The organism is Lactobacillus melliventris (assembly GCF_013346935.1).
Lineage (GTDB): Bacteria > Bacillota > Bacilli > Lactobacillales > Lactobacillaceae > Lactobacillus.
In genome coordinates this window covers 1-57,671 of the sequence record NZ_JAAEEB010000002.1, presented here as the reverse complement: position 1 = coordinate 57,671, position 57,671 = coordinate 1, and the positions used below count along the sequence as shown (strand labels likewise).

Below are 57,671 nucleotides of genomic sequence, written 5' to 3'. Positions count from 1 at the left end.
TTTTTGACGAACTTGCTAAGTTAAACTTAAAGGCACTGCTGCGTTTTGCATATATTTCTGAAGATAAGAGGCCTTATAGACAAGCTCCTAGTGTACACAGGGTACAGCAACATTTGGAGCAGTTATCAGGTTGGCTGCAGGAACACCGCAGGCAGATTCACGCTTTACAAGCAGGAATCATTGGCCCTTGGGGTGAGTGGTCGCAACATGCTCGTGATACTACTGATGAATCAACTATTCTTCATAGTTTGTTGTTAAATTCTCCCCAAGATTTGACGGTTCAAGTACGCTACTTAAATATTAAAAACCGTAATATAAATGTTACTGAAAAATGGAATGAACAGCGAATTGGCTTTCATGATGATTTTCTAATTGGTATTGACCACGAATGGAATACGGCTGGTAAAAATCATGAATCTAATGAATACCAGCAACTATTAAGAGAATCAAAAAATACAGTTGTTGATGGGGAAAGCATTTGGTTATTTGCCAATCCTATGTATTTAGAAACAAAATATGTCGCTCCTGAATTGATGACGCAAAGAATGGTTGAGAATCATTTCACTACTTTGAGTATTGCGCATAATTACCATGAAATAGAAACTAATTCATATTTTAACGTGACGCTAGAAAATGAATTAAAGAGAACTGGCAAACCAGAAGGGCTTAAATTCCCTCAAACAGGTTCATTTGAATATTGGAAGCATGTTCCTGTTACACCGGGTTTATTAGATGAAAAGCATTGGCCATATCAATCTTCATGGTTTTGGGATCAGAAAAAGCAGCCAATTAAACGAAATTATTTTGAATATTTACGTGATTATTTAGGCTATCGCATAGAGACTACACAAATTAGCTATAATTCTGCTTTAAATGCTGCAGTTTACCTTACACTGAAAAATACAGGTTTTGCTGCACCTTTAGCTTTGGCAAAAATAGAATTGCTGGCTGTGAATAAACAGCAGGATGTTATTGGTAAAGCTTTAGTAGAAAAAAGCACTTTACAAACTAATAATGAAATAACTACGGTTATTCCATTGACTAAATCTGATCAGCCTGACAAAGTCGGAGTCAAACTGCTTGCTACTAATGGTAGTACGGCACGTCTGGCTAATCAGTGTCAGTGGGCAGATGGCATCAATTGGTTTAAATTATGACCGAGGAATCATTATGAAAAAAATATTTGAGAAACTAACTTTAATAGTTGCATTTTTAGGACTATTTCTTTTATCAAGTCAGCAAAGTTTATCCTCAGTAAAGGCAGCAACCGTTACTGGATATGACGAAAAGCCCCTAACCGAACAACAAAATCAAGAAATGGCTAACAATACTGATCGCGGCTTTCGTTTAGAGTTAAATTTAAATGTTAAGACCGGCAAGGGCTTATGGGCTAATGCAGATAAAACCGGGATAGCGCAAATGCAAAATGCGGTAGCTACATTTTCTGCTGATAACCCGCGTCTTGCACAAGTATACTTTTATCTAACAGATTATAAAAACAAGCCATTAGATCAAACTGCCTTTAATAATATGGATCAATATTTCCAAAAGTTAAAGCAATACCATTTGCAGGCTGTATTGCGCTTTGCTTATATTTGGGACGATGCTCATCCAAAGTCTCAGGAACCTACGACTGAGCAGGTAGTTGCACATATTAAACAGCTAGCACCCTGGATTGCCCAGCATCGCGATCAAATAGCGAATTTACAAGCAGGGTTTATTGGAGCTTGGGGAGAGTGGGACAGCGGTGCCCGCAGCCGTATGAATGAAAAAGAAATTCTCCAGGCTATGTTAGCTAATACCCCTAAAGATTTATTTATTCAAGTGAGATATTACAATATCAAGTCACGGAATGTTGCCCCGCAGAGTTCTGATTGGCAAAGAGTTGGATTCCATGATGATTACTTGATTGGTCGTCCACATGTTTGGAATACTGCCGGTGCTGATCCTAATTCTGCTGAATGGCAGGCGATGGCAGAACAATCTCAGACTGTACCGGTTGACGGTGAAATGATTTGGGGTTCTGCCAATGCATCAGACAATAACGGTCAGTTAATTTCTGCACCACTGATTGCTCAACGTCTAGCAGCTCATCATTTTACTTCATTGAGTATAGCTCATAATTACAAAGAAGACGGCAAGGACTATTCTTTGAGTGCTTGGAAACGGCAACTAGTAACACCTGCACTTTTAGATCAATATAAATTACCGTATCAGAAATCATGGTTTAAAGACGCTAATGATAATGAAGTAAGTCGTTCTTGGTATGAATATATCAGGGATTATCTGGGCTACCGTTTAGCTGTTAAAGATATTAGCTATCAAAATGACGAACAGAATATCGACTATCAAGTTAATCTAACTAATTATGGCCTGGCTGCTCCTGTCTTAATTAATAAAGCAGAACTAGTATTACTGGATGCAGCTAAAAACGTAGTGGCTGCTAAGGATGTAACTGATATTGCTCATTTACAGCCTTTGCAAACTTTACCAATCAAATGGCAAGTAGATAAAGCCTTAGTCAGCCAAGCAAAATATTTAGCCTTTAAGTTTACTGGTTACAGTAATAAGGGAAACCGCTTGGCCAATAATATTAATTTTGCAGATGGCTATAATTATTTGCTGACACTTAATTAAATATCGTATTACTATAATTGAACATTAAAAAGCTGCTGGATTACGTCTTAAAACGTTAGTTCAGCGGCTTTTTTTACTTGATTTAAATTAAAGACGAGATTAGTTTTTGTTTTAATTTAGCCACTATCCTTTAGAAGCCATAATAAATTTGATTAAAATATGATAAAATCATTATTAATTACTTTTACCGGTTTCTAGTGAGTTTCATAAAGTCAGGTATTATTATTCATGAAGAGCACATATTTTAAAGCCAATTTCAATATCGCACGCAAATCCAAGAAAAACATTCTGCTAATGGGAGCCTTAATTGTGTTCATGGTTTTCTTCGTTTTATTAGTTGGAAATCAGAATCTGGGCGACAATTACCGTCAGTGGCAGTCATACTATGACTCACTGGAAATTAATATCAGCTATTTTAACGGTAACTTATTACGTAAGCAAAAATATAAGCAAACTTATGACAATTTAAACGCCCAGGAAGGTTGTATTGCCAGCCTGCAAAATGGTGAAGTTTTAGAGTCACCACAAACATATTTAGAGAGTTCACTTAACTTATTTCAAACTATGCTTGATGGTTATCAAAATAATTATTTAGGTGCCAGCACCTTAAATGTCCCCCCTAAATACCAACTGCATCAGAGACTGGTTACATATAAATATCTTTACCGGCATCATATACCACCTGCAATGAGCTCAAAAGTATCCGTAACTTATTTAATTTATATTGTGAACTTCATAGCTGTCCTGATCTTCTTTTATATCTTGCTTATTGCTAATGATGTGTGGATGGTTAAATTAGATCATGAAACGGTTTTACGTAACATTCCGTATCGCGTAGAAGATGAAGTAAAAGGTAAAACAATGATTAATCTGGTTTTAACTTTAATACCATTAATTATTGGTTTAATTGGCGCATATCTGTTTGCCGGCCTTCTTAACGGCTTTCGCAGTTTGAATTATCCTAATGTTTTTTATTTTAATAAAATTAGGGCAATTCCTATATGGCTGGATTGCTTAATTTTTTTGTTCTATACAGCGGTCTTAGTGGTCTTTGTGACCAGTCTGACCCTGCTTCTTAACCAACTAACCAAAAATGTTTATTTAAGTACCTTTATTGGCATTGCTCTTTATGTTTTATCTTATTTACCGAGCAAGTTGCTTAAAGCCATTACTTGGCTACCGTCTGTATACTTAAACGTTAATGATGTGCTTAACGGCACTGTGGCAAGTAAAACTGGATTTTCAGGACTAAATTTTGCCACCGCAGCAGTAATATTGCTAATTTGGTCACTTGTCTGTGTAGTTTGGTTTAGGTATTTGGTTAATAAAAAGGGGGCTGCACGATGAGATGGCGCTATTTTCTTTTCCAATTAAAGGCATTTTTGCTCAATCCTAAAAATATTGGTCTATTTATTGCTACCATTATTATGTCTCTTTATTTTGGTTTGGTCAGTGTGCCCAATCATGAAGTAATTGAGCAAGTCGATGCTAAACCAATTCAAAAAGAATATATTGAGGACACAGCTTTTCTCAAAGTAGCACGGCAAGAGATAGCTTATTCCAATAAACCGGGTTATTTTTATTTTCCCAGTAAGGGTGCGATAGATGCAGTTGGTACATATCCCAAAGTTTTAGCATACGATAAACAGCTTTTAAGGGCTTTAAAGAAAAATGATTTGCAAACATATACTAAGTATGCTAGCAAACGTTATCAATATATTGATAATCTGATTCATATAGAAGGAAACCAAAATTTCTTGTATCCAGCTGCTTATAATAAAAGTAATAATTACCAGCAGGATGGGCATTTTGGTTATCAACGCACGCGTCATTTATACAATGCACTTTTAGCTGGTAAAAAGAACAGGCAAACGCCGCTGAATAAAAATATTCTAGAAGAGCGCACGGCTTTGCAGGTAATGCAAAATTCGCTTTCTGGCTGGACAGTTCTAATATTAGTAGTAATAGTTTGCTTCTTTACAGCTGATATTGTGACTAATGACCGGAAATATTATACGGTACTGGAAAATATTCCCTTAAGTAAACGAACCATTCTCTGGCTTAAAACAGGGGTTGTCGAAGTAGGAGTGCTACTAGATTTTATTGTAGCTAGTGTAATAGCTCTTCTCTGTATCGCACCTAAATATGGTATGGGGTCATTAAAATTGAATACAGTCGCCTATTTAGGGCGGATTGACTTCAAACTTATCTTTAAAACGGAAACGCTGGGTATGTATTATTTGCAATTCATTATTTTTGCAATCATTGTTTCCTTTATTTTTATCAGGCTCACAATTTTGCTGTCTTTGACTCTACGTAATGAATATGTGGCAGGGATGCTCAGTAGTCTGTTTGCCATCAGTGCCAAAGTACTGTACTTCTCATTCGGAATGGGCTTTGTTCATCCGGTGTTGGAGAAGCTGCCCATGACTTATTTTTCAATTGGTGACAGCACTACAGGCAATTTAGCTTATTTAATGGATACTCCTGGTTGGGGCTTTAACTCAGGACTAGGGCCACTACTTATAGCTATGCTTGCCATTGAAATATTACTGTTTCTGTTTACCCAAATTAAAAGTATTCCTTTAGTTAGGCGGGGTGATTAAAATGTTAGAACTAAAAGATGTCAGATTGGCTTTTGGGAAAAATGTTGTTTTAGATGACATTAACCTCAAATTTAAACAAGGTGAAATAGTTGGCTTGGTTGCTCCTAATGGAACAGGTAAGTCAACTCTGATTAATGTTATTTTGCATAATTTAACACCGCAAAAAGGGTTTGTTGAGTATGAAGGTACACGTTATCAAAGTCAAAAAGATACGATAAAATTGCACCAGCAAATCTGCTCTTTTCCCGAGCAAAGCGATTTATTTCCTTTCATGACGGGGCGGGATCATCTTAATTTATATGCTGATCTTTGGCACAATTCTGCTAAACCTGTTGATCAAATTATCGCTGACTTGCAAATGAAAAGTTATGTTGATCGGAAAGTGCAGACATATTCTTTGGGAATGAAACAGAGACTTTGCTTTGCCATGGTAGTAGCAGCTGATTCTCCAGTAATGCTTTTAGATGAGGTAATGAATGGACTCGACCCTCAGAATGTGGCTTTAATTTCACAAATACTTCTTAAATTAAAAGAAGAAAAGAAGCTGATCATTATGGCCTCACACCTTTTGTCCAACTTGCAGCAGTATGCTGATAGAGTCTTATTTATGGGTAAGGGACATATCATTGAAGATTTAGACAATAAAAAGCAAAAAAAGCGTTATTTAAAAATGCAGTCTAGTCCTGAAGCTACTAAGCTGCTATCTGATTATCATTATGAGACTCTGCCCAATAATCTGCTACTGGTTCCTTTGGCAGAAATTACCCCAGATAAGCTGACTCAGCTGCTAGCAAACCTAGTGCAAGCCGATATTCAGTACTCGGTTGAAAGAATTGATATCGAAGACTTATTTAACAAATTTTATAATTAGTTTAGAGCTTTAACCCGATTTAATATTTGTAAAAAGTAAGTAGCCGTAGTTTGCATGTTCATACTGGTTAAAAAATGAATAATTGAAACAGCTAGATCATCATTGGCAGTATTGTGAAAGGTGAGAATTGCATTTAAAAATTTGCGTCCAACAATTAGCAACATTTCGTTATCTGGTAAGTCAATCTGATTTATTTGTGTGAGCAGTTTATCTGCAAATTTAAACTGATTATTTGTAATTAAGCCGATTACACCTTCAAATAGTGCTGCTATACCAAAATGAAATGTACCTTCTCCTGCTTTTCTAATAAAAGAAATATTATTGATAACCTGAACAGAAATTTGGTAAATGATTCTGGGACTAATAATAGGGATAACATTGGCAAACAGTGAGAGAAATTCATGACCCCAAACAGTTATTTTACTTAATTGCTGGTTTAATTCATTTTGCTGGGCTATAGGAAAAATATTGTGCTGTGAAGTTTTGTAATACAAACTGCAGGCAATTGCTGCATAATCGAGATCAAAAGGATCTTGGCTTAACTTGTATTTATTTAATGCCGCTTGAGCCAGTTTTTCCAAATAGTCTTTATCGTGGTTGCTCCAAGATTCTTCTAAAATAAGTGCAATATGATCCTGCGGGTCTAGTTTGGCAAGCGCAATATATTCAGTTGCTGATAAACTGATTCTTTCGCATAGTTTTAATACCCGGTTAAAGTCCATATGGCCTTGATTATTTTCCCAGCGAGAAAGCATTTGAATGGAACAAATACCTTTAGCTGCTTCTTTAAGCGTAATATGCTGTTTTCTTCTTAATTGTTTAAATTCATTTCCAGATTGCATGATGTTTTTGTCCTTTTTAAGATATTATGGCACTTTTTTCTCATATATGAGAAGTAAAAAAATCTCAAAAATAATTCATGCTTTAATATGCTTAATTTAAAACATTACAATCGTTTTTAATAATGAAAAAGGAGTAGCAAAATGCAATCTTCATTAAAATTTGCGCCTAAATGGAAATTAGGTGCATACACACTTTTAGCAATAGTCAGTGCGTTTGGCAATGTTGTGATTGCTTATGTCACCAAGATCATGTTAAATGCAGCGCAATATCGTCAAGGCGACAGTAGTAATTTAATTAAAATTGCCGGCATTGGTGCTGCAACAATCTTAATTATTATGTTGTCTAATTTTGTATACCGCTATATCAAGTGTTCTATTATTCAAGATGTCAATGTTTATCTTAAAGAGAAAACGATGAGCTATCTGATTGAACAACGCAGTGATTCACAAAAGGACGGCTTAAGCCTGATGACCAACGATCTGAAACAAATTGAAACGTCTAAGACTACAAATGAACTAATGATCATTGCAGAATTAGCTTCTTTTCTACTGTCAGTTGTGGTTGGTTTAATCAATTCTTGGATTTTAACATTAATTTTTATGGTAACTACTTTAATTCCCGGACTAGTGCAAAGGGCATTTACCAAAACTATTCAAGCCAAAGCAAAAGTCTGGGAGACAAATAATGTTTCGTATACCCAGAGTGTGAATGACGGGCTAAACGGAGCGCAAACTGTTGGATTGTATGATGCTCAAAGTTCGACTATTAGTAAAGTCGTTAACAGTGCCAAAAGAATGGAAGAGGCATTGAAGAACTTAAACTTCACACAAGCTGCAGCGGGAGAAGTCATTGTGGCTTTCGCAGATATTTTCAGCTTTATACTACCATTTTTAGTAGGTGCTATCTTAATGTTGCAAGGTCAAATTGGTGTTGGTACTTTAATTATGATAGTGCAACTATCTAATGAATTTATTAACCCGATAGTTAATATTTTTGAACAATTAAATGCTATTAAGTCTACTAAACCAATGTGGAATAAAGTAGAGCAGGCTCTGTCTTTTTCAGCTGACAGTATTAAAAGTGCGAAAACTGGTCAATTTACTGGCTTGAAAGTTGAAGATGCCACTTATAGTCAAGGTGGAAGAAAGATTTTTGCTCATCTTAACTTGACGGTAGCACCTAACGAAAAAATTTTACTCATGGCACCTAGTGGCTGGGGTAAAACTACACTGTTAAACTTAATGTTGGGTAAAATTAAGCCAAGCGAGGGGCATGTCTTTATTGATGATAAAGATGTTACCGGTAATTGGGCTGAAGCTCACGATAATTTTAGTTACGTCAACCAAAAGCCATTTATCTTTGATGATACAATCAAATTTAATATTTTATTAGGTCGAAAGGTTTCCCCAGCAAGTTTGGCTAAAGCAGTCGAAGCGGCGGGACTAACAGAGCTCATAGATGAAAAAGGCTGGGACTATCAAGTTGGTGAAAAGGGGGCAAATTTATCCGGAGGACAAATCCAAAGAATTGAAATTGCACGTGCTTTTCTCTCTGAACGGCCAGTATTGCTGGCAGATGAGGCTACTAGTGCCCTTGATCCGGAACTGTCACTTGCAATTCATAAAACGTTATTAAAAAAGCCTAATTTGGCAGTAATTGAAGTGGCTCATAAAATTTCTGCTACTGAAAAATCATTGTTTGATCGAATAATTAATTTAAATGGAGAAAATGAAGAATAAAGAAGTATTAATGCGCTATATTGATGATGATGGAGTTGTTAAAGTATGGCCTGGTAAGGCTAAAAATCGGCTGTTGATTTTACAATATTTGGCAACTAAATTTGAACCAGCTAAAAAATATTCTGAGCAGGAAGTGAACCTGATTTTAATGCACTTTGTGTCAGACTATGTTACTAGAAGACGAGACCTAATTGAAAATCATCTTTTAAACAGAACGGATGATGGTAGAACTTACTGGTTGAATGAAGAAATTGGGGTAAAGGATTAGGATTTAATTTAATATAATTAAGGACAAGTGGCGCATTAACCGCTTGTTCTTTTTGTTTTGGCGAAAAGCTACAAGTTAATTTAGCAGCCTTTGTAGTAAAATTTAATTTGTGTAATAGCAACTGCAATATCAAATAATCTAGGAAGACTAAAAGGAGTATGTTTATAACTTCAAGTAATAAAATTATGAAATTTAATTGACTGGCATATAAAAATAACATATAATTTTCATAATTATCGTACAATGAAGACTATTAGTAAACTGACTGTTGCTGCTAAGCTGAGAATCTATTTGAAATTGAAACTAGCTGAATTTGGATTACATCTTTTAGGCGATAAGTTTAGACTATTTCAAAAATGTTAGGTAATATTCACGGAGATTTCTATATGAAAAAAAAGTTTTATGCGCTCTACAAGATTTTCCTTATTAATGCTTTTAGCAACAAAATTGCACTAATGTTTAACATTGTCTTCCCAGTTATATATTTTGCTATATCTAACGCTCCGGTCTTGATTAATAACTATACTGTCAGTAAGAGTAAATTAATTAGCGGCAGTGCATACTATTTTGCCTATATTGCTTTAACAACTGTTCTAAACTCAGTGATTCTGGCAATGGTTGAGTATCGTGACTATGGCTATTATAAAGTTATTTACATGGTAACCAATTCAAAATATCTAGTATTGATTAGTCAATTTTTATCGCAATGGACGTTTTTAATAATAGAATTATTTCTATTTAACTTAATTACCGCACTAATGTTTAAGTCTTTTGCTTATCTGGGTTATTTACTGTTAACTACTATCATAGCTGCGACTGTGTTAGTTTTGCCTTTAACTATGGGCTTGTATTTTTTGTTAACAACAAAATTAAAGTTGCAAACTTACAATATTGTTATTACATTGATTATTTTAGCCTCATTCATGGTGTCAGCTGTTGAAGCAAAAAACAAAATATTAAATTTGTTATTGCTATGTACACCTGTTAAATACCTAATGAAGGGGTATGAAGTAATAATGCAAATGATGTTTTCTAGAGTAAATTGGGCTACTCTTGTTAATTTGTTGATCGTTATTCTAATTTATGTCGTATTTGGGATGATTTTTATTGCGAAACAAAATATTTCTACAGTTTTTGAAAAATAGTTGTAAGGAGACAATATGGAAATTAAGCATTTGAACTTTTCTTATAAAAATAAAGAAATCTTTGCCGATTTTAACGCAAAATTTATTGCCGATCAGTTAAATGTAATAATTGGCGGTAATGGTGCTGGTAAAACGACTTTACTTAATCTAATTTACGGCTTTATTGATCGTCCTGCTACAGCTATGATAGCTTTTCCTTCTATGCCTAATATTATTTATAAATTTCAAAATATGTCTTTCTTTGATGAACTAACGGTAAAACAAGTAATAAATTTTTTTAAATCAATGAATGATCATACTGTTACAATTACTAATGCGCAAACTCGTTTTTATAATGAGATTATAAAAGGCCTGGTAAATACTAAACTAAGGTCTTTATCTGGTGGGGAATACCAATCTGTTATGGTTTATTGTACTAGCATAATGGAGCGAGAATTATATTTATTCGATGAACCTCTTAGTGGAATTGACAGTTATATTGAAAATTTAATTCTAGACTTAATTGTATCTTTAGTTGTTGAGAAAAAGAAAAAAGTTATTATGACTTTACACCAGCTGGATAAATTAGATTCTATACAGGCGCATATTGTATTCGTTGGCAACAAAAAATGTGTTTTTCAAGGTACCTACAGTGAAATGTTACACATTGCAGATACAGATGATATTGATATTGCATTTAAGAAAATGCGATCAGGCAATATCTTGTTAAATCAAGAGTAACTATCCTTTTGATTTATAAGAGGTAATAAAACTGATTAAGCTGAACAGACTATTTTGGTTGCAAGGTGTATTAATCAACAATGCATTACTATATATTAACAAATAGAACTAAGAAGCTAATAAACTGCTTGGTTCTTTTTTTGTTAATTAAGAAGTGAAATAAGTCCGTGATAGCAGCTTTGGTGAATTAGTTGAGCGACTTTAGCGGGAGCAACCTTGGGATGTTTGGCCCACCATTTTTGTGTTTCTAATAAACTGACAAAATAGAGACTAGCAAAGTATTCCAAAATAGCGGGAGCAATTTTTTCCTTTTGTAATATCTGCCTGATTTCTTTTTTAACATTATTTTCGATTTCGCGACTGGGATTAAATGTTGCAGTTTTGATGCTAAGCAAAAACGGCAGAAATTTAATTTGTGGTGCTATGTCGCTCAGTGCCGCGATAGTTCTAGTCATGTTATCTTTAGGTTTAAGTTCAAGTGAGTTGCGCAAACCGGCTACAAACGGAATCATATACCGGTTAATAGAAAAACGCAGCAATTCATCTTTATTGTCGAAACAAATGTAAAAAGTTGTTCTGGCCACTTTAGTTTTTTTGGTGATATCTGTGATTGTGATTTGTTCATAATCTTTATCATTCAACAAGCTAAATAGCGCGTTACTTAGGCGTAACTCTAAACTGGGATTTTGTTTTTCCATTAAGTAATGCCTTCTTCTGACTCGACAAAATTTAAATATTTGTCATTACACCTTAACCAAGGAATCGTTATGCTAATTTTAGCAAATTTATAAATGATGGAGGTAAAAACTAAATGGTGAATAGAGTAAAAGAAGTATTAGGAATTGAAAAGCCAGTAATTCAGGGTGCAATGGCGTTTACTTCACTTTCTCCTTTAGTGTCTGCGGTCTCAAATGCTGGTGGTTTGGGCGTATTGGGCTTAGGTTATATGCCTAAAGACGCCAGCATTGCAGAAATTAACCAGACTAAAAAATTGACTGAAAAACCGTTTGCCGTTAACGCAATCATGCAAGAGGGAATTGTTCAGCAAGCAGATGAAGTATTGACAGCAACTAAGCCACCAGTAGTTTACGCCGATGCTATGCGGCTTAATGGTGCTTTGTGCCAAAAATATTTTCCCCGCTGGCATAAACTGGGCATGAAAATAATTGTCAAGGCCAGTTATTTGGCCGATGCGGTCACTGCAGAAAAAGCGGGAGCTGATTTGGTAGTCGTCAAAGGCTGGGAAGGAGGCGGTCATGTCTCTTTTGAGTCCACAATGGCTTTAGTGCCACAAGTGGCAGCGGCAATTAATATTCCTGTAGTAGCTGCTGGTGGTATTGTAGATGGCCACAGTGGTGCTGCAGCATTTGCTTTGGGAGCCGAAGGGATAGAAATGGGCACTGCTTTTTTAATAGCAGATGAGTTACCGATTAGTGATAAAGCAAAACAAGCAATTATTGCTGCAGGAGATATGGCTACTACCGAAGTTTCTTATGCTAATGACGCGCCTTTTAGAATGATTGCCAATAACCTTTCTGATCAGATCAAAGACTTAGAAGCTACTCATCTGAAGGCTGAAGCAGCTCAAAAAGAAGCTGGTCTTGATGCTAAAACTATTAAAATGGGCATGTATCAAGGTGATACGCAAAATGGCGCAATTATGGTTGGTCAAGATTTGAGCCTAATTAAAGAAACAAAGTCTGTTAAACAGATTATTGCGGATGTGTTACAAGATACTGAAAACGTTCTGCAATCATTGCAAAATGTAGAATTATAATTTATCTGCTAATTATCCTCGCAGAAATGAGGAAATGATTACGGCATAAAATGATGATGCTGTCAGGCATCATGCGAATTTAATAATATGTCTAGCCGTGAAGCTGCTCTTATGCTTTTAGCTAAATAAAGCCAAAAATATCTTAATAAAGTTGCTGATTAAGAACCATTACTTTAAAATTTGGTAATTCTCTTTTTAGGCACTTTTGTTAGCTTTTCGTTACTTTTGTTTTCTTTTTGCAATAATTTTATGCTAGAATATAAGTGTATAAATAGTTTAGCGATTCCACTGGAGTCACACAAAAAGCTCTATCCCAACAATAGAGCTTTTTTGCGTGCTAATTATAAAAGAAGGAAGGCAACCTACTTCTTTTTCTTCTTGTCGTTTAGCCAGCGTTTTTTAACTAAGAAAACTGTTAGTTCTCTAAGCAAATCAAGAAAAAATTGTATAAATAATTTTGCTATTTCCATTGGAATCACCTCCTATCCATATCAGATAGGCTGTTGCCTCCAGCTTTATTATAACAGAGAAAAAGCATTAACTTTTATGGCTTAAGAATCTAAGTGAATCGTAATACTTTGACTACTACAATGAAAAAACTAGGGTCAAACTAAAAAGGACTAACTCTGATAGAATATCGGAAGTTAGTTCTCAGCTAGAATTTAATAAACATACTAATTTTATTTATGACTGCATTGAGGCACCGGAATCTACATCGGTTGCCTTTTTAGTTTCGTCAGGAACCAGTTTCTGCCCCGTTTGTTTTAGGTACCAGTTAATGATTGGCAATAAATCAACAATCCATTCTGTGACTCCAGCATATTGGTCATTCTTGTCAGTCATGTTCTTAAAGGAGGCAACCATATATTCGTTATCACTTGGTTTAATAAGTTTATAGGTTTTGCCAGTTTTGGCGTAATCCATTATTTCTTGAACATGAGGCATTGAAGTCTTTTTGTGAACTTCAGATAAAGTTTGGCCAAGTTTTTCAGGCCACCGAGGTGAAAGTAACATTTTCTTAGGAATTTCATTATTGCAATAGACATAACGATCGTCTTTATCAATAGTAATTAACTCGAGTGGCAGACAGTTGAGCAATGCGTCGATTTGGTCAACTGTTAATAGTCCTTGATCTAATTCTACATAATCTGAGCCCTTAGCAGCATTAACTTTTTTAGCTGTCTCGGTAATCCATGTACTAGTAGCCTCTTCTGTATGTTTAACCATTTTAATCTCCTTATTTATTATATAAACCGTTTACAAAAATAGTATATTTTATTTATAATTATAAGTGAAATTAATATCAGTTATTAATAATAGAAATAACTTATAAGGAAAAAGATATGGATATAAAAAAACTTGTTACTTTTGTTAATTTAGTTGAAACAAAAAATTTTACCAAAACTGCTAAGGCAATTCATGTAACCCAGCCAACTGTCACACATGATATTAATGCTATCGAGGATGAAATTGGCGTTAAGTTGTTTAATCGTAACAAGCGCTATGTTAATGTAACGAAAAGTGGTGAAGTTTTTTATCAAAAAATCAGGCCATTAATTAATAACTATAATTCTGCAGTACAGGAGATTCAGGAAAAAGATAAAAAAGAAAGATTGCAAATAAATTTTGGCTATTCATATAATCCTTTTAATGATAAATATATTCCCCTTTGGCTAAGTCAATTTCAAAAAAAGTTTCCTCAAGTGAAATTTGTACTGGTAAACTTGAATCGTAACGAGCTAAAGCAGCAATTGGTGTCTAACAATTTGGATGTTATGCTGACAACTGGATTGGAAGCTGAAGATTTAAATAATATTAAGGTCTATCCAATTGAAACAGAGCTGTTCAAAGTAATTGTTCCTCGAAATAACCCTTTGAGTAAAAAAAGTATAATTAAATTGACGGATTTTCAGAGTGAAAAATTACTGTTTTTAGATAACAGATGGGCAGCGACAGATATCATTAATTTACAAAATAAGATTATTCATCTGAATAGAGATTTAAATATTACTTATGCCGCTGAAATATCTTCTTTAAATGTTTTGCTTAAGGCAAATCAAGGTCTGGGATTAGGTCTTTACTGTATTTATCCTGAACTTGACAGCAGCTTAGCCTATGTTCCCCTTGACTGGGAACCGCAAGTTGATTTAGTAGCCATTACACAGAAAAATAATGCGAAAAGAATTGTCTATCAATTTATCAAGTTTATTCAAGATTTTAATTTTGATTTTGAATAGTACAGAATTCTCTTGTTAAAGATGAGATTAGAGAGAAGTGTTTTTACTGTTACGTATTGGATTTTTTTGTGAGTTAGATATGAACGAGCTGCTATATCGAGAGTTAACGGAAAAAGCACTTTTGGAGTGATTTTCTTAAAAAACAAGAAAATGTTTTTTCGTTACTAGTTTTTCTTGTTAAAAAGTATATATTTGTTAATAGTTAGAAAGCTAAAATTGTAATAAAACATGAAATTAATTACTTAAGATTAATGAAAGTAGAAGGTCAGAAGAATGTTTAAGTGGTTTGGTAAGAAACAAGAGAAGCAGGAAGACTTTACGGTCACTGCACCAATTAGTGGCAAACTTGAAAAGATTGAAAAAGTAAATGACCCGGCTTTTGCACAAAAAATGCTGGGAGATGGTTTTGCCATTATTCCAGATGAGGATAAAGTAACCGTTTATGCACCAGTAGCAGGTAAAATTGAGGCTCTTCCCAAGACAAAGCATGCCGTAGGTATTAAAACTGCACAAGGTGTCGAAATTCTTATTCATATTGGGATTGATACTGTGAACTTAAAAGGAGAAGGCTTTGAAGTGATGGTAAACCAAGATGACGAGGTAACTCAAGGTCAAAAATTAGAAGTATTTGATAAGAATGTTGTAACTGATAACAAATTAGACCCTACTGTCATTGTTGTGTTCACTAGTGGATATGAAAAAGAAATCAAACTGAACCAGGACGACGGTGCAGAAGTTAAAGCTAATGATTTACTTATCGGCTAGGTATTTTTGATAAACAAAAATAGATTCGATTTTCAAAGATAATACCTCCAAATTTAGGACAAATTTGGAGGTATTTTTGCGTTAATCTATATTAACAAAGCTAGTGATTCATAGGGATGCAAAGCTAAAGTTTTTGGTACCTTCTGTAAATTTTTATGATAATTGCTAATCAATGTTTGTGCTTGTCGTTCTTGATAAGCGTTAGGCAAGCTATAAGTAATTTTTTTACCATAAAAGTTATTAATTACCAGTAAGGTTTGCCCGTGATAAAGTCTGCAATAAGCAAAAACTTGTGGGTGATCCAAGTCAATCGGTTCATAACTTCCCTTGGCGATAATGGGATAATGTTTTCTCAAGTAAATCAGTTTTTGATAATAAGGGAAAATCTCACCATGGTCCAATTCAGCTGCAACATTAATTTTATCTTGATCTTTAGGCCTAAGCCAAGGAGTTCCTGTGGTAAAACCGGCATTAACAGTGTTATCCCAGTGCATTGGGGTTCTGCTGTTATCGCGCGACTTAGCCTGAATAATTGCCAGAGCTTGGGCGTCACTTAAGCCTTCTTGTTTAAGCTCGTCATAAGCGTTAAGCGTTTCTACATCCACATAGTCAGTGATTGTCTGGTAATTAGGATTGATCATGCCAATTTCTTCGCCTTGATAAATATAAGGTGTTCCACGTAATAAATGCATTACGGTAGCCAGCATTTCTGCAGATTTTTCACGAAAATTAATAGGATCACCAAAACGGCTCAGCGCCCAAGGCTGATCATGATTGTTCCAAAAGAGAGCATTCCAGCCGCCACCTTGACTCATGCCAATCTGCCACTCGTTAAGAGCATTTTTTAAAGCGGAAAAGTCAAAAGGTATCCTGGTCCATTTCTGGCCATCTTTGTAATCAACTTTTAGATGATGAAAAGTGAAAACCATTGACAGTTCATGATTATCTTTTCTAGTGTAAGCAACAGAATTAGCAATAGTCGTCGATGACATTTCCCCGACAGTAATTGCATCTGGCTGCTGACCAAAAGTTTTTTGATTTAATTCTTTTAGATATTGATGGACTATAGGTTGATCAGTATACATTAACTTACTGGCGGTGTTCTGGGGCGCGTCAGTAAGTTTTTCATCTTTGCCAATAACATTAATTACATCAAAGCGAAAGCCTTTAACCCCTTTGTCGCGCCAAAAGTTAACTACCTTAAACAGTTCTTTTCTAACTGCAGGATTGTGCCAGTCCAAATCAGCTTGAGTTTTGTCGTATAAATGAAGATAATATTTACCACTATTACCAAAAGGTGCCCAGGCTGAGCCACCAAATTTAGATGTCCAATTGTTGGGCATACTGCCATCTGCTTTAGGATTTCTAATGTAGAAAAACTTCTGATAATATTCGTCTCCGGCTAAGGCTTTTTTAAACCAAATATGATCAGTGGAGCAGTGATTTAACACCATATCGAGCATCACACCAATATGATTTTGCCCAAGCTTTGTGACTAGTTCTTCAAAGTCAGCCATTGTACCAAATAGTGGATCAATACTATAATAATCGGCAATATCATAGCCATTATCATTCTGAGGAGATACAAAAAAAGGATTAAACCAAATCATGTCAATATTTAATTTCTTTAAGTAAGGAATTTTTTGGATAATCCCCCTTAAGTCACCGATCCCGTCACCATTGCTGTCATAAAATGATTTGGGATATATTTGGTAAATCACTTTGTCAGCTAAACTCATAATATAAGTCCTCCATTTTGTGCTTTTCTATGTGCAAAGTCTACAAATTTAAATTTGTCGGGCCGGTGTTGGGAAATAGTATATTGAAAAAAAGATGTATCTTTTAAATAGGTTAAACTGCGCACTACTACAACCAAGTTGGTATCGGTAAGCTGCAACTGCTTCATTACGTTTTGACTGGCTGGTTCTACGGTAATAGTTTTAGTGGCATAATCAATTTCAAGTCCTAAATCATCTTCAAAATACTGATATAACGAACTTTGAGCTTGCTTAGCGGAAATTTTAGGTACATATTTTTTTAAAATATAATCTTCATCAACCACAATTGGTTCATCATTGATTAATCGTAAACGGGACACATAAGTTGCAGCAGTTTCTGTTAAAGATAAATGCTTAATAATAGTCAAAGGCACCTGCGTGTCTTTTAATTCCAATATTTTGGTCGTAGCATGCATTTGCTTTTGTTTATTAAGTTCATCAAAGGATTCAATATTAGAAATTGGGAAGGCAATGCGCGCGGCATTAATAACTACTGAACCTTTACCTTTTATTTTTTGAATTAGGCCAGCATCTAAGAGTTCATTTAAAGATTTTCTGATGGTTTCACGTGAAACATTATATAGCTCTGATAGTGCTGGTTCACTTGGCAAGAAATCACCGGCAACATACTGCTCATGCCTAATTTTATTCGTTAAATCTGCCGCAATTTGTAAATATTTAGCTCTCATTATTTGTTATCCACCTTTTAACACTAATCATACCACCTTATGTTAATTTTTAACCTGTCTAGTCTGGAAAATAATACAAAATTATTTATTACAACAATATAATAAGCAATTTGTTGACACCTGTCTATACAAGAACTATAATCTTAAGGAAAGCGTTATCAATATATATGACGACCTGCTATATGGTTGTTTCATGGAGGCGTAATTATGAGTAATACGATAAAAATACTGGCACCTGTTGCCGGTGAGGTCATTAACCTCGAGGATGTTAATGATCCGGTTTTTTTCTCAGAAGAAGCTAGGTGAAGGTTTTGCCGTTAAACCTAGCTCTGGGAAGATTGTCTCGCCTGTAACAGGTAAAGTGATAATGGTGGCTAAAACTAAGCACGCACTTGGCCTGCAGACTGCAGACGGTGTGGAAGTTATGCTTCACTTGGGCATAGATACTGTCGAACTTGACGGCAAACCATTTGATTTGCAAGTAGCAGCAAACTCTGAGGTAAAAGCAGGACAGCAATTGGGGACAATGGATCTGCAAGCAATTAAAGATGCTCAAAAAGATAATACCGTCATCTTGGCAATTACTAATACTCAAGATGTTCTAGCTGGTATTGACCTTTCCCTTGGCACTAAAGCTGCTGGCGAATCAGCTGCTACTATTACATTAAAACAGGCTAAAGCAGTACCAGCTGCAGCTAATAAAAATGAAAATAAATATCAAACTACAGCGCGTGAAATTGTTCAGGCTGTTGGCGGCGCCGATAATGTTAAAAACGTTATGCACTGTTTTACTCGTTTGCGGTTTACTTTAAACGATGATAGCATTCCGAATGATGATGAAGTTAACAACATTAAAGGAGTAATAGATGTCACTCGTGCTAATAACCAATATCAGATAGTAATTGGGCAAACTGTAGAAGATGTTTACGACGAGCTAATTAAACTACTTGGGCCTGAATATGCTGGACAAGGTGAGCCTGCACCTGCAACTCCGGCTCCAGAGGCTAACCAATCTCTTGGTGGCAAGATTAAAAATGGCTTCTTCCAGTTAATAGGCGTAATTACCGGCTCTATGATGCCTGTGATTGGTTTGCTGGCTGCCAGTGGTATGTTAAAAGGTATTCTTAACATTTTAACTAACTTTTGCCACATGTCTACGGCTTCTCCAACTTACACTATTATCAATGCGATGGGGGATGCGTCGTTTTACTTCCTGCCTTTAATCGTTGGCTTTACTGCTGCTCAAAGATTAGGTTCTAACCCGGTAGTTGTCTCTATTATCGGCGGCTTTCTGATTTATCCTGATTTAGTAAAAATTTATGCCAGCGGTAAATTTAGTTACTACTTAGCTGGCGTTGGTATTAACGCCAACTTCTTCGGTATTCCAATTCATATTCCGCAATATACTTATTCGATTTTCCCAATGATTTTTGCGGCTTGGATGGCTGCTAAGATTGAACCGTGGATTAAGAAGTGGATGCCAGTCACATTAAGACAAATTTTTACTCCTTTAGTTGAGATTTTCTTAGTAGGGATGACGGTCTTAATTATTGTGGGTCCTGTAATTTCATTTATTTCTACGGGAATTGCCAAAGTATTGCAATGGTTACTGACAGTCAACACTGCACTTTCTGGTTTAATCATCGGTGGTCTTTACCAGATACTGGTTATCTTCGGACTGCACTGGGCAGTAGTGCCAATTATTGCGAATGATATTGCTGCTACGGGACATAGTATCTTAAACGGTATCGTTTCAGTAACGATGATTGCCCAAGGTGCCGGCGCACTTGCCGTCTGGTTTAAGACTAAGCACAATCCTGACCTAAAGGGCTTATCTTTAAGTGCTGCTATTTCCGCGGCTGTTGGTATTACTGAACCGGCAATGTACGGTGTTAACTTAAAGTATGGTCGTGTATTTATGACTTCCAGCCTCGGTGCTGCCATTGGTGGTCTGGTCAACGGTCTGCTTAAAGTTGATATGTATGGCTTTACTGGCAGCCTGATTGGCTTTCCATCCTTTGTTCCTAAGGCCGGACAAGGCAATCCAAACAACTTGTTGAACTTCTGGATCGCTTCCATTGTGACTATTGTTGCTGCATTTGCTTTGACCTACTTCTTTGGTTATAAGGAAAACGACGCTGATAGTCCTAAGGATGCACCCAAGAAAAAGAATTTAGCTAATATATAATGATATGATTAATTAATAAAACATTTGAATTATCTAAAAGGGTTCTAAAACTAATAGTGATTAGTCAAGAGCCCTTTTATAATGCATTTTTGAAATACGTGGTTAAACTATAATAAAATGAACTATTGTGGATGGAGTGATTACAAAATGAAAGTTCTGATAATTGGTGCTCACGGACAAATTGGGCAATTATTGGTAAAAATTTTACAAGAAAGTACGACTTGCCAAGTCATTGCCGGTTTGCGCTCCCATGAGCAGGAAAAAGCCTATCAAGAAAAGGGAATTACTACCGCATTTATTGATCTAGCAGGACCGCAAGGGCAATTGGCAAAAGCCATGCAGACGGTTGATGTAGTAGTGTTTGCGGCCGGATCAGGTGGTAAAACCGGTGCTGATGCAACGATGATGATTGACCTTGATGGAGCAGTCAAAGCAATTAATGCGGCAAAAGAAACTAACATTCACCGTTTTATCATGATTAGTGCAATTAAATCTGACGATCGCAGCTTTTGGTCGGATAATACACCAGCAGCAGGACCGCAAAATTATTACTATGCGGCAAAATATTATGCTGATCAGTGGTTATTGCACAGTTCACTCGACTATACAATTTTGCGGCCAGTGGCACTGACTAATCAAAAGGGAACGGGAAAGATCAAAGTGGCAGATCATTTTACTGATTCTATTGCAGATATGACAATTACTCGTCAAGATGTGGCCCAAACGATTGCTGACATTATTTTAACGGGAAAATTACACCAAAAGGAATTTGATATTGCTAATGGCACAGTACCTATTGCACAGGCAATTACAAACTTACACTAAAAATATTTTGATCATAAAATTTTAATAGGCTAATAAATTAATGCTTTGCTAACATGATTTCTTAGCCTTTTATTTTGGCCTAAAACGCAGTAAAAAATGAATGAAAGTAGTATTGCAAATATTGTTGCTTTAAGTCTGCTTAAATTAAAAAACTATTTCGCTTATATTAGTGCATATGGTAAAATCTGCTTATATTGTTATTAGAATAAAGGAGGGAGCTATGCTAAAAGTAGAACATTTAAGTAAGCGTTTTGGTGATTTTCAGGCTCTTAAAGACGTTAACTTTACCATTCAGCCTGGTGAAATCATGGGTTTGATTGGTCAAAATGGCGCAGGGAAAACTACGACTTTCCATAGTATTTTAAACTTTCTGCACTATGAAGGAAAAATTACTTGGGAAGATCAGCCCATTACTGAAAAAACTTTTGATACTATCGGCTACTTACCAGAAGAACGTAGTTTACTGCCCAAAATGACTATTGAACAGCAAATTATTTATTTGGCGCAGTTAAAAAGCCGCCCAGCAAAAGAAATAAAACCGCAAATTGATGACTGGCTGAAACGCTTTGATGTGCAGGGTAAGAAAAGTGACAAAATAAAAACACTTTCGAAGGGTAATCAGCAGAAGGTGCAATTAATTTGTACCTTAATTCATCAGCCCCAATTAATTATTTTGGATGAGCCCTTTAGTGGTTTGGATCCGGTAAATGCAGATTTGCTTAAAAACGCAGTTTTAGATGCTAAAAAGAATAATGCAGCAATTATCTTTTCCAGTCACGATATGTCAAACGTTGAAGAAATCTGCGATAGTTTGATCATGTTGAAAAAGGGACAAGTTGTTTTAAGTGGTACAGTTGACGCTGTTCGTGACTCATTTGGTAAAACAGAAATTTACTGCAAAACTACTAAGTCGCTTGCAGAATTGCAGCAGCTCCCTCACGTTAAAAAAGTGGAAAAGAAAGCGCATGGCCAATATCTTTTGCGAATTGACAATGAAAATAGTGGTTCGGAAGTCTTTGACGCATTGACAAATGGCGAATATGTTGAAGAGTTCCGGCAGCAACCACCAACACTTGACGAAATATTCAGAATGGAAGCTGGTGAACAACATGAATAAGTTATGGACCGTAACACTGCAAACTTATTGGCATCAAGTTAAGTCTTGGTCTTTTCTGCTTTTAATTTTAGGACCATTTTTCATAATTGGATGTAGTGCTTTAGGAGGAGCTATCGGTGCTAGTTCTGATCCAGACAGCCAGATTGCAGTTATCAGTTCCAATGAGCAAGTTCGCCAAAACTTTATTAAAAACAATGATAAATATGTTGATGCTAAAATTAAAACCGCTAAATCTGCTAAAAAGGCTGTCAAAAAAGAAAAGATTGATGGTTACCTGGTATTTGAGACGCAAAAAAAGCAGGTTAAGGCCATTTATCACGGAGCGTCACCCATTGATGATGAATTGAAGCCTAAAGTAAAAAGTTATTTACAAGTCTTGCAGAGTCAGCTTAATTTGCAGCAAGCGCAATTGGCGCCACGTCAAATTAAAGCCTTACAGCAGCAGCCAAGATATCGCGAAGTACTTCAGAAAAAGCAGCTGGGCGATAAACTGGCTAAAATGGTGTCATTAATTATAGTGATTATGGTCGTTTACATGGTTTTGCTTTCCTACAGTAGCATTACAGCTCAAGAAATAGCTTCTGAAAAGGGTACGAAGATTATGGAAATCATTTTCTCCAGTACAACTGCGGCAAAATATTTCTTAGGCAAAATTCTGGGCATTTTTGGTGTAATTATTACGCAACTTTTAATCTATATTGTTGGCGGCTGGGCCACTTACCGCTGGGCTTTACATGCAAAAATTACGGCTTCATTTATGCATGACAACCAGGTAGTAATAAATAAAATTCTGGGTAATTTGGTAAATGTCAATCTCATTTTCCTGATTCTTGGTGTAATTATTTATACGATATTGGCAGCTTTTTCAGGAGCTTTAGTAGCCAAGCCAGAAGATTCTTCAAAAGCTGCTCAAGGCACTACGATGATTTCCCTTATTGCCTTTTTCCTGTCGCTTGCCTTTATTTCTAACCCCGAACAAATTTTGCCACAAGTATTATCCTATGTGCCATTCTTTTCTTCATTCATGATGCCAATTCGGATAATTAATGGTCATGTGGGTAATATGGAAGTTATTTTGTCTCTGGTAATTTTAATAGTAAGTATTACTGGCATGACAGTATACATTAGTAAAATCTATCAAGGCGTAATTTTGCAAACTGAAGATACCAGCTTTTGGCAGAGATTAAAACGAGGGCTGGCATATAGTAAAGCATAAATAATGTAAAAATAGCTATCAGTGTGATAGCTATTTTTATTTACTTTTTGAAACAGTCATATTTGAAGTGATTCGGTATTGAGTAATTTAAAAACAGTTTAAGCTAATTAAACAAAAAAATACTAAGTAAATAGGTGAAGAGCATTGGTAGTAAAGGGACTTAGGTAGGAAGTTGTCTTACTAAAAAAATTAATCTTAATTTTCTCTTGACATAGACGTCTATAAATGTTTATATATAACTGTAAGCGATTACAGCAATTGCTCAAAATAATCTAATCAATATGAAAGGTGGTTTATTATGTTAAATTTGTCGGATAAAGAATTGGCGTCTAAGATTCAACATACTAATGTTAATCCGGAATTAACACCGGATGATATAAGAGGTTTGTGTGATGATTGTAAGCACTTTGGTTTTAATGGTGTAATGATTCAGCCGCAATGGGTCACTCTTGCAAAGAAAGAACTAAAAGGAACCAACATTCAAGTTGCTACATGTATGAGTTTTCCAATGGGAGCACAAAAGACAGAAGTTAAGGTGTTTGAGGCTCAACAATGCTTTGCAGATGGTGCGGATCAACTTGACTGGATGCCTAATGTTGGTTTTTTAAAAGCTGGTATGTACGATGAATACCAAAATGAAATTGCTGCAGTAGTTAAGGCGGCAAATGGCAAGATTGTTAAAATTATGCTCGAATTTGGTATGTTGACACGTCCAGAAAAGATTAAGGCAGCTGAACTTGCCAGGGATGCTGGTGCTACTTATCTAAAAAACTCTAGTGGTTGGGGTAAAGGTGGTCACGCAACCATTGATGACATTCAATTATTAAAGAGAATTGCTCAAGATAAATGTGAAGTAAAAGCTTCCGGCGGTATTAGAACCAGACAGCAGGCTCTATCTTTGCTTGAAGCAGGAGCATCATTACTGGGTACGAGCGCAGGTCCCCAAATTATCACTGGGATAAAGGAAAAGAATGATTCTATAGCTGATTAATTTTATTTAGCTATATTGCTTTTAGGGTGAATAGTATAATACTTTATAATAAAAACAAAGATTATACTATAAATAAATAACTTTTAAAGAAGGAATGAATCCCTATGAGTAATATATCAATAGATAATAATTCTCCAATATCCATTTATCAGCAAATTGCAAACCAAATAAAGACAGACATTAATAAAAAAATATTAACACCGGGCGACAAAATCCCGTCTGAAAAATGGTTTGTTGACAATCTCGGAGTAGCACGAGGGACTGTTAGAAAAGCAATCTCTTTGCTAGTCAAAGAAGGTACTTTGGAAAAAGTCCAAGGTAAGGGAACTTTTGTGACAAAACCGCAGATTTCTTATCCTTTTGCGCAAGAATTAGTCTCGTATGCCGAAACTATGAAAGCAAAAAATATTAATTTTTCCACGCAAGTAATAGAAAAGAAGATTGTCAAACCTACGAAGGAAATCCAGAAAAAGTTAAAAATAGGTAAAGAACAGGAAGTATTATATTTGGTGCGTCTCAGAAGTGTTGAAGACACTCCGGCTATACTTACTTTTAACTGGATTTCTCTGGATAAGTGTCCGAAAATAGCAAAAGTAGATTTTAATAATGTTGCTTTATTTGCTGCAATAGAAAAAGATGCAGGAATAAAAATTAAATATGGTATTAGGAATTTTTCAGCACGTAATCTAAACAAAAAACAGGCAAAAATAATGGAATTGGCACCAAATGATGCTGCTTTAGAATTAAATCAAGTTACTTTTGCAGCGGATGATGAGCCGATAGAATGCTCTGACGCTTTGCTTAGAACTGATCAATATAAAGTCACTTCTATTTTATATAGGTAAGGTACAAATAATGAAGATCTTAATTACAACACACGGGAATATGGCAAAAGGTATTTATAACAGTTATCAAATGCTTGCAGGTTCAACTAATCAGATTAAGTATTTAGGACTAAGTTCTGATGATACTGGTCAATTTAAAAAAGAACTTGCTCACATAATAGATCAAGAAACAGATGATTTATTAATCCTTTGCGATATTAAGGGTGGCTCGCCATATAACGAGTGCTTTGCAAAATATCTTCAAAACCCGCAAAAGATTAGAGTTGTAGCGGGTCTTAATTTGCCTATGCTTTTGGAAGTCGGCCTGTCACTAACTAGCAAGCCGAGTTTAGATGAAATCACAGATTTAGCTGAAAAATTCGGTAAGGAAGGAGTTTGTGTAGCTAAAGAAACAGCTGACACAAATCAAGATATTGAATTTTAGCTAGAGGAAGGTGTTTCTCTATGGCAATAACATTAGCTAGAGTGGATGACCGTGTGATACATGGTCAAACCACGACAAGATGGTCGAAGGAAAGACCCATAGATGGTTTCTTAGTAGTGGGTGATAAGATCATTCACGATAAACTCAGAACAAAAGTTTTAAAAGCAGCAGCTGGAAACCTAAAAGTAGGTATATTTAGCGATGATAAAGGTCCAGAAATAATTAAAAAGGGGGTACAGTCAAACAAAAACTTTTTCTTAATATCAAATTCACCTCAAACTTTCGCTAAACTTTTGCAAAATGGAGCTGATTGGGGTAATGAACTGAATGTAGGACCAATGAATACGCGTGAGGGGGCAATAGTCGTTGAAAGAACTTTAGCCCTTGATGATAAAGATTATGAAGCATTTGACTACATGTATAACCATGGCATAAATATTTCTTTCCAACTGATTCCAGATGAAAAGAAAAAGACGTGGCCTGAGGTTAAAAAGCACTATGATGAGTTGAAAGCCAAGGAGGGATAAAAATGAATATGGCTCTTTTTTGGCAAGCTGCTTTAGTTGGTATTCTCGGGTACTTGGGAGCAGTTGATAGTATCGTTATGGGTGGCGTTGCCTACGGATTCTATATTTTAGGCAGACCCTTAATTGCAGGCTTCTTGTGTGGTTTGATTTTTGGAGATGTTAAAGCAGGTATACTTTGTGGGTTAGCCGTACAAGCGGTTTTCATTGCGACAATGCATACTGGTGGAACTTCAAGTACGGAAATCACTTATGCTTCTTATGGCGGAATTGGATTAGCAATGGCTACAACTAAAGATCCTGCAATTGCAGTTACCCTCGCTATTTTTATTGGTCAAACGTTTGGTCTGATTTTTTATAACTTAAGAATGGCAGGCTTTTCCTATTTTAATCATAGAGCCGATCGTGACATTGACCGTTTTAATAAACATGCTCTTATTATGGACCAAGTTGTTTGGCCACAAATTATTACTTTCTTGGTACGTGCAGTGCCAATATGGGCTGCAATATACTTTGGCAGAGGAGCAGTTGAAGCTTTACTCAAGGTAATTCCAACGCAAATAACCAGTATTATCACAGTACTGGGCGGATTACTGCCTGCTCTTGGTATTGCAATGCTAATGAATATGCTAATTAAAAATAAGCTGCAATTAATCTACTTTCTATTTGGTTTTGCAATGATTGCTTTTGCCAAAATGAGTACTATTGGCTTAGTATTTATTGCTGTTTTAATTGCCTATCTTGTTTACCAGATATCTGGTAGAACTAGCAGTAATAATAGTAGTAATTCATCTGATGCAGAAAAAGCTATCCAAACAGAAGATGAATACGAGGATGCAGATTTATTCTAAGGAGGCAAAATAATGGCTAATCAAGATGATAAACAAACGTCGGTAGTCCAACCAGCTAAACCTGAGCGCTTAACTAAAAAAGAATTACGGTCAATTTTTTTAAGATATATGTTCTTGCCTGAATCTGCTATGAGTTATGAAAAAATGCACGGCGCTGCGTGGGCGGTTTCATATATGCCTTTAGGCAATAAATATTATAAAAATAATGATAAAGCCTATCAGCGGTTGCTTAAGCGGCATTCGCCTTTTTATAATACGGAACCACAAACCGGACAGCTGGTTAATGGTATTGTAGCCTCACTAGAAGAACAAATTGGTATGGGCAACACTAACGTCAGCGAAGAGATGCCGGTCGATGTTAAGGCTTCATTGATGGGACCCTTAGCTGGTATTGGTGACTCACTGATGCAGGGTATTCTAATTCCCACGCTCTTATCAATTGCCATGGGTCTATCTAAAGGTGGCAGTCCCTTAGGTCCGCTATTTTACATCGTAACTTATGCGGTGATTATTACTATTGTAGAAGTAGTTTGCTTTAAAGGTGGTTATAAGTTAGGTGTGTCTGCTGTAGACAAAATTGTTGGTGAAAGTGCTAAGCGTCTGACGAACATGTTTACAGTTTTAGGTACAATTGTTATCGGTGGTCTTGCCGCTTCGACAATTGCTTTAAAAACAACTGTCAAGATTCCTTTTGGTTCACAAACCAAGCCACTTGAAACAATTATTGATGGATTCTTCCCGGGACTATTACCTCTAGTTGCAGTTTTATTTACTTTTTGGCTGATTTCATCTAAAAGGATGAGCGCTAACAAAGTAATTCTAATATTGACTCTAGTAGCTACGGTGGGTGTACTAATTAAATTTTTGTAATAGCTAATTTTTGGCAAACTGATGTAATATTGAGCTTCAATGTTAAGCAAACGTTGGAGCTTTTTTAGTGGTGCTTTTCTATTTGAGATATGCAGTGTAACTAAAAGGAATCTTGATTTAGAAAAACTGCAATTGCTCATAGAATGGCGAAAAACCAACATACTTTAACCAAGAAAATATAAATAATTAACATAACAAAATTATTTAATGCTTTAATCACATTTCATGGCGTTAACAGACAAGGATTTGATATCAGTTATTAAATTAAGGAAACAGAGCATTAAAACTCCTGTTATTGCACCAATATGTGGTCGGTATATAAACCGGTGATTACAATAAACATTAAAGTAATGAGGTTAAACACCAGTTTATTTTTTTGCTATTTTCTTAAAGTGTTAGGGCTCAGTACAAAAAGTCCTAGTCTTTTTATGTAAAACTAAATTGCTCTTAATTGGTTAGTCCAGCTATAATTTGTTTTTTAATCAAACTATAATCGCTAATAGTGTCTCCTTGATAGTTAAAGAAATCCGTTTGCAAGGCAAAGGCACCAATGGGTCCAATAATTGCTCTAATTATTGTAATTGGTATCAATTTCGGATCAATTTCAGAAAATTTTTGTTTCCAACCATTGAACACATTAATAAAATCAGTTTCTTTACTGATTAAGTCTTTAAAATATTGCAGTAATTTGGGGTCAGTCAGTATTTCTTGTAAAAGCAGCTTGATAAAGTCAAAGTTGGCTTTAATAAACTTAAGTTGGTCTTTGACAATAAAAGTGACCAATGCATCCAAAGCTTGATATTGGGAAAGACTACCGATAAAGTCTTGCTGTAATTCAATAAACAAAGGACTAACTCCGATCAAATATCGGAAGTTAGTCCTGAGCTATGATTAAATAATTTATCATACAAATTAGATAAATAATTATTGATCTAACAATCATCTAAAACAATAATGATAACGCAAGAAACTTAGGTAAGCTTCTATATTTATCTAATTCTTGCAATAATAGTTGAATTACTGTAAAGTAATGTTAACAGATATATGATAATTATTAGTACTAATTGTTCTTTGATCAGAGTATAGTACTAAAAACGGTATTATCATAATACTGAGAGTTAACTTTATTGTTAACTCTTTTTTTGCGTGTTTTATCTTTTTATGGTTCATATTACACCTCCTTTCAATATTTTTTAAACTAATTCATAATAATGATTATTTATATCTTTAAAAAAGAATAAAAAAGTATCCGCTTACACTTTATAATCTAGCTCTGTACTGAAATTTTGTCAATAAAAAAGCTTTTTTATAGTCTTTTTTGAAATTTAAACTTGATGTATAATAAAATACTATTTAAGACAAATACTGTATTTTTATGATTAATCCTTAGTGGATATCATTTGAATACATTTAAACTTTGTATGTCCAATGGCTGGATTTTAGTAACGGAATTACTCATAGTTACTGGTAATAACTATTTCTCTGACTTTTTTATTGTGGCTGCAAAGACCAAAATATTAGTAATAGTTTTAGACTATGTTTGTTATATGGAGGAACCATGATTATCAGTAATATTTGGTTGATTATTTTTGCCACTATTTCTTCATTTTCTAGAGGAATAATATCAGTTATTGACCGTTACCAAATGGGGTATCGGAAGCAAAGTTCAATTGATGTGAACTTTTTAAATAATATTTGTAGTTCGGTTTTAGTAACTTTCTTTCTAATTTACGTCTTGCACAATTTTCCTAGTCCCAGAATAACCAACAACTATCTTATTAAAGTCCTTTTATATGCTTTTTTGGCGCAGATAGTTGCCTATGGTTACAGCTATGTGTTCAAAAAAGTTTCAATTATGCAGTCTGTGCTTTTGAGCAAGGTGACCGATCTTTTTATTCCTTGGGCCATCTTGCTGACAATGGGTTACTTTAGCAAATCTTCATATTTAGTTTCTATTATTTCCACTGTAATCGTGGTTATTTATATTGTTTTCGAGCAGCGCCACAATAATTTAAATTTAAAAACTTTATTGACCACCTTCGCTGTGATTGCGCCCTTATTGATTATTCAAGCTGCACTTTCACCGGTATTAACTAAAGGCCTAATCAAACCGATTGATCTGGTCTTTTTTACTATCATGACAATTTATGTGCGCTGTTTAATTACCTTAATTACTTTTATTTATAAAAACAGAACTCTTAAAATCAGCGCTGAAAATCTTAAAGGTAAGGTTTACCTGATTTATGGCTCCCGGGCGGTTTTGACTCTTTTAGCGCAAGTAACTTATACTTTGGCAACGTCTTCACCCAACTCAAGCATTGCCTGGATCTTTTTAAACATGACCTCTTTATACAGCGTCATCTTTGGCGATATTTTCCTCAAAGAGAAGATGAAATTTGCAGATATCTTGGTAATTGTGGCTATTTTTATCTTAGCTTTATTTTCAAAGTAACTGCAAGAGTTTGGAAAAATAAGAATTAAGCGCTATAATGGCGCTATGATTTGGAAACGCCGGTTCAAGGTGAGTGTTGGTTTCTATATTGGGGAAGAAATCTGCACTCTGAATTAAGTATTGGGGAATAATTAATGATAATTGAAACCAAGAACCTGGCGAAACGGTATCGTAAGGTGAAAGCAGCTAAGCTGTTTCACAAAGAATATCGCATTTTTGACGCAGTAAAAAATGTTTCTCTAGAGATTCATCAAGGAGATCATGTTGGCTTAGTGGGGTTAAATGGTTCCGGCAAGTCAACCTTGATCAAAATGATTTTAGGTATTTTGCAGCCTGATGGCGGCAGTATCAAGACTTTTGGTAGAGATCCGCTTAATAACAGACAAAAAAATGCGGCTAAAATAGGAGTAGTATTCGGGCAAAGAAGCCAATTACGCTGGGATTTGCCCGCAATAGACACCTTCAAACTCAACCGTGAAATATATCAAGTACCGGAGGATATTTTTACCAAACGGGTAACAAAGTTAGCGCGGATGTTGCAGGCTACCGAGTTTTTAACGCAACCGGTGCGCACCCTTAGTTTGGGTCAACGAATGAAGGCTGAATTCATTGCAGCTCTTATTCACGATCCTGAACTGCTTATTTTAGATGAACCCACAATTGGACTTGACGTTCTGACAAAAAATAGTATCACGCAATTTTTACAACAATTAACTGATAAAACGATCATTTTCACTTCGCACGATCTCGATGAAGTAGCCAAAGTATGCTCACGCATTTTAATTTTGAATAAAGGTCAGTTGGTATTAGATCAAAGTAGTCTACAACTAGCAGAATTAGATGTGCCCACAACAGTCACTTTTACTAGTGCGGATAAATTGAGCGCTGATTTAATAAAGCAGTGGCCCAACATGGTGCAGCTTGAAAACGGTTCATATCAGATTGCAGGCATTAAGCAAGAAAATCTGAAAGAAGTGTTAAGTACAATTACTGCCCGCATCCCAGTTGCCAATATTGAAGTTAAGAGCAATAAATTGGCATATTTATTGGCGCACCTCAAACAGCAGGAGGTGCAGCAATGAAATATAGGCTAATGCTCATTAAAATAGGAGTAAAAAAAGGTCTAGCCTCAAAATATGCTTTGATTTTCTGGCTGTTTTCATCTTTAATTTCGCTTACCGTACAGTATTTTTTGTGGCAAGCTGTTCTAACTGGCAAGCCAAACGGTGAATTTAAACAAACAATTAGTTATTTGGTATTAATGCAGCTTTTGACCGTGCTTTTTCCTAAAACCAGCTACGATGTGAATGATAAAGTTCGTTCTGGTGATATTGCACTTGACCTGTTAAAACCAGTAGCATTTGCAACGCAGCTACTGTGGGAAAGCATTGGCTATTCAGTTGTCAAATTTGCAGTGATTGGTACAGTGGATTTATTAGTTTGTTTATGGATTCTGAATTTTCAAATTGCAGTGAGCACAATTTTAATGGTCTTAGTAGCAACCACTTTGGCGTATTTATTGTATTTTGAGCTGGAACTGCTTTTAGGGACATTTTCTTTTTACACTTATAGTATTTGGGGCATCTCCACTTTTAAAGAAGCAATACTATTGGTATTAGCTGGCAATATTTTTCCGGCCAATTTTTATCCGGCAGTGATCAAAAAGTTGGCCGCTTATTTGCCATTTCAATATTCATTTGGTGCAGTAGGAATGCTGGCGCAAAAGCCATCGTGGAGTTTATTTATTCAAGTAGTTTTGATCCAGCTTTTCTACATTATCCTGTTCAACGTGCTTTTTAAATTCTTGTTTAAGCGCTCCGTTGTTTCAACTGTGATTCAAGGAGGGTAATAATGAGATATTTAAAATTGTTAGCCACTTATTTAAAAGTAAATTTAAAATCACTTGCTGTTTATGACTTGGACTTTTATTTTGCACTAGCAGGGATGATCATTCAAAACTTGCTTAATATCCTCGCTTTAAGATTTATTTTTAATATTGTGCCCCGCATTAAAGGCTATAGTTTTGCACAGCTGCTTTTAACTTATGCCTTGGCAACTTTAGCTTTTGCTATTTTTCGCTGCTTTTTTATCAATGCACTCAACATTTCTGATTATATTCATGACGGGCGCTTAGATACAATCTTAATTAAACCAGTCAATCCTTTATTTCAGCTTGTTAATGAACGTGTGGATGAGGACGCATGGGGCGATTTAATTGTTGCGCTTTTGTTGTTGATAATTGTGGATATGCAGTTACATAATCCGTGGTATATCACGGTCATGTTTATTTTTATCTCGCTTTTTACTTCGCTCATCTTCTTAGGACTAGCTGTATTAGGTAATATCGTTGCACTACTTTCTAATGGTTTAGCCAACTTGGCAGAAACAACATTTGACTTTTTTGACATGAGTAAATACCCCTTAGCGATCTATTCGTCGGCTTTAAGGCTAATTATGACCTTTATCTTGCCAATCGGCTGGGTTGCTTCAATTCCACAAGAAAAAATTGCAGTTAAGCACGAGTGGGTCTGGCTTTTACTAATTCCTGGCGCCTGTGTATTCTTTTTTATCCTAATTTATCAGTTATGGCGGGTATTTTTACAAAAATACCAAAGTACTGGCAGTTAACACTAAAAAGCCCTGTAGCTTATGGCTACAGGGCTTTTTAAGTCTCTTAAACTCTTTTTCTTTTATTGCATTAAATCCTATTACTCAAAAATTGATTCCTGCAATAATTTTAAAAATAATTCTGCGACTGGTGATAAATTAACTTCACGTTTCCAAACTACCCTGATAGCTTGCTGCAGCTCTGGCTGCAATTTTCTAAACGTAATGCCCGAATTTTTCGAAGTATCAGCTAATTTATCTAGAGTAAGCATTAATGCGGCATGATTCTTAACCATCAAAGTACCGTTAAAATTTAAATTATAACTGCCAATAAAATTGACTGAATCGTAATAATTTCCTAGCCAGTTTTGAAAAAGGTGCATTTTTTGCGCTTGCTGTGAATTTAATAAAGAGCGTCCTTGTAAATCTCCTGGTTTGATCACTGCTTTTTGCGCTAAAGGATCATTAGCAGGCATTAAAATTCCCCAAGTATCTCTTTCGGGTAAAGTTAAAGAGGCGTAATTAGCTAAAGGAACGTTCCCGATAATGACTGCAAAGTCAACCGTCCCGTTGTCTAACTTGCGTTCGGCATAACTGTAGTCCCCACTTAATAAGTGAATTTTAACAGAAGGATGCTCTTTAATAATTGCGCTGACCACATTCATGACCCGCTGCATCCCGAGGCTTTCTCCCGCAGCGATGGTTAAATCACCACTAATAAAAGAAGCTTTTGTCAAGTTTCTTTTGGTTTTAGCAGTTAAATCTAAAATTTCTTGTGCCTGTTCAAGTAAATAATGACCTGCTGGAGTTAAAGCTAAATGCCGCGACTTACGGCTAAACAATTTAACGCCAAGTTCAGCTTCCAGTTCAGCAATTTGTCTTGATAAAGCTGGCTGGGAGATAAGCAGCTTTCTGGCAGCACGGGTCATATTGCCTTCTTGGGCCACGGCTACAAAGTAATTTAAAACTCTTAGTTCCATATTATCTTCTCCTTGCTAAATTGTTTTTGCCGCTAAAAATTCCCTTTAATGCAAACAAGTTATACAAGATCATGTTTAAAAAGTATTTTACATAAAAAAGTAGTATGACTAAAATTTTAACTAATCGGTAAAATCGAAAGATAAAAAGCACCTATAACTATTAACTATAGGTTACTTTTCAATCAATATTAGATAAAACAAGCAAGAACAATCGCTGTGTTTAACTTAATATATTTTTTTAGCTAATGCTTAAACTTAGATCTAAGTTTAGGTCTATCAGAAAGAGGAACAATAATGAAAATATCGGAAGTGGCTGAAAGAGTAGATTTGACTCCTGTAACTCTGAGATACTATGAAAAGATGGGCTTAATACCTGTGATAAAGAAGGAACATGGCGTCAGAAACTACGAAGAAAAAGATCTTACTTGGATTAGTTTTATTAAGTGCATGCGTCAGGTGAAAATTCCGGTAAATGATTTGTTGGAATATACTAAATTGATGCAGCAGGGTAGTGATACTAAGAAACCCAGACGGCAAATTTTAGTCAAAGAATTGCATAGGCTAGAAAAGCAAGACCAAAATATTCAAGTTACCATTGCGCGGTTAAAAAACAAAATAAGTTTATACGATCAAGGTAAAATACAGTAAGCTAATTACCAGAGAAAGTTAACTAGCAAACGGTCAACTTGTGTGTTTTCATGTAATTTACTATGTTGGGCGCGAGGACCTCTGATTTCTTTTTCTTGATATGAACGGGCGCGTTTACTGACTAAGTAACGGTAAGAACGGGCAGAGTTAACGGTGACATCACCATCACTGCCAGACCCCATATCACCATAGATATTTAAAACTGCAGCTTTTTGAGGAAATTTTTTTCTCAAACTTATAAGTCCGCGGTAGCCTGCACTCATTTTTTGCGGTTTGCCAGCGCGATTTAAGACAGTTTTATTTGGTGCTCCTTGTTCCCCAACATAGCCATTATAATGACCAGCAATCGAAACCTGTTTATTTAGTTGAGGCATGTGCGCATTAGTGGCATTATTGCGCAAGTAATAGGCAATTTGTAAATTACCCATTGAATGTCCTACTAAATTGATGCGATTAAAACGATACCTTTTTTGCAGTGCATTAATTACGTCTTTAATATAATTGCTGCTTTTGTTCATGGCAGCAATTTGATTATTCGTTCCAGCAAAAATGCTCTTATTATTTTGAAGATTAACTTCAACTATCGGGTTCTTGGCCCGTATTTTAATTGTCCCTAGTAAAGTGACTTTACCGGCAGGACTAACATCGGCGCGTATGACAGAATTAGTAGCATGCTGTTTTTGGGCATAAGCCACCATACTTTCTTCGGCGTGGTAACTGCTGCCCCAGCCATGTACAAAAAGTGTTGGCGTATCGATGCGAATGCTGGCACCATTTTCTTTTTGGTAATTATTTTTTAAAAAGTAAATTCCTAATAGCAGTATGACTGTTATTAATGTACTAAAAAGGATGGCCTTACGTTTTCTGGTCATTATTAATCAACTCCTTGCAGCCATAGTTTGCAATTATAAAAGCTGCTGTACATCCGCCACAATTTGAGCAGTAGTTAAATGATTTTGCTGGTAAATTTCTTTAACTGGAGTTTGGTCAGTATAAACGCGCTTTTGACCGTAATTAAGTACTTTAACTTTGGTTTTACCAAGGTAGGATGCCACTTTTTGCCCAAAACCACCATCTATAGAGTTATCTTCAAGAGTAACAATTACTCGATGATTGGCTGCTAACTGGTCTAGGGCTCGTTTATCTAAAATATTGGCAGAAAGTGGATTAACTAGGGTAGCTCCTAACTTAGTTGCCACGTCTTTACCTAATTGATAAAAATCTCCTAGTGCCAAAACTGCTACATTTTTACCTGGTTTAACCCGATATTTAATTTCTGAGTAGTTGGTTGCTACAGTTTGTTCGTCTGAATCTGGCACATTAGCCGGCATTTTAATAGCAACGGGGTGTTTTCTTTGGCTAATAGCCCACTTGATCATTGCTTTTTCTTCTTCTAGTGTAGTAGGAGCCAGATAAATCCAGTTAGGCAAGTTAGAAATCATTACTTGGTCAAAGATTCCCAAGTGCGTCTTAGATTGATTAGAGATTCTGCCACCAGCTACTAGCATTACAACGGGCAGGTCGTTGGCAGCCGTATCGTGAGACAGTTGGTCAAAAGCACGCTGTAAGAAAGTAGAATTTTCCATTAGAACTGGAATCCCACCTTCTTTGGCAAACCCCGTGGCAAAAGCAACAGACTCTTGTTCAGCAATGCCCACGTCCGTGTAATGATCGGGAAATTCTTTTTTGAACTCTTCCAGGTCAAAGACACCCGGAATGGCTGCATCTATCGCCATGACGCTTTTTCCTGCTTTAATCTCATCTTTAATCACGTCAAGCGCCACTGAATTAGGGGTAGGCTCCTGACTTTCTGGAGCAAGTGGTTGATCATTTTGTAAATTAAAGGGTGATACCCAGTGATGAGCCTCTTCATCAGAAACTGCGGGCTCATAGCCCTTGCCCTTAAGCGTATTAATGTGTAATAAAATGGGATGATCAACATCTTTAACTGCTTTAAAAGCGGCAATCATATCAGTCAGGTTATTACCGTCTGCGACATAGCGGTAATCAAAGCCCATAGCTGTAAACGGATTTTCGGCAGTCTGACCGTTTGAATCACGTAATTTCTTTAGAGCTGTCACTAAGCCGCCAACATTTTCATCAATTGACCATTGATTATCATTAACTACAACTACCAAGTTATGTTTTTCAATTGCAGCATTGTTTAAGCCTTCAAAGGCCAGTCCGCCAGTCATCGAACCATCACCAATTAAAGCCATGATATTTTCATGCTTGCCCATTAAATCGCGGGCCTTAGCCATACCTGTTGCTAGCGCAATAGAGGTTGAAGTATGGCCGATTGAATAGTAATCATAAGGACTTTCGTCCGGATTAGAATACGGAGTGACATCTTCATAGTGGTCGGGATCAAGCCAGGCCTGTGCCCGTCCGGTTAACATTTTATGGGGATATGTTTGGTGCGAAACGTCCCAAATAATTTTGTCTTCGGGTGCATTAAAGACGTAATGATAAGCAATTGTAGCCTCCACAATCCCCAAGTCGGGACCAAGGTGACCTCCTTCAGCCGCATCTTTTTCTAAGATTAATGTTCTGATTTCCTGGGCTAATTTTTCCATTTCAGGGATGCTTAATTTTTTAAGATCCTGGGGTCCAGCAATGTGGTTTAATAAGAAATCTTCATGTTTGTTCATTTTCAAGTGCCTCCCTGCACTAATTTATTCAATCTTTATTAATAATTATAAAATACTTTATTGTGGTAGCGAGCTGACAATTATAGCAATTGCTATGTTCAGCAGGATAAATTTTATAATTATCAAAATTGTAGTACTTAAAGTTAAGGTTAAGTCAAATAGTAACCTAATTTTTTAGTTAAAAATGATATGGCATCGTTTAAACTATAATTACTAGGTACGTTTGAAATTGATTAGGGGATCAAAATGACAATTGGAAAATATAATCAAATATCATTTTGTGCATAAATCAGAGTGCATATCTAAGTGCAAGTGGGCCATCAAGAATTGTACTTTATTAGAGATGCCGGAATATGGTGGACAGGCAGAGCTATTTGTTAATCAAAATCTAAATACCTGCTTATTAAAGATAAGTTAGTGGTATGATTAAATTGTCCAGAAAACGTTTTAATAAGGGAGATGTTGATTATGAAAATAGGTTTTATTGGCACTGGCGTAATGGGTAACGCAATTTGCCTTAACTTATTAAAAGCTGGCCACGAGCTGTGGGTCTATAACAGGACAAAGAGTAAGACTGATAATCTGGTTGCAAAAGGTGCTACTTGGTGTGAAAATCCTAAAGCTATAGTTGAACAAACTGATACCATTTTCACGATTGTTGGTTTTCCAACTGATGTTGAGCAAGTTTATTTCGGCGATAACGGTATTTTACAGGCCGAAGTTAAGGGTAAAAATTTGGTAGACATGACAACTTCCAAGCCGGCTTTAGCGCAAAAGATTTTCGCCGCGGGTGAAAAACAAGGAGCAAAAGTCCTCGATGCTCCCGTTTCAGGCGGTGACCTGGGCGCAAAGAACGGTACACTGACAATTATGGTTGGTGGTGATGAGTCCGCATACCAAAACTTGGAACCTGTTTTTAAGGATTTCGGAAAGCAAGTTCATTATTTTGGACCAGCTGGTGCGGGACAGAATACTAAAATGGCTAACCAGATCATGATTGCAGGCACCATGACTGGCATGACAGAAATGCTGGTTTATGCCAAAAAAGCCGGTCTTGATCTTGAAGCCGTCCTTAAAACTGTTGGTGCTGGTAGTGCTGCTAACTGGAGTTTAAGTAACTACGGTCCGCGCGTCTTAAAGGGTGACTATACTCCAGGCTTTTTCAGTAAGCATTTTTTGAAAGACTTGCGCATTGCTTTAGAGACTGCGAAAGAAATGAAAATTGACTTGCCGGCTACTGCAGAAGCTAAGAAGTTATATGAGATACTTGTTGATGAAAAGCACTTAGGTGATTTGGGCACACAAGGTTTAATTAAACTCTGGTGGCAGTAAAATACTAATTTAAGATAAAGAAAAAGTGGAGTAATCTTGGTTGGAACTACTTCACTTTTTTAAATGCTAATAAACTTATTTGATTTTACTTTTGACTTCAGGAACGCCATCCAGTACGTTGGCATAGCGCGCTAGAATGAAAAGGTAATCTGATAAACGGTTGAGATACTTTAAACAGGCAGGAGCTAACTCTTGCTCTTCAGCATTCAACTTAACCAGTGAACGCTCAGCCCGTCTGGCAACTGTCCGAGCATAATGTAAGTGAGTTGCTGTAATGGAACCGCCAGGCAAAATGAAATGGGTTGTTTGGGGTATTTTCTTATTAAGTTCGTCGATTTCCATTTCCAGCTTGGTTACGGTTTCAGGTGTAATCTCTTCGTGCCTTTTGACAACAATATCGCTTTCGAGTTCATATAAGTCCCGCTGCAAGTTTTGAATAGGGTCATGTAGCTCTTGGCATTTAGCAGACAAATTGGCAATTACGACACCTAAGTAAGAATCAAGCTCATCAATATCGCCGACAGCAACAATTTGCAGGTCATATTTAGGAACCATTTTACCGGTAACCTGTTTGGTAAAGCCTTGATCGCCTACTTTAGTATAAATTTTAATCGTCATAAAAGCCTCCGTTTGTAATGATCAAGTGCAATATTCAGTGGCTTGTAGAGAATAGGATAGAATACCAAATTACCAACAGCATGGTAGGTATCAAAGACTAAACTTCCAGCCCAGTAAGCTAGGAACGCGTTAAAGCCGCCGAAGATAGACATACCAAAGTCGACAAAGCAGCCATATTCCCAGCCGAGAAAAACGGCAAGAATTAGTTGCAGAGTAAAATGCTTTTTCAATGGCGTGAATTTATCCAGCAAAGCAACGGTTAAAACGCAGCCGCCAAAGGCTAAAACTTGTGCCACAGTCCAAATGCCAAAACCTAAGTAAATATTGGAGACGACCATGGTTAAAAGAGCTAAGGCAAAGCCAAAGCCGAAGCCGATATTCAACGTTACAATCATTAAAATATCGGTTACCGGCTGGACATTAGGCACAGGAATTATTTTAAAAATTCTTAGCGCTACGCACATGGCTGTTAAAATTGCTAGTAATGCTAATTTCTTAGTTGAATTACGTGCCATAGTAATTTAGAAGTTAACTTTTGCTAAAGTAAACTTAACCTTATCTTTATTTGCCAATTTTTGGATTGCGGCACCTTTTTGAGCGAACTTACCATTTATTTTGTAAGTCCAATAGATTTTTTTACTTGGATTTTGGCTCTTACCAGCTATTGAAGTAATAAGTCCATGGTCACTCTTTATTTTCCAGCATTTTCTTAAACCACGCATTACAGTTGAATGCTTTGGCAATTTAATAGTCTTCTTCTTGTAGGTCTTATTATGTACTTTTAGAGTGTAAGTAACTTTGATCTTACTGCTGGCATCAACCTGTTGGACATTTTGAGTTGTTTCATAGCCTGCAAAGGTAAAAATGGTGGCTATTCCGGTCAAAACTGATAATTTGCTTCTTTTCATATATAAACTCCCAATCTATTAATATTTTTGTGCAAGCACTAAAATAGTTCGTACTTAGTCACTTGCACGGCCAATAGTTTTACTTCATTTTGGCTAAAGTAAACTTAACTTTGTCTTTATTTGCGACTTTTTGCTGGTTAGCACCCTTGGTAGCGTATTTGCCATTGATAGTGTAAGTCCAGTAAATTTTCTTTTTAGCATTTTGTTTTTTACCGTCAATTGCCGTGATAAAGCCTTTATTACTGTCAACTTTCCACGCCTTTTTCAAACCGGTCATTACAGTAGATTTTTGCGGCACTTTAACTGTCTTTTTTTCAGTATCATTTTTAGCAGCTAAAACATAGCTAACAGAAATATTATTTGTCTTGGGTTTTGGCTTTGTCTGGTTGTTCTCACAGCCGGATAGGCTAAAGGCAAAAATAGCAGCGACGCTGGCAATTACTGGTAATTTACTTTTTTTCATGACTAAGATTTCGCCTACTTAATTTATTTAACAGGACATGCACCAGATTCACAGTCGGTTTGATCAACTAACTCCAAATCTTTTTGATCATCGTTTTGCTCGGCAAATACTTGAGCAACATCACCGGTGATCTCAGCTTTTCTTTCTTCATATTTTTCTTTGTCAATAGGTTCTTTTGGCGCTTGTTTCAGTGAGCCACCATAATATGGCAATAAAGAAGTTGACTTAATCACATGCCGGTATTGTTTAAACAGCGGTGTAATCTTGTCCCCTTCATCGCTTTGGAAGGTAACCGTACAACTGACTGCGTTATCTGACCAGTAAGTTTGCAAAAAGGCTTGTGTTGCAAACTGTTCTTCAATTGAAACCGTGCCAGCTGAGGCAAAGTTCTTGCTGTCGGCGTGAGCTGCACGCAATGGGAATTCGACACAAGTTGTGTTTGGTGAGTAGATATCTGGTTCTGAGTAGTAACCGCAGGCATCGAGCGCTTTAAGCAGTGGATCAGAAGCTTGGAAGCGAATCCGTTGAATGAGGTAACCGGCATAGTGGAAGTGCATCCCTTCAGAAGCTCCAGCTAATTTGGCGACAGTACCTGAAGGCTTAACAGTAGTATGTTTAATCGACTCGTTGCAATTTAAGGTCTTGCTGTATTCCTTATCAGCATCAATGACTGCCTGGTAAGCGGAAGTGACCATTTTAATTCCCTGAGGATCGTAAATTGGCTTCTTAATCTTTTCACCGGTTTCTTCATCAACGCTGTCTTCAAAGCCGGTAACAACGCGGTGACCCAGGTCATTTAAGAGCCAGTCCTGAATGCCTGACATTGAAACACCAATTCTCCGGTTCTTGGAAATGATATTGCGGGATATTTCCCAGTCGTAGCTACTAAAGGTTACTCGTTTAGCAAAGCGAGTTGCCAATCTGAAAACATCTTTTAAATCCCAGTTTTCTTGTTCGGCAATATACGGGAATACTTCAAACAGGTTGCATGGTTCACCATTACCCAAGGAAATTTCTCCACAAGGGTTAGTACCTTCAACATCACCGTCAATATCTTTTTGATAACCGTCAATGATCCGGCCATAATTACGAGATAAATCCAGGTTAACTATTCCCGGTTCACCATTTTCTCTAATACCGTTTGCGATCGGTTCATATTCATCAAAGTTAGAATCAATGGCTACACTGTTGTTTGAGGCCCAACGGTGGTGGTAAAGTTTGTCTTTATCTTGTTTCATAGTGATAAAGTCTTGGTCGGTGCTTGTACCTAAAGCTAGTTCCGCTGACCTTCTTACATTACCAGCAACGACTGTTTTACCAATCAGGTTGCAGATATCTGTACAATCAACAGAAGTTAAGTTGCCGTCAGCCCGGTTGTTAATAATGTTGTTAATATCGAAAAACATTTCCACTAAGGGCATAGGACCAGAAGCGGTACCGCCAAAGCCGTGAATTTTAGCTCCGTAAGGACGAATTCTGCTGATGTCAAGTACCAGCTTGGTCTTATTCTCGGGATTAGTTTGATTGAAGTGCATGTCGATTAAACGGGCATTAGCTAAAACCCAACCTTCGCGAGTATCAGGCAAATTGTAATAAACGTAATCTGATTTGTCCTTGCTTTGCTTGGCCCATTCATCTTTATCCGTTGCACCAAGTTTAACTGAATCAGCGTATGAAGCGCTCTTTTTGTCAATTACAACCGTTAAATCGATTTTATTATCAACTGTAGGAATCTTTTTAATATTGTCTTGGACAACAGAAAAGCCAACGCCGCCACCTTTCATTGATTCGTCAAAAAGAAATGAAAAAGGCATTGAAACTGCTTCTTGCGTTTGACCTAAATAGTCGGGAACTATATGGCTATCACCGTATTTTTGCGGCCGAATAGCAATAAACCAGCAATTATTTAACGAGTCACCATTGCGCTTTTGGTAGTCGGTGCCGGAAACCCACAGATTACGTCCAGAAGGCGTTGCTCCTAAACCGTACACTAGTTTAAATAAATCCTTGGCTTCGTTTGTTAGTTCAGCGACTACTTCTTTTGAAGGAGTGCCTTTGAGACGAGGATCAAGGTTAATGTTGCCCTCAATTACACGTTTAACCGTTTCGTCCCAATTTTCGGAACGATTTTTTTCCGGAAGCCATCTGGCATAGGTTCGTTTATAAGTAACCCAGCCAAGTTCTCCCCAATGGGGGGTGACATTTTGTTTCACTTGATCAATGTAGCCCTGATCCAACGTTATGCTCGTATTTTTCATATTCAAAGTCACTCCTTAAAATTAATTATTGTTCCACAGATACATTATCTATGGTGTCCAATAGAACTATACCACAATATCTTGTATTTAATAGAGAAAAATTTAGTCTCAAACACAAGTAAAAGTCACAACGTGATGTGCGAGTAAGTTATCGAGGTTAATAAAAATCATATAGCATTCGCAAATATAAAAAAGCATAATAAGTTAAAAGTGATACTTATTATGCTTGAATATATGTTTAATTTTGGAGATAAACTAGCGTCTAACTAGGGCAAATATGAGAAAAATGACTCCCAGAAAAACAGCTACCGGAATCAGTAATTGAACAAAGAAAAAGAAGGTCAGAGCACAGGTCAGAAGGAAAAATAGAATTTTAAAAAAGCCAAGACCCATTTTGATAAAAAGCCAAATGAGAAACAAAACCAATAATAGTGTAAACATGCCCAATCACCCCTTTTGCTAAAATTAAAGGATATTATAGCTTATTTTGTGAAATAGCAGTAGCAATGCAACCCAAAATTTAAAAATAGTTAATTATGTTCTTTAGCTGTGAAATATTGTTATAATGAATCTCCACACTAATTTTTAGTGAATACGTGTTATATTCTGAGGAATAGTTGGAGAGGAAGAACATGCTTGCGTTATAAACAAATAATTTTTGATGTTGATGATACCTTAATTGACTTTGCTGCTACAGAGAGTTTTGCTCTGCAGAGTCTTTTTAAAGCGCATCAATGGCCGTTAACTGATGAGCTGCAGCGGGACTATCATGCATATAATCAAGGCCTGTGGCGTGAGCTTGAGCAGGGCAAGATCGACTATGAGCAGCTGAGTAAAATAGCTTTTGCCAATTTTATTAAAGCTAAATTCGGGATTGAAATTGACGGCTTAGCAGTAATGAACGAATACCGCTCTTATTTTAGTGAAGCTCACAAACTGCTGCCGGGTGTAGTTGATACTTTACGCTATGCCAAAAAGCAAAATTATGCATTGACTATTTTGAGTAATGGCGAAGCATATATGCAAAGACATCGGCTACAATTAGCCGGAATCGCTAATTATTTTTCGTTGATTGTGACGTCAGAAGAAGCAGGATTTGCTAAACCTGATGCCCGTATCTTTGATTACTTTTTTGCTCATACTAAAATTGGCCCAGAGCAAACTGTTTTCTTTGGTGATGGCTTGCAGTCAGACATATTGGGTGCAGAAAAATATGGCTTTGACAGTATTTGGTATAACCACCGGAAACGGAAAAATACGATGAACTTGCATCCGTTATACGAAGTAACTACCTATCCTGAATTTGTGGCTTTACTTAAAAGCGACTTCCAAAAACAACCGCAATAATTGCTATCTTTTACTGTAGAAGTATAGTTCAATCCGGTATAATGATGGGAGAGGTGAAAAATTATGACTAGCAAAATTCATTCTTTAAATGATACTTATGAACTAAATAATGGCGTCAAAATACCGGTTATCGGACTGGGAACCTGGCAAACTCCTGACGGTGAAGTTGCTCAAAAAACCGTTGAGAATGCACTGGATCTGGGCTACCGGTTAATTGATACTGCTGCCGCATATGGTAACGAAGAAAGTATTGGCCGGGGAATCAAAGTAAGTGGAGTGAACAGACATGATTTGTTTGTGACCACTAAGTTGTGGAATGACCACCACGGCTATCAAAAAACTAAAGCTGCCATTGACGAAAGCTTGACTAAGTTAGACTTGGATTATCTTGATTTGTATCTAATCCATTGGCCTAATCCGGCTCCTGTACGTGATCACTGGGCTGAATTAAATGCGGAGAGCTGGCAAGCAATGGAAGAAGCAGTACAGGCAGGAAAAATTCGTGCAATTGGAGTCTCTAATTTTAGACGCAAGCATTTGGCTGAACTACTGAAAACTGCCAAAATTCGTCCGGCCGTCAATCAAATTTACTTGAATCCTAGTGATATGGAGGAAGACGTAACAGCTTATAACAAAGAGCTGGGTATTCTCAGTGAAGCTTACTCACCACTAGGCAGAGGAGATTTATTTGCCAACGAAACAGTAGTTTCTGTAGCCCAACACTATGATAAAAGTCCAGCACAAGTCCTGTTACGCTGGTCGTTGCAACATGGCTTTGTTCCCTTACCAAAATCGGTCCACCGCGAGCGTCTTGAATCCAACTTACAAGTCTTTGACTTTACTATATCTGAAGAAGATATGGCTAAACTTGATGGTTTGCATGGAGCAGGTAAGTTAGCAAACGATCCAGATCAAACGGATTTTTAAAAGGTGAATAAGTGATGAAAATTGGCTTTATTGGGGCTGGTAAGATTGGCGCCGCAATTATTAAGGGCTTGTTAAATGCTAAAAATCCCAGTGAAGATATCTATGTTTTTGACGGTGGACAGCACCATACAGCGCAAAAACTTGCAGCTAAGCTGCACTTAACCTTAATCAATAATTATGATGATTTTAAGGATTGTCAAGCAGTGGTAGTTGCAGTGGGCGGCTCAATTACTGCAACCATCATCAAAAATTTAGGCCAAAAATATCATGGCATAATTTTGTCAACTGGTGGTGGTGACCTGACGCAGATTAATGAAAATCTTCCGCAAGGCACTACCTTTGCCAAAGTTGTACCCAACACACCTGTTCAAATTGGTGCTGGAATTACTGTTATTAGTTTTCTGCCAGATGAAAAGCCGGAAATAGTTGCTGCTGTGAAAAAGATTTTTACTCAAATGGGAGCAGTATATGTCGTACCCGAAAACTTACTGGGTATCTATGGTACGGTAGCCGGGTGCACACCTGCTTACGTTGATTTGCTGGTTGCAGCTCTTAGTGATGCCGCTGTACAAAATGGCGTTAAGCGGGCAGAATCATACGAAATAGTTAACCAAATGCTTTTGGGTACCAGTAAATTAGCATTAGCTAGTAAAAAGCTGCCTGAAGAATTAAAAGATGAGGTCACTACGCCAGGTGGCTCTACTATTAGAGGCGTCACCAAACTGGAAGAAATGGGCTTTAGAAACGCATTAATTCAAGCTGTTAATGCTTCTGCTAATTAAATTAAGCCTAAAAAAGACATCAGATAATTTTATCTGGTGTCTTTTTGTATTATTTGAAATGTTAAAAGTGTATTTAAGAAGGGAAATAAGTGTAGAAATTAAAACTCTTTGTCTAAATCAACTGGAGTATCAGCTTTTTCACCCTTAATTAACTTCAAGTTGTTGTCAAAGGCCTTAACGACCATGTTGCGTACAGCGTGAGTAGTGTAGAAGGCTGTGTGTGGTGTAACCAAAACATTTGGCCGTGCGATTAAGTCAGCCAGACGCTTGTCAGGAAATTCTTTGCCACTAAAGTCACTGTTGAAAATACCAACTTCGTTTTCGTAAGTATCCATTACGAAGCCAAAAATCTTGCCTGAATCAAGACCGCGCACAACTGCATCTGTATCAACTAATGGTCCACGAGAAACGTTGACGATCACAACGCCGTCCTTCATCTTCTTGATTGAATCATCGTTAATCATGTGAACATTTTCTGGAGTATCAGGAACGTGAAGTGAAATAACGTCAGCCTTAGCGTAAAGCTCATCTAAGTCGTCAACGTAGTAGCCCTTCTTTTCCAATTCTGGGTTCTTGAAAATATCGTAGGCAATAACTTTAGCGCCAAAGCCTTCCATAATTCTCATGAATACTTGACCAATATGACCAGTACCAACGACACCAACTGTTTGGTCACGTACTTCACGACCGATTGTAGGTGCCCAGCGAAGATCATGCTTAGCGATTTTTTCATCCATTGCCTTATCTTGACGTAAAACTCTGGCAGCCTGAATGGCAGCATGTTCAGCAATGGCATCTGGTGAATAAACAGGAACATTAGTGATCTTGAAGCCTAATTCTTTAGCTTTCTTTAGGTCGATATTGTCAATACCAACGTTACGGATTGACCAGTTATGAATACCTAATTTATCCAAAGCTTCAATTGTATCAGCTTTATAATCAAGTTGCTGGTAAGTTACGACACCATCAGCACCTTTAGCTAATTCAGCTGTTTCAGGGGTAAGAAGTTGGTCAGTGTAATCAACCTCAACATCCTTGTGAGCTTCCTTCCATTCATGTACATATGGTTCCTCATCTTTACGAATGGCATAAGCATAAATTTTAGTCATAAAATCTAACCTCCAAAGATTATTATTGTTATCTCTTGTGCTATTATACACTTGCTTAAAATGATTTAAAAATATAAAATTGTGAAAAATAAATTTTTGCAAAAACCGCGCCGCAGTAGTAATCGCTTACAATATTGTGTATCAAGGGATTAAGCAATATTAAAAAAATTACGAATTTTTTTGCCGAGGTCGTGAAAAAAATAACAGCATTTTTGAGCTAATCAGATAAAATTTTATGTCAAAATAGTACTGGTAAAATTACTGAAATTTTGAGTCCCCGTGAAAAAACTATATAATGAAAGAAATGAATAATAAGGAGAAGAATATGATCTTAATTTCGTGGAATATCGACTCACTAAATGCTGCTTTAACCGGAACTTCCTCGCGTGCAGTGGAGACACGTAAGGTTTTAGAAAAAATACATGCCCAAAATGCAGATATTGTTGCCATTCAAGAAACCAAATTACGCTCCACAGGTCCTACTAAAAAACATTTGGAAATATTAACTAAAGAGTTCCCTGAATATGATATAGTCTGGCGTTCATCAGAAGAACCAGCTCGTAAAGGTTACGCCGGGACTATGTTTTTATATAAAAAAGAACTTAAGCCTAAAGTAACTTATCCTATTATTGGAGCACCGGAGCCAATGGATCACGAAGGCAGAATCATTACTTTAGAGTTTCCTGAGTATTTTGTCACACAAGTATATACCCCCAATTCTGGTAATGGCCTTAAGCGCCTAGATGACCGGCAAGTGTGGGATGAAAAATACATCGCATATTTGCAACAACTAGATCAAGAAAAACCGGTCTTGGCTAGTGGTGATTATAATTGTGCGCACCATGAAATCGACCTGAAGCATCCTGATACTAATCATCATTCTGCCGGCTTTACTGATGAAGAACGGGCAGATTTTACCAAAATGCTTAAAGCCGGTTTTACGGATACTTTTAGAAAACTTCACGGCAACGTTGAAGGGGTCTATTCTTGGTGGGCTCAAAGGGTAAGAACTGCCAAAGCAAACAACTCAGGCTGGAGAATTGATTACTGGCTGACAAGCAATAGAGTTGCTGACAAGGTCAAGCGTTCTGAAATGATGGACACAGGAGCGCGCGCTGATCATTGCCCAATTTTATTAGAAATAGACTTATAAATAGCTAACAAAAGAGAGCCAAAGGGTTGATGTGATCCCTAAAATTAGGACAAATTAAGGGTCACATCAGGTTGGGTTTCTTTTTCTTTTGTGTAAAATAATTTTGAGGTGATGAGTATGGATGAGCCCTTGCAAGACGCCATTCTTAACGGTTTATATGATTCCCGTTATCCGGGACATGAAGTATTAGGACCAAAGCTCCTGCAAAATAATAAGCAGGAGAACATTTGGCTGACTTTGCGCCAAGAGCTGCTCAGCTGCAACACTTTTACCTGGGCAGTGGCTTTTGTGACGCAGGATATGCTCGTTCCCTTTAAAGTAGTCATGGCTGATTTGGCTAAAAGAAACGTTACGGGTACGTTAATTACAGGCGACTATCTAGGATTTAACAACCCCAAAGTCTTTCGGGAATTAATGAAGATTAGCAACTTAACGGTAAAGATTACGCCGCAAGCAGGTTTTCACGCTAAGGGTTATCTCTTTGACCATGACGACTGGCAAACTTTGGTTATTGGCAGTGCTAATTTTACCCGTGCGGCACTTTTAAGTAATTATGAGTGGGCTTTGAAAATTAGTTCGAAGAATAATGCGACACTGACAAAACAAATTGCTAAACAGCTGCATGAATTAAAAAAGACGAGCATGCCATTATCCGCAAGCTGGATAAGAGAATATGAACAAAATTGGGTAAAGCCACAACCGCATTCCCAGGTTCATGTTAATGAAGCAGCTAAAATTGTACCAAATAAGATGCAGCAGGAAGCACTGCATGAACTAAAGGGACTAGTTGATGGTGGGCAAAAACGCGGCCTGGTAGTTTCAGCGACTGGAACTGGGAAAACGTATTTGGGGGCTTTTGCGGTTAAAGATTTTAAACCGCGCAAGTTTCTTTATGTAGTCCATCGTGAACAAATTGCCAAAAAAGCTTTAAAAAGTTTTTACCAGGTAATTGGCGGGAAGTTAGCCGATTATGGCTTGTTAACCGGACATAAGCACCAGCTTGAGCGCAAATATGTTTTTGCCACCGTGCAGACTTTAAGTCAGCCGGAAGTACTTGCCAGCTTAAGCGCAACAACTTTTGATTACATTTTGATTGATGAGGCCCACAGAGCAGCTGCACCAAGTTACCAGCGCATTTTTGCTAAGTTTAAGCCGCAATTTTGGTTGGGGATGACTGCCACGCCAGAAAGAATGGACGATCAAGATGTTTACCGCCTCTTTGATTATAATCTAGCTTATGAAATCCGCTTGCGGGAAGCATTGGAAGAAAAAATGCTGGCTCCTTTTCATTATGTGGGCGTTGCAGACTATGAAGTTGATGGTGCAAGCATTGATGAGACCGCCAACTTACGCAGATTACTGGCGCCCGAGCGGGTTGACTATGTCTTAAAGCAGCTGGATTATTACGGCTACTGTGGCTCTCAAGCTAAAGGACTGGTCTTTTGCAGCCGTCAAGAAGAAGCACGCGAATTAGCACAGGCTTTTTCAGAGCGCAAGCATCCGGCAATCGCCTTAACTAATGAAGACAGTGAAAAAAGAAGACTGCAAGTGGTCAGGCAGCTGGAACAAGGTAAAATTGATTACATCATTACCGTTGATCTCTTTAATGAGGGCATTGATATTCCGGCTTTAAATCAGATAATTATGTTGCGGAATACGCAGTCCAGTATTGTTTTTATCCAGCAGCTAGGTCGGGGCTTACGTAAATATCCCGGTAAAGATTATGTTACGGTCATCGACTTTATCGGTAACTATAAAAATAACTATTTAATTCCGATCGCTTTGAATCAGGATGACAGTCGTTCGCAGGATAAGGCACGTGAAGAAAGTGTGCTCCCGAGCTTTATTGATGTTTCAACGATTAACTTTAGCCAAATTGCTTCTGCCAAAATTTTGGCTTCGCTAGATAAGATTAAATTAGACAGCATTAAAGAATTGCGGCAGTCTTACCAAGAATTAGCTGAAAAGATAGGGCGTCCGCCCTTGCTATTTGATTTTTATCGTTACGGTTCAACTTCACCAATGGTCTTTGCCAATAATCATAGTCTTGGGCACTATGGCGAGTTTCTAGCCAAGATGGGTGAGCCTGTAAAATTGAATGGTTATGAGAGTGCGGTTTTATCTTTTGTTACTAAAGAATTATTGAATGGCAAAAGGCCACATGAACTGTTACTTTTGCAACTACTTTTAGAAAAAGAGCAGGTTAGTCAGGAAGAATTTGAGAAAAAGCTGCATGATTATGGTGCTTATGTTAATGAGAAAGTGCTGACATCAGTAGAAGACATTCTTTCATTAAGCTTTTTTGACATTAAGCAGGGCAAGACAACCAAGAAAGAACAATATGGCGGCCAGCCGCTTGTGGTTAAAGCTGATTTACTGGATTATGCATTAGCACCGCAATTGACGCAGTCTCTTTTGCAAAATAATACTTTTAAAAAATTGTTTGTTGATGTGATTAAAACCGGTTTGGCAATGAATCAAAAATATGATAACCAAAAGCAATTTACTCTTTACGAGCAATACGATCGTAAAGATGCTTGTCGGTTGCTCAATTGGCCTTTAGATGTTTCTGCACCAATGTATGGCTACCGTGTGGACGAGCATGAAACTCCTATTTTTATCACTTATCAAAAAGATTCAAAGAAAAAGCGCAATGCTTTATACCATAATACGCTAGAAGACGGCCGCTGTTTGCGCTGGTATACGCGATCGCCACGTCATCTAGAATCAGATGAGGTGCAGAGATTGCTTAATACGCCGCAAATGAAGTTGCTGCTTTTTGTTAAGAAGAGTGATGCGATTGGCAAGCAGTTTTACTATTTAGGACAGGTAGATATTCAAAAAGATACGGTCAAAGAAGAATTGCTAGGGCCGAAGAAAAAAGCAGCGGTAGGGATGAATTTATTATTAGAAAAGCCATTGAGTACCAAAATGTATGAGTTATTATTTGATGAATAAGAAAAAGTCTAAGAATTAATTTTCTTAGATTTTTTGTGTTAGCTGTAACGTTTCAAGAGTCACCATTCTAGAATTTTTACTTGATAACACAGATAAAAAATATTAAATAAATATTAATAAAATTATCTATTTTACCAATATTATGTTAAAATACTATAAAATTTAAATAAGTAGGCCATAAAAAGGAGGTAACAAAATGGCAGAACGTAACCTTAAAGATGCAGATCAAAATAAAGCAATTCATGCTATGCGTCAAGAACATCGAATTAATCGAGTTGTTTTACCAATTGCGGCTCTATATGTAGTCTTTTTAATGTGGACAGCATTAACTAATTTTAGTTTGGCTCTTAAAATTGCTACAGTTGCATTTTTTATTACACTTGTCTATTTCGCTATCTCTGATACGATGTATCTGTATGACAAAATCAAAAAGAAACGTGAAAAATAATTTTAACTTTTAAATATTAAAAACTTAAACATAAAGTAAAAAGTTGATAAATTACCTTGTGACTACAAACTCCGAAATTGAAACAATTTCGGGGTTTTTATTATACCTAAATTATTTCGGCATAAGTAAATCTTTTTAACACAAGCACTAATAACGTGAAATGTAGCTGCTATCTTATTATTCAAGGATCAAATAAGCTAGTCATAGTCTGATGTGAATTCCAAATAGTTATATTTAAGTACAAAATTATTTGGATATGGTGGAATAAAATCTGATACTAAAGACCTTACCAGACTCTTGTTCTGTGTATGAGAACCCTATTCGAATAACAAAAATTGGCTCGTAACTGTTGTTACTTTTAAAATATTTCTAGCAATATACTGTTTTTTACTTTTAAAATGTTATTATTACCTTATCTTTTTATTTTATTTCTTTAATTTGTGAAAGGTTTAATTATGGTTTGACAATGAACTCTAAATCCAACTGCCACCATCGGGGTAAATTAATATTTACTAGCTTAGCTGCTGCTACTTTAGGCTTAATTATTATGTCTCCTGATATGGCTAAAGCTGATACTTTAGTTGATTCTGCTGCTGCTAAAAAGCAACAAACTCAAAGCAGCTCCCTACCGGCTAGCAATAATAATCAGACAGCAGCTTCAGCTGATAGTTCTGCTGCTAATAATAATCAAGCAAGTACTACTTCTGAAGCTGCAGCTAGCAATGTAGCGCAACCCTCAACATCTCCTAGCAGTGGAACTCAAGACTCTAATGAACTGCCAGCTGCGGGCGAAAAAGCTAAAGGAATTACCCCGCGTTCTATTTTGACAATCTCCTGGAGCGGAATTAATGTAACTTTGGATACTGCTACTGGTATATTAACTATACCAGGTGGTACGGTGACTAATCCTAGGGCTATTTTTCTGATTTTTGAAAAATATTATTATGATTATAAATCTCTTAAGAAAATTAGGATCACCGGACCGTTAAAAGTTATTGGTACCGCTAGTTATATGTTCGCTTTTTTTGAAAACCTAACTGAAATTAGGGGCTTAAATCAAGTTGATACTTCCGAAGTGACTAATATGAGCTTTATGTTTTTTGGCTGTCAAAATTTAAGTTCTTTAGATTTAAGCAATTTTAATACTACTAAAGCCACCTCTATGGCAGAAATTTTTTGGAATTGTAAAAAATTAACTAATTTGAATGTCAGTAGTTTCGATACTTCTAAAGTAAATGATATGTATGATATGTTTAACGGATGTGAGAATTTAGAGCATCTTGATTTGCGTGGCTTTAACACCAATAAAGTAACTAATATGTCTATGATGTTTGCCGGTTGTAAAAAGTTATCTAACGTAGACTTACACAGTTTTGATACCTCTAATGTTACTATTATGAGCTTTATGTTTTCCAATTGTCAAAGTTTAACCAGTCTTGATTTGCGTAATTTTAATACTGCTAAAGTTACTGATATGTCATATATGTTTCCTAGTACTAACAGTTTAACCAGTCTAGACTTAAGTAATTTTGATACTGGTAAAGTTACTGATATGAGGGGTATGTTTAGGTTCTCCACAAACTTAAAAACTTTAAATATTAGTAGTTTCCAAATGGCTCAGGTGACTAGTAAAAGTGAAATGTTAAAAAGTATACCTAAATTGTCTACTTTAGTTTTGGGTCCTAAGAATTATTTACAGGGAACTGGACTTGATGTATCCGGCGTTTGGTTGAACGTAGGCAATGGTACAGTAGATAAACCCCAGGGAAATAAGAGCTGGACTTCTAGTCAATTAATGAGTAACTATTCCGGGAGCAGAGACCAAGATACGTATGTCAGGTTAGGCGGTGCAGTTACAGTCCACTACCGTGATGAAACTGGTGCAACACTGGCTCCAGATCAAATTTTAAGTGGAAAAATCGGTGACTCTTATAGCAGCGAACCCCAAAATATTGCTGGCTATGTGGTAAAAACCACTCCTGCAAATGCTAAAGGAACTTATACAGATAAAGTCCAGGAAGTCACTTATGTTTATACTAATCAGGTTAAAGTGCTGGTCCATTACGTTGACCAGGACGGCAAGCCAATTGCGGGTGCGCCTGACCAGACGATAAGCGGTATCATTGATCAGCCTTATCCAGATAATGTTGTTAAAGATATCAAAGGTTATATTTTGAAGTCCAAACCGAGCGGTAAATTCTCTGGCACGGAAACTGAAGTCACTTATGTTTACACCAATCAAGTCAAAGTGCTGGCTCACTATGTTGACCAGAACGGCAAGCCTGTTGCCGATGATGACACTTTAAATGGAAAGATTGGTGATGATTATCCAGATAAAACGATTGAAGGTTATGTAATTCAAACAAAACCAAGTGGTAAGTTCTCTGGTACTGAAACCGAAGTCACTTATGTTTACACCAACCAGGTCAAGGTACTGGCCCACTATGTTGATCAGGACGGTAAGCCAATTGCCGATGATGACACTTTGGCTGGCAAGATTGGCGATGATTATCCCGCAAAGGAAATTGCCGGTTATGTAATTCAAACAAAACCGACTGGCAAGTTTTCAGCGTCAGTAACCGCAGTCACCTATGTTTACACTAACCAGGTTAAGGTGCTGGCCCACTATGTTGACCAAGACGGCAAACCAATTGCCGATGATAAAACACTAAGTGGCAAGATTGGTGATCCTTATCCGGACAGTGCTGTTAAAGATATAAAAGGTTATATTTTGAAGTCCAAACCGAGCGGTAAATTCTCTGGTACCGAAACCGAAGTCACTTATGTTTACACAAACCAAGTCAAGGTGTTAGCCCATTACGTTGACCAGGACGGTAAACCGATTGCTAGTGTTCCTGATGAAACACTGAGTGGCAAGATTGGCGATGACTATCCTAATAAAACGATTGAAGGTTATGTAATTCAAACAAAGCCAAGTGGCAAGTTTTCAACGACAGTAACCGAAGTCACTTATGTTTACACTAACCAGGTCAAGGTGCTGGCGCACTATGTTGACCAGGATGGTAAGCCAATTGCTGGTGTAACCGATGAACAACTAACAGGTGCTATTGGTGACCTCTATCCCGACAGTGCTGTTAAAGATATCAAAGGTTATACTTTGAAAACAAAGCCAACTGGCAAATTCTCTGGTACCGAAACCGAAATCACTTATGTTTACACTAAAAATGCCCCGGTTAACCCTGGCGATGCTGCTGGCAGGCAACCAATTGTGGGTGGCTCGGTTACGGTCCACTATCAAGATGAAACCGGCAAGCAACTTGCACCTGATCAGATTTTAACCGGTAATGTCGGTGAAGGTTATCTTACGCAAGAAGTAGCTCTGGCTGGCTATAAGCTGACCCAAAGACCAGCTAATGCGACTGGCTTTTATACCGCCAATCCGCAAAGTGTCACCTATATTTACTCGCAAAATGTCACAGGGCAAGCTGCAGTGAGGAGAACAGTTTTTCATAATTCCTACCTGTACGACCAAAATGGCAGCCGTAAAACTGGTGAATACTTTATGGGCAAGACTATTTGGACCTATGGCACTAAAGTTATTCAGGGCAAGAAGTATTACGATTTAGGCCAGGATAACTATGTTAAGGCTACTAATGTTTCGGGCGTTAAGCGCAAGCTAAGACGCAACAGCTATATTTACAATAAAGCAGCTAAAAAGTTGCAGCGAAAGGCATTAAAGAAGGGCCAAAGAATAAAAACTTATGGCGCAGCTGTTAAGATCCACCGGAAGCTATACTATATCGTAGGGAAAAACCAATACGTCAAAAAGAGTAACTTTTAATAAATATTACAAGTAACAAATAAGAGTTAGGAAATTCTCCTGGCTCTTATTTGTTTTAAACCGAATTCATCGTAATTAAATGATTTTAGAAGTTAAGCTAAATCAAAGAGTTGATAACTAAAACTAACGCGCGACGAAAGTATTAGGCTTGATGTGCTGCAATATTTCGTAGCCTACATCTTTTTGGTCATTTTCATTATCATCAGTTTGATTTAAAAACATCACAATACCGTTTTGATTATCTGCAGTGAGCTGCATCCAGGTACCAAAATGAACCCCTTTAAAACTCCCATAGGCGTTTTTAATATTATCGTTATTATATAAATAAAGTCCGCCCGAATAATTAACTACTTTGCTTTTTAAGTGTGTTAGATAATAAAAATCGTTTTTATTAAGAATAGAGCCATCTGTTAAACCAACTTGCATTTTGTAATATTCTTCTGTAGTAGTAAATAGATTACCAGCACCTGGAATCTGTGAAACTAAACTCTTTTTAAGATAAGCGGCTTTTTGATAATTTTTACCACCATTTGAATAGTATGAAATGGGGTCTGTTTTACTTTTAGGAATGTTTTGGTAAAGATATGTATTTTGCAAGTTCAGCTTGTCAATAATTCGACTTTGGATATTATCCGCATACGATCTACCGGTGATTTGCCTGATAATGCCTGTAAGTAAAATATAATTACTATTATTGTAATGATAATTACCTATTGTGTCGGATGGAGAAGAATTAATGTTGTTAACTACCCAGTTAATTGCTTTTTCTTCCGAATAGTTTCGGTCCCTGTCTACTTCGGTTTTAGTCGCCATAATGCCGGAAGTATGAGTTAACAGATTGCCTACAGTGATATTATCCGCATTTTTGAGGTTAGGGTACCAGCGAGATATTTTGGTATATTGGGTGAAGGAATTATTAGTGCCCTTGGTTTCGTTAATTAACTGGACTACCATGGCCGCAGTTATTACTTTTTGCAAAGAAGCTGTCGGATAGACGACTTGGCTATTGCCGTTGCCGATACGCTTACCATACCAAGCATAACCATAGCTAATTGTCTGTGGTACACCGTTTTTAACAACGGTGACAATGCCGCGAACATGATGTTTTTGCAAGGTATTTCTGACAAAATTATACATTTCTGTCTGCGTGCTGCTTGGTGCTGCTTTGACTTGTGTAGTAGAAACAGCGGCTAGGGGTGTAGCGGCCATAGTTAAGGACGTGACTAGTGTAATGATTTTATGTTTCAAAATAGTTTTAATCTCCTTAAAAAGATAGTTGTATTATAAAACTTTTAAATTAATTAGGTTATACGAAAGGATTAAGTTTAGATAACGTTTGCTAGTTTTAAGATACGAAATTGTGACAAATAAAGAAGAGATGAGACAAATATTTCAAGGAAATTGTGGGGCAATTCTAACTAGATTACGGCGAAGCTAGGCTAATTAATTGAGCAAAAATAATTCAAATATAATGAAGAAATATTTTTATTTCAAAAAAATGCAAAAAAGACTTGCAAAAAAGAAAAATACTTGCTAGTATTAATAACTGTCGTCGGGCAATGAGCCGCAAGGCAAGAGCACGAAGACAGCGTTAAAAAATCAAGCAAAAGCAGTTGACAAAAGTCAATTGTTTTAGTAAGATAATAAACGCTGTCCGGTAAGACGGCAAAAATAAGTCGGAAAAAAGTGCTTGACAAAAGCAAAAGAATCTGGCAAAATAAACAAGCTGCTTTAAAGCAGCGGGTAGTACCTTGAAAACTGAACAATGTTTTCGCAAAAATGTGCGGGTTTAAAGAACCCAAAACAAAAGAGCGAAGTCAATTTCGCAAGCAAATAAATCCGAGATGCGAATCTTGGAACGAATGAGCAAACATTCAAACAAACATTTAAAAAATGAGAGTTTGATCCTGGCTCAGGACGAACGCTGGCGGCGTGCCTAATACATGCAAGTCGAGCGAGCAATTTTGACGGAATACTTCGGTAGGAAGTCAGAAGCGCGAGCGGCGGATGGGTGAGTAACACGTGGGCAACCTGCCCTTTAGCTTGGGATACCACTTGGAAACAGGTGCTAATACCAAATAAGCAGCAAGAGCGCATGCTCAAGCTGAGAAAGGCGGCTTTCGAGCTGTCACTAAAGGATGGGCCCGCGGTGCATTAGCTAGTTGGTAAGGTAAGGGCCTACCAAGGCGATGATGCATAGCCGAGTTGAGAGACTGACCGGCCACATTGGGACTGAGACACGGCCCAAACTCCTACGGGAGGCAGCAGTAGGGAATCTTCCACAATGGACGCAAGTCTGATG

Annotated in this window: 50 protein-coding genes, 1 rRNA gene and 1 pseudogene (1 of these 52 running past the window's edge); 36 read left to right on the top strand and 16 right to left on the bottom strand. The window is 36.8% G+C overall.

Features of this window, described 5'->3' with window-relative positions:
- From GYV61_RS01845 to GYV61_RS01825, 5 genes are all read left to right on the top strand, one after another.
- Nucleotides 1–1,157: the 3' portion of a DUF4874 domain-containing protein gene (locus tag GYV61_RS01845; protein WP_174794539.1), read on the top strand. It extends 274 nt beyond the left edge of the window; only the last 1,157 of its 1,431 coding nucleotides appear in the window; the start codon falls outside the window, past its left edge; it ends in the stop codon at nt 1,155–1,157.
- A gap of 13 nt (nt 1,158–1,170) precedes the next feature.
- Nucleotides 1,171–2,637, top strand: coding sequence for a DUF4874 domain-containing protein (locus tag GYV61_RS01840; RefSeq protein WP_174794538.1), 1,467 nt, complete (start codon nt 1,171–1,173; stop codon nt 2,635–2,637).
- A 228-nt stretch (nt 2,638–2,865) separates the two neighbouring features.
- The gene (locus GYV61_RS01835; RefSeq protein WP_174794537.1) at nt 2,866–3,984 is read left to right on the top strand and encodes an ABC transporter permease subunit; all 1,119 of its coding nucleotides are present in this window, start codon (nt 2,866–2,868) and stop codon (nt 3,982–3,984) included.
- The gene (locus GYV61_RS01830) at nt 3,981–5,243 is read left to right on the top strand and encodes a tellurium resistance protein TerC (protein WP_174794536.1); all 1,263 of its coding nucleotides are present in this window, start codon (nt 3,981–3,983) and stop codon (nt 5,241–5,243) included. The genes GYV61_RS01835 and GYV61_RS01830 overlap by 4 nt, the downstream gene beginning before the upstream one ends.
- A 1-nt stretch (nt 5,244) precedes the next feature.
- Complete coding sequence (locus tag GYV61_RS01825; protein ID WP_174794535.1) at nt 5,245–6,114, top strand: ATP-binding cassette domain-containing protein; 870 nt, start codon at nt 5,245–5,247, stop codon at nt 6,112–6,114.
- Here GYV61_RS01825 and GYV61_RS01820 read toward each other — a convergent pair.
- Entirely contained in the window at nt 6,111–6,956 is an 846-nt protein-coding gene (locus GYV61_RS01820; RefSeq protein WP_174794534.1) for a helix-turn-helix domain-containing protein, read from the bottom strand. The two genes, GYV61_RS01825 and GYV61_RS01820, sit on opposite strands and share 4 nt — an antisense overlap.
- Nucleotides 6,957–7,097: 141 nt before the next feature.
- Between GYV61_RS01820 and GYV61_RS01815 the strand changes: the two genes are divergently transcribed.
- The 4 genes from GYV61_RS01815 to GYV61_RS01800 all read left to right on the top strand — a co-directional run bounded on the left by GYV61_RS01815 (nt 7,098) and on the right by GYV61_RS01800 (nt 10,829).
- Nucleotides 7,098–8,696, top strand: coding sequence for an ABC transporter ATP-binding protein (locus GYV61_RS01815; RefSeq protein WP_174794533.1), 1,599 nt, complete (start codon nt 7,098–7,100; stop codon nt 8,694–8,696).
- Nucleotides 8,686–8,964 (top strand): DUF2087 domain-containing protein, encoded by a 279-nt coding sequence (locus tag GYV61_RS01810; protein WP_174794532.1) that lies wholly within the window; start codon nt 8,686–8,688, stop codon nt 8,962–8,964. The genes GYV61_RS01815 and GYV61_RS01810 overlap by 11 nt, the downstream gene beginning before the upstream one ends.
- Nucleotides 8,965–9,350: 386 nt before the next feature.
- Nucleotides 9,351–10,109, top strand: coding sequence for a hypothetical protein (locus GYV61_RS01805; protein WP_122025443.1), 759 nt, complete (start codon nt 9,351–9,353; stop codon nt 10,107–10,109).
- Nucleotides 10,110–10,124: 15 nt separating this feature from the next.
- A complete protein-coding gene (locus tag GYV61_RS01800; RefSeq protein ID WP_174794531.1) occupies nt 10,125–10,829 on the top strand; it encodes an ATP-binding cassette domain-containing protein in 705 nt (234 codons plus the stop codon).
- 143 nt (nt 10,830–10,972) lie between these two features.
- Here GYV61_RS01800 and GYV61_RS01795 read toward each other — a convergent pair whose 3' ends face one another.
- Complete coding sequence (locus GYV61_RS01795) at nt 10,973–11,527, bottom strand: TetR/AcrR family transcriptional regulator (protein ID WP_174794530.1); 555 nt, start codon at nt 11,525–11,527, stop codon at nt 10,973–10,975.
- A 113-nt stretch (nt 11,528–11,640) separates the two neighbouring features.
- Between GYV61_RS01795 and GYV61_RS01790 the strand changes: the two genes are divergently transcribed.
- Nucleotides 11,641–12,606 carry an NAD(P)H-dependent flavin oxidoreductase gene (locus GYV61_RS01790; protein ID WP_174794529.1) on the top strand — a complete coding sequence of 322 codons (966 nt, stop codon included), beginning with the start codon at nt 11,641–11,643 and terminating at the stop codon, nt 12,604–12,606.
- A 684-nt stretch (nt 12,607–13,290) separates the two neighbouring features.
- Here GYV61_RS01790 and GYV61_RS01785 read toward each other — a convergent pair.
- Nucleotides 13,291–13,833 (bottom strand): PAS domain-containing protein, encoded by a 543-nt coding sequence (locus tag GYV61_RS01785; protein ID WP_174794528.1) that lies wholly within the window; start codon nt 13,831–13,833, stop codon nt 13,291–13,293.
- A gap of 116 nt (nt 13,834–13,949) precedes the next feature.
- Between GYV61_RS01785 and GYV61_RS01780 the strand changes: the two genes are divergently transcribed.
- Both GYV61_RS01780 and GYV61_RS01775 read left to right on the top strand, forming a co-directional pair.
- Entirely contained in the window at nt 13,950–14,843 is an 894-nt protein-coding gene (locus GYV61_RS01780) for a LysR family transcriptional regulator (RefSeq protein ID WP_174794527.1), read from the top strand.
- Between the two features lie 273 nt (nt 14,844–15,116).
- Nucleotides 15,117–15,608, top strand: coding sequence for a PTS sugar transporter subunit IIA (locus GYV61_RS01775; protein ID WP_174794526.1), 492 nt, complete (start codon nt 15,117–15,119; stop codon nt 15,606–15,608).
- A gap of 86 nt (nt 15,609–15,694) precedes the next feature.
- Here the strand turns inward: GYV61_RS01775 and treC are convergent, their stop codons facing one another.
- Nucleotides 15,695–17,347: an alpha,alpha-phosphotrehalase gene (treC, locus tag GYV61_RS01770; RefSeq protein ID WP_174794525.1), complete on the bottom strand. Its 1,653-nt coding sequence runs from the start codon at nt 17,345–17,347 to the stop codon at nt 15,695–15,697.
- Entirely contained in the window at nt 17,344–18,075 is a 732-nt protein-coding gene (treR, locus tag GYV61_RS01765) for a trehalose operon repressor (RefSeq protein WP_046324060.1), read from the bottom strand. The genes treC and treR overlap by 4 nt, the downstream gene beginning before the upstream one ends.
- Before the next feature lie 207 nt (nt 18,076–18,282).
- Between treR and GYV61_RS01760 the strand changes: the two are divergent.
- The 10 genes and pseudogenes from GYV61_RS01760 to GYV61_RS01715 all read left to right on the top strand — a co-directional run bounded on the left by GYV61_RS01760 (nt 18,283) and on the right by GYV61_RS01715 (nt 27,926).
- Nucleotides 18,283–20,263 (top strand): annotated as a pseudogene (locus tag GYV61_RS01760) (PTS sugar transporter subunit IIABC).
- A 147-nt stretch (nt 20,264–20,410) separates the two neighbouring features.
- Entirely contained in the window at nt 20,411–21,088 is a 678-nt protein-coding gene (locus GYV61_RS01755) for an NAD(P)H-binding protein (protein WP_174794524.1), read from the top strand.
- Between the two features lie 220 nt (nt 21,089–21,308).
- Nucleotides 21,309–22,205: an ABC transporter ATP-binding protein gene (locus GYV61_RS01750; RefSeq protein WP_174794523.1), complete on the top strand. Its 897-nt coding sequence runs from the start codon at nt 21,309–21,311 to the stop codon at nt 22,203–22,205.
- Nucleotides 22,198–23,421: an ABC transporter permease gene (locus GYV61_RS01745; RefSeq protein ID WP_174794522.1), complete on the top strand. Its 1,224-nt coding sequence runs from the start codon at nt 22,198–22,200 to the stop codon at nt 23,419–23,421. Before GYV61_RS01750 ends, GYV61_RS01745 begins: the two co-directional genes overlap by 8 nt.
- A gap of 298 nt (nt 23,422–23,719) precedes the next feature.
- Nucleotides 23,720–24,412 carry a deoxyribose-phosphate aldolase gene (gene deoC / locus GYV61_RS01740; RefSeq protein WP_174794521.1) on the top strand — a complete coding sequence of 231 codons (693 nt, stop codon included), beginning with the start codon at nt 23,720–23,722 and terminating at the stop codon, nt 24,410–24,412.
- Between the two features lie 104 nt (nt 24,413–24,516).
- On the top strand, nt 24,517–25,257 hold the full coding sequence (locus GYV61_RS01735) for a GntR family transcriptional regulator (RefSeq protein WP_110445375.1): 741 nt from the start codon (nt 24,517–24,519) through the stop codon (nt 25,255–25,257).
- 10 nt (nt 25,258–25,267) lie between these two features.
- Entirely contained in the window at nt 25,268–25,681 is a 414-nt protein-coding gene (locus GYV61_RS01730; RefSeq protein WP_174794520.1) for a PTS sugar transporter subunit IIA, read from the top strand.
- 20 nt (nt 25,682–25,701) lie between these two features.
- Nucleotides 25,702–26,208, top strand: a complete 507-nt coding sequence (locus GYV61_RS01725; protein ID WP_174794519.1) for a PTS sugar transporter subunit IIB — start codon at nt 25,702–25,704, stop codon at nt 26,206–26,208.
- A 2-nt stretch (nt 26,209–26,210) separates the two neighbouring features.
- The gene (locus GYV61_RS01720; RefSeq protein ID WP_174794518.1) at nt 26,211–27,056 is read left to right on the top strand and encodes a PTS mannose/fructose/sorbose/N-acetylgalactosamine transporter subunit IIC; all 846 of its coding nucleotides are present in this window, start codon (nt 26,211–26,213) and stop codon (nt 27,054–27,056) included.
- Between the two features lie 12 nt (nt 27,057–27,068).
- Complete coding sequence (locus tag GYV61_RS01715; RefSeq protein WP_174794517.1) at nt 27,069–27,926, top strand: PTS system mannose/fructose/sorbose family transporter subunit IID; 858 nt, start codon at nt 27,069–27,071, stop codon at nt 27,924–27,926.
- A gap of 447 nt (nt 27,927–28,373) precedes the next feature.
- Here GYV61_RS01715 and GYV61_RS01710 read toward each other — a convergent pair whose 3' ends face one another.
- Complete coding sequence (locus GYV61_RS01710) at nt 28,374–28,772, bottom strand: hypothetical protein (RefSeq protein WP_174794516.1); 399 nt, start codon at nt 28,770–28,772, stop codon at nt 28,374–28,376.
- A gap of 712 nt (nt 28,773–29,484) precedes the next feature.
- On the opposite strand from GYV61_RS01710, the gene GYV61_RS01705 reads away from it, so the two are divergent.
- The 4 genes from GYV61_RS01705 to GYV61_RS01690 all read left to right on the top strand — a co-directional run bounded on the left by GYV61_RS01705 (nt 29,485) and on the right by GYV61_RS01690 (nt 33,006).
- Entirely contained in the window at nt 29,485–30,378 is an 894-nt protein-coding gene (locus GYV61_RS01705; protein WP_174794515.1) for an EamA family transporter, read from the top strand.
- 134 nt (nt 30,379–30,512) lie between these two features.
- A complete protein-coding gene (locus GYV61_RS01700; protein ID WP_046324071.1) occupies nt 30,513–31,460 on the top strand; it encodes an ABC transporter ATP-binding protein in 948 nt (315 codons plus the stop codon).
- Nucleotides 31,457–32,227: an ABC transporter permease gene (locus tag GYV61_RS01695; RefSeq protein WP_174794514.1), complete on the top strand. Its 771-nt coding sequence runs from the start codon at nt 31,457–31,459 to the stop codon at nt 32,225–32,227. The genes GYV61_RS01700 and GYV61_RS01695 overlap by 4 nt, the downstream gene beginning before the upstream one ends.
- Complete coding sequence (locus GYV61_RS01690) at nt 32,227–33,006, top strand: ABC-2 family transporter protein (protein WP_174794724.1); 780 nt, start codon at nt 32,227–32,229, stop codon at nt 33,004–33,006. Before GYV61_RS01695 ends, GYV61_RS01690 begins: the two co-directional genes overlap by 1 nt.
- 80 nt (nt 33,007–33,086) lie before the next feature.
- Here the strand turns inward: GYV61_RS01690 and GYV61_RS01685 are convergent, their stop codons facing one another.
- Nucleotides 33,087–33,965 carry a LysR family transcriptional regulator gene (locus tag GYV61_RS01685; RefSeq protein WP_174794513.1) on the bottom strand — a complete coding sequence of 293 codons (879 nt, stop codon included), beginning with the start codon at nt 33,963–33,965 and terminating at the stop codon, nt 33,087–33,089.
- A 294-nt stretch (nt 33,966–34,259) separates the two neighbouring features.
- On the opposite strand from GYV61_RS01685, the gene GYV61_RS01680 reads away from it, so the two are divergent.
- A complete protein-coding gene (locus GYV61_RS01680) occupies nt 34,260–34,613 on the top strand; it encodes a MerR family transcriptional regulator (protein ID WP_174794512.1) in 354 nt (117 codons plus the stop codon).
- 5 nt (nt 34,614–34,618) lie between these two features.
- On the opposite strand, the gene GYV61_RS01675 is transcribed toward GYV61_RS01680, so the two are convergent.
- Both GYV61_RS01675 and GYV61_RS01670 read right to left on the bottom strand, forming a co-directional pair.
- Nucleotides 34,619–35,485, bottom strand: a complete 867-nt coding sequence (locus GYV61_RS01675) for an alpha/beta hydrolase (RefSeq protein WP_174794511.1) — start codon at nt 35,483–35,485, stop codon at nt 34,619–34,621.
- Between the two features lie 33 nt (nt 35,486–35,518).
- Complete coding sequence (locus GYV61_RS01670) at nt 35,519–37,264, bottom strand: 1-deoxy-D-xylulose-5-phosphate synthase (protein ID WP_174794510.1); 1,746 nt, start codon at nt 37,262–37,264, stop codon at nt 35,519–35,521.
- A gap of 468 nt (nt 37,265–37,732) precedes the next feature.
- On the opposite strand from GYV61_RS01670, the gene GYV61_RS01665 reads away from it, so the two are divergent.
- The gene (locus GYV61_RS01665) at nt 37,733–38,596 is read left to right on the top strand and encodes an NAD(P)-dependent oxidoreductase (RefSeq protein WP_174794509.1); all 864 of its coding nucleotides are present in this window, start codon (nt 37,733–37,735) and stop codon (nt 38,594–38,596) included.
- A gap of 75 nt (nt 38,597–38,671) precedes the next feature.
- Here GYV61_RS01665 and GYV61_RS01660 read toward each other — a convergent pair whose 3' ends face one another.
- From GYV61_RS01660 to nrdJ, 5 genes are all read right to left on the bottom strand, one after another.
- Nucleotides 38,672–39,214 (bottom strand): cob(I)yrinic acid a,c-diamide adenosyltransferase, encoded by a 543-nt coding sequence (locus GYV61_RS01660; protein ID WP_174794508.1) that lies wholly within the window; start codon nt 39,212–39,214, stop codon nt 38,672–38,674.
- A complete protein-coding gene (locus GYV61_RS01655) occupies nt 39,211–39,729 on the bottom strand; it encodes an ECF transporter S component (RefSeq protein ID WP_174794507.1) in 519 nt (172 codons plus the stop codon). Before GYV61_RS01655 ends, GYV61_RS01660 begins: the two co-directional genes overlap by 4 nt.
- 6 nt (nt 39,730–39,735) lie before the next feature.
- Nucleotides 39,736–40,122, bottom strand: a complete 387-nt coding sequence (locus GYV61_RS01650; RefSeq protein WP_174794506.1) for a DUF4430 domain-containing protein — start codon at nt 40,120–40,122, stop codon at nt 39,736–39,738.
- Between the two features lie 79 nt (nt 40,123–40,201).
- Complete coding sequence (locus GYV61_RS01645; protein WP_122025465.1) at nt 40,202–40,585, bottom strand: DUF4430 domain-containing protein; 384 nt, start codon at nt 40,583–40,585, stop codon at nt 40,202–40,204.
- Between the two features lie 23 nt (nt 40,586–40,608).
- Nucleotides 40,609–42,843 (bottom strand): ribonucleoside-triphosphate reductase, adenosylcobalamin-dependent, encoded by a 2,235-nt coding sequence (gene nrdJ, locus GYV61_RS01640; protein WP_174794505.1) that lies wholly within the window; start codon nt 42,841–42,843, stop codon nt 40,609–40,611.
- 636 nt (nt 42,844–43,479) lie between these two features.
- Between nrdJ and GYV61_RS01635 the strand changes: the two genes are divergently transcribed.
- The 3 genes from GYV61_RS01635 to GYV61_RS01625 all read left to right on the top strand — a co-directional run bounded on the left by GYV61_RS01635 (nt 43,480) and on the right by GYV61_RS01625 (nt 45,899).
- Nucleotides 43,480–44,190 carry a YjjG family noncanonical pyrimidine nucleotidase gene (locus tag GYV61_RS01635; protein WP_174794504.1) on the top strand — a complete coding sequence of 237 codons (711 nt, stop codon included), beginning with the start codon at nt 43,480–43,482 and terminating at the stop codon, nt 44,188–44,190.
- A 63-nt stretch (nt 44,191–44,253) separates the two neighbouring features.
- Nucleotides 44,254–45,117: an aldo/keto reductase gene (locus GYV61_RS01630; RefSeq protein WP_046324085.1), complete on the top strand. Its 864-nt coding sequence runs from the start codon at nt 44,254–44,256 to the stop codon at nt 45,115–45,117.
- Nucleotides 45,118–45,131: 14 nt separating this feature from the next.
- Nucleotides 45,132–45,899: a pyrroline-5-carboxylate reductase family protein gene (locus tag GYV61_RS01625; protein WP_174794503.1), complete on the top strand. Its 768-nt coding sequence runs from the start codon at nt 45,132–45,134 to the stop codon at nt 45,897–45,899.
- 98 nt (nt 45,900–45,997) lie between these two features.
- On the opposite strand, the gene GYV61_RS01620 is transcribed toward GYV61_RS01625, so the two are convergent.
- Nucleotides 45,998–47,008 carry a D-2-hydroxyacid dehydrogenase gene (locus GYV61_RS01620; RefSeq protein WP_110445395.1) on the bottom strand — a complete coding sequence of 337 codons (1,011 nt, stop codon included), beginning with the start codon at nt 47,006–47,008 and terminating at the stop codon, nt 45,998–46,000.
- A 325-nt stretch (nt 47,009–47,333) separates the two neighbouring features.
- On the opposite strand from GYV61_RS01620, the gene GYV61_RS01615 reads away from it, so the two are divergent.
- From GYV61_RS01615 to GYV61_RS01600, 4 genes are all read left to right on the top strand, one after another.
- Nucleotides 47,334–48,161 (top strand): exodeoxyribonuclease III, encoded by an 828-nt coding sequence (locus GYV61_RS01615; RefSeq protein ID WP_110445396.1) that lies wholly within the window; start codon nt 47,334–47,336, stop codon nt 48,159–48,161.
- 117 nt (nt 48,162–48,278) lie between these two features.
- The gene (locus GYV61_RS01610; RefSeq protein ID WP_174794502.1) at nt 48,279–51,119 is read left to right on the top strand and encodes a DEAD/DEAH box helicase; all 2,841 of its coding nucleotides are present in this window, start codon (nt 48,279–48,281) and stop codon (nt 51,117–51,119) included.
- Nucleotides 51,120–51,315: 196 nt separating this feature from the next.
- Nucleotides 51,316–51,567 carry a hypothetical protein gene (locus GYV61_RS01605; RefSeq protein WP_046324090.1) on the top strand — a complete coding sequence of 84 codons (252 nt, stop codon included), beginning with the start codon at nt 51,316–51,318 and terminating at the stop codon, nt 51,565–51,567.
- A gap of 466 nt (nt 51,568–52,033) precedes the next feature.
- Nucleotides 52,034–55,369: a MucBP domain-containing protein gene (locus tag GYV61_RS01600; protein WP_174794501.1), complete on the top strand. Its 3,336-nt coding sequence runs from the start codon at nt 52,034–52,036 to the stop codon at nt 55,367–55,369.
- Between the two features lie 123 nt (nt 55,370–55,492).
- Here the strand turns inward: GYV61_RS01600 and GYV61_RS01595 are convergent, their stop codons facing one another.
- Nucleotides 55,493–56,617 carry a serine hydrolase domain-containing protein gene (locus tag GYV61_RS01595; protein WP_420870782.1) on the bottom strand — a complete coding sequence of 375 codons (1,125 nt, stop codon included), beginning with the start codon at nt 56,615–56,617 and terminating at the stop codon, nt 55,493–55,495.
- 641 nt (nt 56,618–57,258) lie between these two features.
- Here GYV61_RS01595 and GYV61_RS01590 point away from each other — a divergent pair.
- A 16S ribosomal RNA gene (locus GYV61_RS01590) occupies nt 57,259–57,671 on the top strand; the annotation flags it as partial.

Bases quoted from the DNA above. Each gene is read 5' to 3' on its own strand.
- GYV61_RS01840 (WP_174794538.1), top strand. From the start codon at position 1,171: ATGAAAAAAATATTTGAGAAACTAACTTTAATAGTTGCATTTTTAGGA.
- GYV61_RS01835 (WP_174794537.1), top strand. From the start codon at position 2,866: ATGAAGAGCACATATTTTAAAGCCAATTTCAATATCGCACGCAAATCC.
- GYV61_RS01830 (WP_174794536.1), top strand. From the start codon at position 3,981: ATGAGATGGCGCTATTTTCTTTTCCAATTAAAGGCATTTTTGCTCAAT.
- GYV61_RS01825 (WP_174794535.1), top strand. From the start codon at position 5,245: ATGTTAGAACTAAAAGATGTCAGATTGGCTTTTGGGAAAAATGTTGTT.
- GYV61_RS01820 (WP_174794534.1), bottom strand. From the start codon at position 6,956: ATGCAATCTGGAAATGAATTTAAACAATTAAGAAGAAAACAGCATATT.
- GYV61_RS01815 (WP_174794533.1), top strand. From the start codon at position 7,098: ATGCAATCTTCATTAAAATTTGCGCCTAAATGGAAATTAGGTGCATAC.
- GYV61_RS01810 (WP_174794532.1), top strand. From the start codon at position 8,686: ATGAAGAATAAAGAAGTATTAATGCGCTATATTGATGATGATGGAGTT.
- GYV61_RS01805 (WP_122025443.1), top strand. From the start codon at position 9,351: ATGAAAAAAAAGTTTTATGCGCTCTACAAGATTTTCCTTATTAATGCT.
- GYV61_RS01800 (WP_174794531.1), top strand. From the start codon at position 10,125: ATGGAAATTAAGCATTTGAACTTTTCTTATAAAAATAAAGAAATCTTT.
- GYV61_RS01795 (WP_174794530.1), bottom strand. From the start codon at position 11,527: ATGGAAAAACAAAATCCCAGTTTAGAGTTACGCCTAAGTAACGCGCTA.
- GYV61_RS01790 (WP_174794529.1), top strand. From the start codon at position 11,641: ATGGTGAATAGAGTAAAAGAAGTATTAGGAATTGAAAAGCCAGTAATT.
- GYV61_RS01785 (WP_174794528.1), bottom strand. From the start codon at position 13,833: ATGGTTAAACATACAGAAGAGGCTACTAGTACATGGATTACCGAGACA.
- GYV61_RS01780 (WP_174794527.1), top strand. From the start codon at position 13,950: ATGGATATAAAAAAACTTGTTACTTTTGTTAATTTAGTTGAAACAAAA.
- GYV61_RS01775 (WP_174794526.1), top strand. From the start codon at position 15,117: ATGTTTAAGTGGTTTGGTAAGAAACAAGAGAAGCAGGAAGACTTTACG.
- treC (WP_174794525.1), bottom strand. From the start codon at position 17,347: ATGAGTTTAGCTGACAAAGTGATTTACCAAATATATCCCAAATCATTT.
- treR (WP_046324060.1), bottom strand. From the start codon at position 18,075: ATGAGAGCTAAATATTTACAAATTGCGGCAGATTTAACGAATAAAATT.
- GYV61_RS01755 (WP_174794524.1), top strand. From the start codon at position 20,411: ATGAAAGTTCTGATAATTGGTGCTCACGGACAAATTGGGCAATTATTG.
- GYV61_RS01750 (WP_174794523.1), top strand. From the start codon at position 21,309: ATGCTAAAAGTAGAACATTTAAGTAAGCGTTTTGGTGATTTTCAGGCT.
- GYV61_RS01745 (WP_174794522.1), top strand. From the start codon at position 22,198: ATGAATAAGTTATGGACCGTAACACTGCAAACTTATTGGCATCAAGTT.
- deoC (WP_174794521.1), top strand. From the start codon at position 23,720: ATGTTAAATTTGTCGGATAAAGAATTGGCGTCTAAGATTCAACATACT.
- GYV61_RS01735 (WP_110445375.1), top strand. From the start codon at position 24,517: ATGAGTAATATATCAATAGATAATAATTCTCCAATATCCATTTATCAG.
- GYV61_RS01730 (WP_174794520.1), top strand. From the start codon at position 25,268: ATGAAGATCTTAATTACAACACACGGGAATATGGCAAAAGGTATTTAT.
- GYV61_RS01725 (WP_174794519.1), top strand. From the start codon at position 25,702: ATGGCAATAACATTAGCTAGAGTGGATGACCGTGTGATACATGGTCAA.
- GYV61_RS01720 (WP_174794518.1), top strand. From the start codon at position 26,211: ATGAATATGGCTCTTTTTTGGCAAGCTGCTTTAGTTGGTATTCTCGGG.
- GYV61_RS01715 (WP_174794517.1), top strand. From the start codon at position 27,069: ATGGCTAATCAAGATGATAAACAAACGTCGGTAGTCCAACCAGCTAAA.
- GYV61_RS01705 (WP_174794515.1), top strand. From the start codon at position 29,485: ATGATTATCAGTAATATTTGGTTGATTATTTTTGCCACTATTTCTTCA.
- GYV61_RS01700 (WP_046324071.1), top strand. From the start codon at position 30,513: ATGATAATTGAAACCAAGAACCTGGCGAAACGGTATCGTAAGGTGAAA.
- GYV61_RS01695 (WP_174794514.1), top strand. From the start codon at position 31,457: ATGAAATATAGGCTAATGCTCATTAAAATAGGAGTAAAAAAAGGTCTA.
- GYV61_RS01685 (WP_174794513.1), bottom strand. From the start codon at position 33,965: ATGGAACTAAGAGTTTTAAATTACTTTGTAGCCGTGGCCCAAGAAGGC.
- GYV61_RS01680 (WP_174794512.1), top strand. From the start codon at position 34,260: ATGAAAATATCGGAAGTGGCTGAAAGAGTAGATTTGACTCCTGTAACT.
- GYV61_RS01675 (WP_174794511.1), bottom strand. From the start codon at position 35,485: ATGACCAGAAAACGTAAGGCCATCCTTTTTAGTACATTAATAACAGTC.
- GYV61_RS01670 (WP_174794510.1), bottom strand. From the start codon at position 37,264: ATGAACAAACATGAAGATTTCTTATTAAACCACATTGCTGGACCCCAG.
- GYV61_RS01665 (WP_174794509.1), top strand. From the start codon at position 37,733: ATGAAAATAGGTTTTATTGGCACTGGCGTAATGGGTAACGCAATTTGC.
- GYV61_RS01660 (WP_174794508.1), bottom strand. From the start codon at position 39,214: ATGACGATTAAAATTTATACTAAAGTAGGCGATCAAGGCTTTACCAAA.
- GYV61_RS01655 (WP_174794507.1), bottom strand. From the start codon at position 39,729: ATGGCACGTAATTCAACTAAGAAATTAGCATTACTAGCAATTTTAACA.
- GYV61_RS01650 (WP_174794506.1), bottom strand. From the start codon at position 40,122: ATGAAAAGAAGCAAATTATCAGTTTTGACCGGAATAGCCACCATTTTT.
- GYV61_RS01645 (WP_122025465.1), bottom strand. From the start codon at position 40,585: ATGAAAAAAAGTAAATTACCAGTAATTGCCAGCGTCGCTGCTATTTTT.
- nrdJ (WP_174794505.1), bottom strand. From the start codon at position 42,843: ATGAAAAATACGAGCATAACGTTGGATCAGGGCTACATTGATCAAGTG.
- GYV61_RS01630 (WP_046324085.1), top strand. From the start codon at position 44,254: ATGACTAGCAAAATTCATTCTTTAAATGATACTTATGAACTAAATAAT.
- GYV61_RS01625 (WP_174794503.1), top strand. From the start codon at position 45,132: ATGAAAATTGGCTTTATTGGGGCTGGTAAGATTGGCGCCGCAATTATT.
- GYV61_RS01620 (WP_110445395.1), bottom strand. From the start codon at position 47,008: ATGACTAAAATTTATGCTTATGCCATTCGTAAAGATGAGGAACCATAT.
- GYV61_RS01615 (WP_110445396.1), top strand. From the start codon at position 47,334: ATGATCTTAATTTCGTGGAATATCGACTCACTAAATGCTGCTTTAACC.
- GYV61_RS01610 (WP_174794502.1), top strand. From the start codon at position 48,279: ATGGATGAGCCCTTGCAAGACGCCATTCTTAACGGTTTATATGATTCC.
- GYV61_RS01605 (WP_046324090.1), top strand. From the start codon at position 51,316: ATGGCAGAACGTAACCTTAAAGATGCAGATCAAAATAAAGCAATTCAT.
- GYV61_RS01600 (WP_174794501.1), top strand. From the start codon at position 52,034: ATGAACTCTAAATCCAACTGCCACCATCGGGGTAAATTAATATTTACT.